54 protein-coding genes (1 of these 54 only partly in view) are annotated in these 55500 nt (G+C 72.9%); 20 read left to right on the top strand and 34 right to left on the bottom strand.

The genetic code is table 11. The features are described from left to right. Window positions 1-150: 150 nt before the first annotated feature. The 4 genes from ACIBJC_RS00005 to ACIBJC_RS00020 form a co-directional block, all read right to left on the bottom strand. Complete coding sequence (locus tag ACIBJC_RS00005) at window positions 151-1125, bottom strand: DUF2510 domain-containing protein (RefSeq protein WP_399285615.1); 975 nt, start codon at window positions 1123-1125, stop codon at window positions 151-153. 61 nt (window positions 1126-1186) lie between these two features. Continuing rightward, entirely contained in the window at window positions 1187-2596 is a 1410-nt protein-coding gene (locus tag ACIBJC_RS00010) for a carboxyl transferase domain-containing protein (RefSeq protein ID WP_399285617.1), read from the bottom strand. Next, on the bottom strand, window positions 2589-4043 hold the full coding sequence (locus tag ACIBJC_RS00015) for an acyl-CoA synthetase (protein ID WP_399285619.1): 1455 nt from the start codon (window positions 4041-4043) through the stop codon (window positions 2589-2591). Before ACIBJC_RS00015 ends, ACIBJC_RS00010 begins: the two co-directional genes overlap by 8 nt. A gap of 35 nt (window positions 4044-4078) precedes the next feature. Next, window positions 4079-5365, bottom strand: a complete 1287-nt coding sequence (locus ACIBJC_RS00020) for an SLC13 family permease (protein ID WP_399285621.1) — start codon at window positions 5363-5365, stop codon at window positions 4079-4081. A 228-nt stretch (window positions 5366-5593) separates the two neighbouring features. Between ACIBJC_RS00020 and ACIBJC_RS00025 the strand changes: the two genes are divergently transcribed. Next, on the top strand, window positions 5594-6310 hold the full coding sequence (locus tag ACIBJC_RS00025; RefSeq protein WP_399285623.1) for a FadR/GntR family transcriptional regulator: 717 nt from the start codon (window positions 5594-5596) through the stop codon (window positions 6308-6310). Between the two features lie 72 nt (window positions 6311-6382). Here ACIBJC_RS00025 and ACIBJC_RS00030 read toward each other — a convergent pair whose 3' ends face one another. Next, window positions 6383-7207, bottom strand: coding sequence for an aldo/keto reductase (locus tag ACIBJC_RS00030; protein ID WP_399285624.1), 825 nt, complete (start codon window positions 7205-7207; stop codon window positions 6383-6385). A 98-nt stretch (window positions 7208-7305) separates the two neighbouring features. Further along, window positions 7306-8499, bottom strand: coding sequence for an MFS transporter (locus ACIBJC_RS00035; protein WP_399285626.1), 1194 nt, complete (start codon window positions 8497-8499; stop codon window positions 7306-7308). A 149-nt stretch (window positions 8500-8648) separates the two neighbouring features. Between ACIBJC_RS00035 and ACIBJC_RS00040 the strand changes: the two genes are divergently transcribed. Beyond that, a complete protein-coding gene (locus ACIBJC_RS00040) occupies window positions 8649-9107 on the top strand; it encodes a MarR family winged helix-turn-helix transcriptional regulator (RefSeq protein ID WP_399285628.1) in 459 nt (152 codons plus the stop codon). A gap of 136 nt (window positions 9108-9243) precedes the next feature. On the opposite strand, the gene ACIBJC_RS00045 is transcribed toward ACIBJC_RS00040, so the two are convergent. Beyond that, a complete protein-coding gene (locus tag ACIBJC_RS00045) occupies window positions 9244-9507 on the bottom strand; it encodes a type B 50S ribosomal protein L31 (protein WP_399285631.1) in 264 nt (87 codons plus the stop codon). Window positions 9508-9749: 242 nt separating this feature from the next. On the opposite strand from ACIBJC_RS00045, the gene ACIBJC_RS00050 reads away from it, so the two are divergent. Beyond that, a complete protein-coding gene (locus ACIBJC_RS00050; protein ID WP_399285633.1) occupies window positions 9750-10394 on the top strand; it encodes a histidine phosphatase family protein in 645 nt (214 codons plus the stop codon). A 101-nt stretch (window positions 10395-10495) separates the two neighbouring features. Here the strand turns inward: ACIBJC_RS00050 and ACIBJC_RS00055 are convergent, their stop codons facing one another. Further along, window positions 10496-10699 carry a cold-shock protein gene (locus ACIBJC_RS00055; protein ID WP_041994569.1) on the bottom strand — a complete coding sequence of 68 codons (204 nt, stop codon included), beginning with the start codon at window positions 10697-10699 and terminating at the stop codon, window positions 10496-10498. A 252-nt stretch (window positions 10700-10951) separates the two neighbouring features. Then, entirely contained in the window at window positions 10952-11944 is a 993-nt protein-coding gene (locus ACIBJC_RS00060) for an aldo/keto reductase (RefSeq protein WP_399285635.1), read from the bottom strand. A gap of 55 nt (window positions 11945-11999) precedes the next feature. On the opposite strand from ACIBJC_RS00060, the gene ACIBJC_RS00065 reads away from it, so the two are divergent. Continuing rightward, window positions 12000-12716, top strand: coding sequence for a TetR/AcrR family transcriptional regulator (locus tag ACIBJC_RS00065; RefSeq protein WP_399287997.1), 717 nt, complete (start codon window positions 12000-12002; stop codon window positions 12714-12716). Window positions 12717-12803: 87 nt separating this feature from the next. Continuing rightward, on the top strand, window positions 12804-14378 hold the full coding sequence (locus ACIBJC_RS00070) for a DHA2 family efflux MFS transporter permease subunit (RefSeq protein ID WP_399288000.1): 1575 nt from the start codon (window positions 12804-12806) through the stop codon (window positions 14376-14378). Window positions 14379-14454: 76 nt separating this feature from the next. On the opposite strand, the gene metF is transcribed toward ACIBJC_RS00070, so the two are convergent. The 5 genes from metF to ACIBJC_RS00095 form a co-directional block, all read right to left on the bottom strand. Beyond that, on the bottom strand, window positions 14455-15399 hold the full coding sequence (gene metF / locus ACIBJC_RS00075) for a methylenetetrahydrofolate reductase [NAD(P)H] (protein WP_399285637.1): 945 nt from the start codon (window positions 15397-15399) through the stop codon (window positions 14455-14457). Between the two features lie 203 nt (window positions 15400-15602). After that, on the bottom strand, window positions 15603-16664 hold the full coding sequence (locus ACIBJC_RS00080) for a PrsW family intramembrane metalloprotease (protein WP_399285639.1): 1062 nt from the start codon (window positions 16662-16664) through the stop codon (window positions 15603-15605). Beyond that, window positions 16661-17281: a hypothetical protein gene (locus ACIBJC_RS00085; protein ID WP_399285641.1), complete on the bottom strand. Its 621-nt coding sequence runs from the start codon at window positions 17279-17281 to the stop codon at window positions 16661-16663. Before ACIBJC_RS00085 ends, ACIBJC_RS00080 begins: the two co-directional genes overlap by 4 nt. A gap of 4 nt (window positions 17282-17285) precedes the next feature. Beyond that, on the bottom strand, window positions 17286-17816 hold the full coding sequence (locus tag ACIBJC_RS00090) for a cupin domain-containing protein (protein WP_399288002.1): 531 nt from the start codon (window positions 17814-17816) through the stop codon (window positions 17286-17288). Between the two features lie 117 nt (window positions 17817-17933). After that, the gene (locus ACIBJC_RS00095; protein ID WP_399285643.1) at window positions 17934-19076 is read right to left on the bottom strand and encodes a type III polyketide synthase; all 1143 of its coding nucleotides are present in this window, start codon (window positions 19074-19076) and stop codon (window positions 17934-17936) included. Window positions 19077-19510: 434 nt separating this feature from the next. Here ACIBJC_RS00095 and ACIBJC_RS00100 point away from each other — a divergent pair, with 434 nt between their 5' ends. Next, a complete protein-coding gene (locus tag ACIBJC_RS00100) occupies window positions 19511-20362 on the top strand; it encodes an NAD(P)H-binding protein (RefSeq protein WP_399285645.1) in 852 nt (283 codons plus the stop codon). Window positions 20363-20396: 34 nt separating this feature from the next. Here ACIBJC_RS00100 and ACIBJC_RS00105 read toward each other — a convergent pair whose 3' ends face one another. After that, window positions 20397-21011: an alpha/beta hydrolase gene (locus tag ACIBJC_RS00105; protein ID WP_399285647.1), complete on the bottom strand. Its 615-nt coding sequence runs from the start codon at window positions 21009-21011 to the stop codon at window positions 20397-20399. A 131-nt stretch (window positions 21012-21142) separates the two neighbouring features. Between ACIBJC_RS00105 and ACIBJC_RS00110 the strand changes: the two genes are divergently transcribed. Together ACIBJC_RS00110 and ACIBJC_RS00115 are read left to right on the top strand one after the other, a co-directional pair. Next, window positions 21143-21433, top strand: a complete 291-nt coding sequence (locus ACIBJC_RS00110; RefSeq protein ID WP_399285649.1) for a hypothetical protein — start codon at window positions 21143-21145, stop codon at window positions 21431-21433. A 170-nt stretch (window positions 21434-21603) separates the two neighbouring features. Then, on the top strand, window positions 21604-22257 hold the full coding sequence (locus tag ACIBJC_RS00115) for a GNAT family N-acetyltransferase (protein ID WP_399285651.1): 654 nt from the start codon (window positions 21604-21606) through the stop codon (window positions 22255-22257). Here ACIBJC_RS00115 and ACIBJC_RS00120 read toward each other — a convergent pair. The 3 genes from ACIBJC_RS00120 to ACIBJC_RS00130 form a co-directional block, all read right to left on the bottom strand. Beyond that, window positions 22235-22453: a hypothetical protein gene (locus ACIBJC_RS00120; protein ID WP_399285653.1), complete on the bottom strand. Its 219-nt coding sequence runs from the start codon at window positions 22451-22453 to the stop codon at window positions 22235-22237. The two genes, ACIBJC_RS00115 and ACIBJC_RS00120, sit on opposite strands and share 23 nt — an antisense overlap. Window positions 22454-22541: 88 nt before the next feature. Continuing rightward, window positions 22542-26057 (bottom strand): phosphodiester glycosidase family protein, encoded by a 3516-nt coding sequence (locus ACIBJC_RS00125; RefSeq protein ID WP_399285655.1) that lies wholly within the window; start codon window positions 26055-26057, stop codon window positions 22542-22544. Between the two features lie 248 nt (window positions 26058-26305). Beyond that, window positions 26306-28018: a SpoIIE family protein phosphatase gene (locus ACIBJC_RS00130; RefSeq protein WP_399285657.1), complete on the bottom strand. Its 1713-nt coding sequence runs from the start codon at window positions 28016-28018 to the stop codon at window positions 26306-26308. A gap of 255 nt (window positions 28019-28273) precedes the next feature. Here ACIBJC_RS00130 and ACIBJC_RS00135 point away from each other — a divergent pair, with 255 nt between their 5' ends. Further along, window positions 28274-28546: a chaplin gene (locus ACIBJC_RS00135; protein WP_329822746.1), complete on the top strand. Its 273-nt coding sequence runs from the start codon at window positions 28274-28276 to the stop codon at window positions 28544-28546. Window positions 28547-28669: 123 nt separating this feature from the next. On the opposite strand, the gene ACIBJC_RS00140 is transcribed toward ACIBJC_RS00135, so the two are convergent. The 5 genes from ACIBJC_RS00140 to ACIBJC_RS00160 form a co-directional block, all read right to left on the bottom strand. Further along, the gene (locus tag ACIBJC_RS00140; protein WP_399285659.1) at window positions 28670-29533 is read right to left on the bottom strand and encodes a tyrosinase family protein; all 864 of its coding nucleotides are present in this window, start codon (window positions 29531-29533) and stop codon (window positions 28670-28672) included. A 19-nt stretch (window positions 29534-29552) separates the two neighbouring features. Beyond that, on the bottom strand, window positions 29553-30053 hold the full coding sequence (locus tag ACIBJC_RS00145; RefSeq protein ID WP_399285661.1) for a tyrosinase family oxidase copper chaperone: 501 nt from the start codon (window positions 30051-30053) through the stop codon (window positions 29553-29555). Window positions 30054-30117: 64 nt separating this feature from the next. Then, on the bottom strand, window positions 30118-30477 hold the full coding sequence (locus ACIBJC_RS00150; protein WP_399285663.1) for an Asp23/Gls24 family envelope stress response protein: 360 nt from the start codon (window positions 30475-30477) through the stop codon (window positions 30118-30120). After that, window positions 30474-31178 carry a hypothetical protein gene (locus tag ACIBJC_RS00155; RefSeq protein ID WP_399285665.1) on the bottom strand — a complete coding sequence of 235 codons (705 nt, stop codon included), beginning with the start codon at window positions 31176-31178 and terminating at the stop codon, window positions 30474-30476. The genes ACIBJC_RS00150 and ACIBJC_RS00155 overlap by 4 nt, the downstream gene beginning before the upstream one ends. After that, a complete protein-coding gene (locus tag ACIBJC_RS00160; protein ID WP_399285667.1) occupies window positions 31169-31768 on the bottom strand; it encodes an RNA polymerase sigma factor in 600 nt (199 codons plus the stop codon). The genes ACIBJC_RS00155 and ACIBJC_RS00160 overlap by 10 nt, the downstream gene beginning before the upstream one ends. Before the next feature lie 183 nt (window positions 31769-31951). Here ACIBJC_RS00160 and ACIBJC_RS00165 point away from each other — a divergent pair, with 183 nt between their 5' ends. From ACIBJC_RS00165 to ACIBJC_RS00185, 5 genes are all read left to right on the top strand, one after another. Then, window positions 31952-32458 carry an Asp23/Gls24 family envelope stress response protein gene (locus ACIBJC_RS00165; protein WP_399285669.1) on the top strand — a complete coding sequence of 169 codons (507 nt, stop codon included), beginning with the start codon at window positions 31952-31954 and terminating at the stop codon, window positions 32456-32458. Between the two features lie 74 nt (window positions 32459-32532). After that, window positions 32533-32715 (top strand): hypothetical protein, encoded by a 183-nt coding sequence (locus ACIBJC_RS00170; protein ID WP_399285671.1) that lies wholly within the window; start codon window positions 32533-32535, stop codon window positions 32713-32715. Continuing rightward, window positions 32712-33749 (top strand): DUF6286 domain-containing Asp23/Gls24 family envelope stress response protein, encoded by a 1038-nt coding sequence (locus ACIBJC_RS00175; RefSeq protein ID WP_399285673.1) that lies wholly within the window; start codon window positions 32712-32714, stop codon window positions 33747-33749. The genes ACIBJC_RS00170 and ACIBJC_RS00175 overlap by 4 nt, the downstream gene beginning before the upstream one ends. Then, on the top strand, window positions 33733-34365 hold the full coding sequence (locus tag ACIBJC_RS00180; protein WP_399285675.1) for a hypothetical protein: 633 nt from the start codon (window positions 33733-33735) through the stop codon (window positions 34363-34365). The genes ACIBJC_RS00175 and ACIBJC_RS00180 overlap by 17 nt, the downstream gene beginning before the upstream one ends. Window positions 34366-34432: 67 nt before the next feature. Further along, window positions 34433-35473, top strand: a complete 1041-nt coding sequence (locus ACIBJC_RS00185) for a YihY/virulence factor BrkB family protein (protein ID WP_399285677.1) — start codon at window positions 34433-34435, stop codon at window positions 35471-35473. A gap of 102 nt (window positions 35474-35575) precedes the next feature. Here ACIBJC_RS00185 and ACIBJC_RS00190 read toward each other — a convergent pair whose 3' ends face one another. The 9 genes from ACIBJC_RS00190 to ACIBJC_RS00230 form a co-directional block, all read right to left on the bottom strand. Further along, window positions 35576-36643, bottom strand: coding sequence for a glycoside hydrolase family 19 protein (locus ACIBJC_RS00190; RefSeq protein ID WP_399285679.1), 1068 nt, complete (start codon window positions 36641-36643; stop codon window positions 35576-35578). Window positions 36644-36776: 133 nt separating this feature from the next. Next, on the bottom strand, window positions 36777-37802 hold the full coding sequence (locus ACIBJC_RS00195) for a LacI family DNA-binding transcriptional regulator (protein WP_399285681.1): 1026 nt from the start codon (window positions 37800-37802) through the stop codon (window positions 36777-36779). After that, window positions 37802-39250, bottom strand: a complete 1449-nt coding sequence (locus ACIBJC_RS00200) for an arabinose isomerase (protein WP_399285682.1) — start codon at window positions 39248-39250, stop codon at window positions 37802-37804. The genes ACIBJC_RS00195 and ACIBJC_RS00200 overlap by 1 nt, the downstream gene beginning before the upstream one ends. A gap of 37 nt (window positions 39251-39287) precedes the next feature. Beyond that, window positions 39288-40706: a BNR repeat-containing protein gene (locus ACIBJC_RS00205; protein WP_399285684.1), complete on the bottom strand. Its 1419-nt coding sequence runs from the start codon at window positions 40704-40706 to the stop codon at window positions 39288-39290. A gap of 71 nt (window positions 40707-40777) precedes the next feature. Further along, window positions 40778-41098 (bottom strand): L-rhamnose mutarotase, encoded by a 321-nt coding sequence (locus ACIBJC_RS00210; protein ID WP_399285686.1) that lies wholly within the window; start codon window positions 41096-41098, stop codon window positions 40778-40780. Window positions 41099-41115: 17 nt separating this feature from the next. Beyond that, a complete protein-coding gene (gene rhaS / locus ACIBJC_RS00215) occupies window positions 41116-42201 on the bottom strand; it encodes a rhamnose ABC transporter substrate-binding protein (RefSeq protein WP_399285688.1) in 1086 nt (361 codons plus the stop codon). 84 nt (window positions 42202-42285) lie between these two features. After that, on the bottom strand, window positions 42286-43356 hold the full coding sequence (locus ACIBJC_RS00220) for an ABC transporter permease (RefSeq protein WP_399285690.1): 1071 nt from the start codon (window positions 43354-43356) through the stop codon (window positions 42286-42288). Next, window positions 43340-44389 (bottom strand): ABC transporter permease, encoded by a 1050-nt coding sequence (locus ACIBJC_RS00225; protein ID WP_399285692.1) that lies wholly within the window; start codon window positions 44387-44389, stop codon window positions 43340-43342. Before ACIBJC_RS00225 ends, ACIBJC_RS00220 begins: the two co-directional genes overlap by 17 nt. After that, the gene (locus tag ACIBJC_RS00230; RefSeq protein ID WP_399285694.1) at window positions 44386-45945 is read right to left on the bottom strand and encodes a sugar ABC transporter ATP-binding protein; all 1560 of its coding nucleotides are present in this window, start codon (window positions 45943-45945) and stop codon (window positions 44386-44388) included. The genes ACIBJC_RS00225 and ACIBJC_RS00230 overlap by 4 nt, the downstream gene beginning before the upstream one ends. Before the next feature lie 277 nt (window positions 45946-46222). Here ACIBJC_RS00230 and rhaI point away from each other — a divergent pair, with 277 nt between their 5' ends. The 4 genes from rhaI to ACIBJC_RS00250 all read left to right on the top strand — a co-directional run bounded on the left by rhaI (window position 46223) and on the right by ACIBJC_RS00250 (window position 52447). Then, a complete protein-coding gene (gene rhaI / locus ACIBJC_RS00235; protein WP_399285696.1) occupies window positions 46223-47392 on the top strand; it encodes an L-rhamnose isomerase in 1170 nt (389 codons plus the stop codon). A 134-nt stretch (window positions 47393-47526) separates the two neighbouring features. Continuing rightward, complete coding sequence (locus ACIBJC_RS00240) at window positions 47527-49578, top strand: bifunctional aldolase/short-chain dehydrogenase (protein ID WP_399285698.1); 2052 nt, start codon at window positions 47527-47529, stop codon at window positions 49576-49578. Window positions 49579-49758: 180 nt separating this feature from the next. Continuing rightward, on the top strand, window positions 49759-51270 hold the full coding sequence (locus ACIBJC_RS00245) for a rhamnulokinase family protein (RefSeq protein WP_399285700.1): 1512 nt from the start codon (window positions 49759-49761) through the stop codon (window positions 51268-51270). Window positions 51271-51418: 148 nt separating this feature from the next. After that, complete coding sequence (locus tag ACIBJC_RS00250; protein ID WP_399285702.1) at window positions 51419-52447, top strand: LacI family DNA-binding transcriptional regulator; 1029 nt, start codon at window positions 51419-51421, stop codon at window positions 52445-52447. 161 nt (window positions 52448-52608) lie between these two features. Here the strand turns inward: ACIBJC_RS00250 and ACIBJC_RS00255 are convergent, their stop codons facing one another. Beyond that, window positions 52609-53169, bottom strand: a complete 561-nt coding sequence (locus tag ACIBJC_RS00255) for a GNAT family N-acetyltransferase (RefSeq protein WP_399285704.1) — start codon at window positions 53167-53169, stop codon at window positions 52609-52611. Between the two features lie 195 nt (window positions 53170-53364). On the opposite strand from ACIBJC_RS00255, the gene ACIBJC_RS00260 reads away from it, so the two are divergent. Together ACIBJC_RS00260 and ACIBJC_RS00265 are read left to right on the top strand one after the other, a co-directional pair. After that, entirely contained in the window at window positions 53365-54111 is a 747-nt protein-coding gene (locus ACIBJC_RS00260) for a carbonic anhydrase (RefSeq protein WP_399288005.1), read from the top strand. 257 nt (window positions 54112-54368) lie between these two features. Continuing rightward, window positions 54369-55376: a fibronectin type III domain-containing protein gene (locus ACIBJC_RS00265; RefSeq protein WP_399285706.1), complete on the top strand. Its 1008-nt coding sequence runs from the start codon at window positions 54369-54371 to the stop codon at window positions 55374-55376. On the opposite strand, the gene ACIBJC_RS00270 is transcribed toward ACIBJC_RS00265, so the two are convergent. Beyond that, a protein-coding gene (locus tag ACIBJC_RS00270) for a DUF6397 family protein (RefSeq protein WP_399285708.1) crosses the window boundary here: on the bottom strand, window positions 55361-55500 show its end. It continues 922 nt past the right edge of the window; the window shows 140 of its 1062 coding nt (coding positions 923-1062); its start codon lies off the right edge, out of view — the gene reads right to left on this strand; its stop codon occupies window positions 55361-55363. The two genes, ACIBJC_RS00265 and ACIBJC_RS00270, sit on opposite strands and share 16 nt — an antisense overlap.

Genomic DNA, 55500 nt, shown 5'->3' on the forward strand with positions numbered 1-55500 from the left:
CGCCGGCCACCCCCCCCCCCCCGGACACAACCCCTTCGGGCGGGGGGCGGGCGGGGGGGCCGGGCGGGGCCCGGGCCCGGCGGCCGGGGGGGGGGGGGGGGCCGGGCGCGGCGCCCCCCCCCACCGCTCCGTACGAGGGGTGAAGTGCGGTCAGACCCCCCGGCCGGTTCCGCCGGCGCCGGTCCCCGCGGCCTTCTTGATCCCCTGGGTGATCTCGTCCATGACGGACAGCCCGGGCGCCTTGTCATGGACGTCGAAGCCGGAGCGGACCACGACCAGCAGGTCCGGCGAGGACGGGGAGGGGAAGGCCAGCGACTGCACGTAGCCGTCGTCGCCCTTGCTCGTGACCACCTTCCACCGCACCACATAGCCCTTCTGCCCGGCGACGGTGACCGCCTCCGACCTGAGCTGCTCGTGCGAGGAGATCTTGCCGTAGGTCGTACCGCCGTACGACTCCTTGGCGTTGGTGTCGATGTCCTGCTCGGCCGCCGCCTTGGCCGTGGTGGCGGTGATCTTCAGCGCGACCGCGGGAACGGAGAACACACCGCCCCGTACGCAGGACTGCGAGGTGTCCCCGGGGCAGTCGTACTTCCCGGTGGTCACCCCGGCGCCGACCGGTCCTGACTCGCCGGTCCAGCCGTCCGGTACGGGGATGCTGATGCCGCTGGCGCCGTCGGTGGCGTAGCCGTCCTCGGTCTGCGGCTGCCCGGGCGCGCCGCTCTCGCCGCCGCCCGATCCGCCCGATCCGCCCGACCCGCCAGGACCGTCGGGGGCCGGGGAGCCCTGCCCCGGCAGGGAGGGTGCGGTGGACGGCGCGGAGCCGGAGCCTGCCCTGCCCGCGGCGTCGTCGGTTCCGCCGTCGCGTCCGAGCACGTAGAAGCCGCCCGCGATGGCCAGTGCCACGACCGCGGCGGTCGCCCCGAGTGCGATCCGCCGCCCGTTGTTGCGCGGTACCGGTGGAGGTGCCAGGGGGTAGGGCGGTGCGGCCGGTGGGTCCCACTGGCCGGTGGGCGTGGCGCGGAGTTCGTCGGTCCACGCGGACCCGTCCCACCATCGTTCCTGGCGCGGACCGTCACCTGTGTGCCCCGGATCGGGATGCCAGCCGGGCGGCGTCGAATAAGTCACGACCCTCAGCTTAGGCATATTGTCTGAAAGGCTGGTGAGAGGCCCATGAGAATCGGCCCTCTCACCCGGCCCCCGGGGCCCGGCTGTCCGCCCGGTCCGGCCCGTTCCGTCCCGGAACGATGCCGCGAACCACTCCCAGGGACACCAGATCCTGGGGCCTCAGCCGGAGTTGGTCCGCCGTCGCGCGAGTGTGCCCGGGATCCCGTTTGAGGATGGCGGTGGCGAGTTCGGGTGCGATGACGGAGAAGTAACTGTCCGGTGTGGCCCAGGTGTTGTCCGGGGCCGACAGGGCGAGCGCGCCGCCCGAGCCGCCCTCGCCGATCAGCAGGGTGGTGACGGGGACCCGGGCGGTGGCCACGGCCGCGAAGAGGTCCGCGATGGCGGCGCCCGCCCCCGCGCGCTCCGCCCGCGCGTCGTTGGCCGCGCCCGGGGTGTCCACCAGGGTCAGGACGGGGACGCCCAGCCGTTCCGCGAGCCGGATCAGCCGGGCGGCCGTACGGTATCCGGCCGGGAGCGTGGCGGTGCCGCACTGCGCGGCGTAGGCGACCGTCCGCCCCTCCCGGCGGCCGAAACCGCAGAGCATTCCGGGGTCCGTACCGCCGCAGCGGTCGCCGCGGATCTCCTCCCTGTGGTCGAAGTAGGCGTCCAAGTAGGCGGCGGCGCGCGGCCGTTCGGGCGACCTGGCCGCCAGGACCGCGTCCCATCCGGTGGCGGCGGAAGGGGCGTCACCGAGCGCGGCGGGCGGCGGCGCCGCGCCGTCGGCCCACCCACCGGCCGTCTCCGTCGCGCCTCCGGTGAGCAGCGCCAGCCAGCGTCCGACCGCCGCGCCCAGTCCGTCCTCGTCCACCACCGCGTCGATCTGGCCGGCGGCGAGCTGGGCCTCGGCGGTGTACGCGTACGGATCGGCGTCCGCCGGGCGCACCCGTGACCCCGCGAAGCCGATCTGGGCGCCGGGCAGCGCGAGGACGACATCGGCGCCCGCGCCCAGGGTGGCCCAGCCGCCGCCGGTCGTCGGGTCGCGCACCACCGCGAGCTGGGCGAGCCCGGCGGCCCGGGTGAGCGCACAGTGGCGTGCCACGCGCTGGAGTTGGAGCAGCGCGCGCATGCCCTCCTGCATCCGGCTGCCGCCGGTCGCGATCAGTGAGACGACCGGCAGCCGCCGCTCGCGCGCGTGGCGGTACGCGGCCTCCAGCCGGTCGCCGGTGCGCTCGCCGAGGGATCCGCCGAGGAAGCCGAACTCGAAGGAGATGACGACCGCTTCGGTGGCGCCGATCCGGCCGGTGCCGCAGACGACGGACTCCCGCTCGCCGGTACGCTCCGCCGCGCGGGCCCGCGCGGCGTCGTACCCCTCCCAGCCGAGCGGCCCGTCCGGCGGGAACGCGCCCTCGGGCGGGGGAAGTTCGGTGAACGATCCGGCGTCCGCGCCGACGACCGCCGCGATCGCCGCCCGCGCGCCGCGCGGCTCAGCCATGGAGCGCCCGCTTCATGATCTTCCCCATGTCGTTGCGCGGCAGCGCCTCCAGGTAGCGCACGGTGCGCGGGCGCTTGTGCGCGGCGAGCTGCCCGGCGACATGGTCGGCCAACTCCTTCTCCGTCGGCGGGGTTTCGGGGCGCGCGGGCACGATCCAGGCGACGATCCGCTCGCCGAGGTCCGGGTCGGGCTCGCCGGTGACGGCGGCCTCCCGTACCCCGGGATGCTCCAGCAGGACGTTCTCGATCTCGCCCGCGCCGATCTTGTAACCGCCGCTCTTGATCAGGTCGGTGGCCTTGCGGCCGACGATGCGGACATAGCCGTCGGGGTCCCTGATCGCCATGTCGCCGGTGCGGAACCAGCCGTCGGTGAAGGCCGCTTCGGTCGCGCCGGGGCGGTTCAGGTACTCCGTGAAGAGGTTCGGGCCGCGGACCTGGATCTCGCCGACGCTCTCGCCGTCGTACGCCGCGATGGCGGCGCCCGCCTCGTCGACCAGCCGCAGTTCGACGCCGCGCAGCGGGACGCCGACCGTACCGGCGCGCGGTTCGCCGTCCGCGCGGACGCTGGTGTTCATCAGGGTCTCCGTCATGCCGTACCGCTCGACGACCCGGCGGCCGGTCGCCGCGGCGATCCGCCGGTGGTCGTGGACGGGCAGCGCCGCCGAGCCCGACACCAGCAGCCGCGCGCCGGCCAGCGCCTCGGCGAGCGCGGGGTCGTCGGCGAGCGCCTCGGCGATGCGGTGGTACATCGTGGGCACGCCGAACAGCATGGTGGCGCCCGAGGAGAGCTCCCGGGTGACGCCCGCGGTGTCGAACCGTCCGAGGTGGGTCACGGAGCCGCCCCGGCGCAGCGGGCCGAGGATGCCGAGGATCAGTCCGTGGACGTGGAACAGGGGCAGCGCGTGGACCAGTACGTCGTCGGCGGTCCACTGCCAGGCGTCCTCCAGCGCGTCGAGGGTGGCGGTGAGGGCGCGGCGGGGCAGGACGGCGCCCTTGGGCGGCCCGGTGGTGCCCGAGGTGTAGACGATCAGCGCGGGGGCCTCCGGCGAGGGTTCGGGGAGGGTCCCGGTCGCGTCCCCCCTCCCGTCCTGCGGCGCGTCCGCGGTGGCGTCGACGCGGGCCAGTGCGGCGAGCGCGGGCGGCAGCGCGACGCCGGGCTCAGCAAGGACGAGGGTGGGGGCGCTGTCCGCGACGATGTGGGCGAGTTCCTTCTCGCCGCTCCTGGGGTTGACGGGGACGACCGTAACCCCGGCCAGCAGCGCCGCCACCACCCCCACCGCCGTGCCGAGGGTGGGGGTGGCCCAGACCGCGACCCGCCGCTCGCCGGTGAGCCGGCGGGCCAGGGAGCCGGCCGCGTCGGCCAGTTCGGCATGGGTGAGGGTGCGGTCGCCGAACCGGAGCGCGGGGCGCTGCGAGCGGGCGGCCAGGGCCGGGAAGAGAGGGGACACGCGTCGTTCTCCTTGCTGTGGACGGGTCTGACCGGTCATCCGAAGCCTGGCACCACCAGCAGCAGCCAGACAGCGGCGGGTACCACCGCCACCACGATCCCTCCGTAGACCATGAGCTGCCGGAAGAAACGCTCACGGTCGACATCGGGCGCGGCGGCCAGCACCAGGGCGCCGTTGGTGGAGAAGGGGCTGACGTCGACGACGGTCGCCGAGATGGCGAGCGCCGTGATCATGCCGATCGCGCCGATCTCGCCCTGGGCGAGGAAGGGCACGGCGAGCGGGATGAGCGCGCCCATGATGCCGACGGAGGAGGCGAACGCGGAGACGATCGCGCCGATGTAGCAGAGCAGTACGGCGGCGAGGAGCGGTATGCCGATACCGCCGACGGCGTTGCCCGCGTAGTCGATCGTGCCCATCTCCTCCATGACACCGACGTACGTGAGGACGCCGCAGATCAGCAGCACGGTCGGCCAGGCGATCTCCCCGACGGCCTTGCGGCTGGTGTCGGGCCAGCAGGCGCTGAGGAGGACGGCGAGGGTGATGGCGCAGAGTCCGGCGTCGAGATCGAAGGCGAGGACGGCGACGACGAGCGCCACCAGGGCCGCGAGCGTGGCCGTACGGGCGGGGGTGAGCCGTGAACCCGCCTCTCCCGCACGCTCCTTGCCGTCCGTGCCTTCCTTGTCCTGCGCGCCGCCCGAGTCCGGCTCGGGCTGGGTACCGCGCAGCGCGAGCCCGCCGCAGCAGACGAAGACGATCCCGGCGATGACGAGATTGGCCGCGAGCGAGGCGAGGAAGAGGGTGAGCGGGCTGCCCGGGAGCTTCTCGCGCTCGACGATGCCGTTGACGATCGTTCCGTAGATGCTGATCGGCGAGAATCCGCCGCCCTGGGCCCCGTGCACGACCATGGCGCCCATGAGCAGGGGGCTGATGCCGTAGCGCGCGGCGAAGCTCAGCGCGATCGGCGCGACGATCGCGACGGCCGCCGGGGAGACGGCTCCGATCGCGGTCAGCAGGGCGGTGATCGCGAACATCACCCACGGGATCAGGGCGATCCTCCCGCGTACCAGCCGGATCGCGGCATGGACGAGCCAGTCCGTGGTGCCGTTGGCGCGGGCGATCGCGAAGAGGTACGTGACGCCGACGAGCACGACGAAGAGATCGCCGGGGAAGCCGGCGAAGATGCCCTTCGCGTCGAGACCGGCGACGAGTTCCCCGACGCCGAACGCGGCGGCGAAGGCGAGCGCTCCCATGTTGATGGACCGGGTGGTGGCGATCACGAAGACCACCACCAGCACAAGAATCGAGATCAGTTCGGCGGACATGGCGCGGGCTCCCGTCCCTGGGTCCCTCGATACGGAGGGGAAGGGGTCGACGACCGACTGGCGGGCAGGCCAAGGGGGTCGAGCGGCTGATTGGACCACTGGCCAAGTGGCTGGACCACATTGGCCGTCGACCGGGACGGGCGTCAAGGGATCGGACAGGAATTGGCTCAGCCACTTGACCGCCCAGTGTTAGGCTGGCGCGCCAGGGGACCGGGAGGGGCGTGGCGGATGTCCGACGAACGAGGGGCCCTGCGGCCGATGGCCCGGCCACGCCTGTACGAGCAGGTCCTCGACCGGCTGCGCAGCTATGTCACCGAGGGGCGGCTCGGCTCGGGCGACCGACTGCCGCCCGAACGCGAACTGGCGCAGCGGCTCGGCGTCAGCCGCGCCTCCGTCAAGCAGGCGATCGTGGTCCTGGAGGTCCAGGGGCTGGTCGAGGTGCGGCACGGCGGCGGCACGTATCTGCGCAAGGACAGTCTCGACCCGGAGCCGGTCGAGCGGCTGGTGGAGCGCAGGCGCCGGCTCCCCGACGTGCTGGAGGCCCGCGAGGCCCTGGAGACCAAGCTCGCCGAACTCGCCGCCGAGCGGCACACCTCGCCGGATCTGGCCGCGCTGCACGACGCGCTGGGGCACATGGAGGCGGAGATCGCGGCGGGCGGCCACGGCGCCGAGGGCGACCGTCTCTTCCACGCCGCGGTGACGGCCGCCGCGCACAGCACCCTGCTCGCGGAGTTCATGCGTTCCATCTCCGAGCAGATCACGGAGAGCCGCCATGAGTCCCTGCGCCAGCCCGGCCGCCCCGCGCGGTCGCTGGCGCAGCACCGCGCGATCCTTGAGGCGATCGAGGGCCGGCGGGGCAAGGCGGCCGCCGCCGCGATGCGCCGCCATGTGCGGACGGTGGCGAAGGTGCGCCTGCTGGACTGGAATCCGGAGGACGGCGCCTGACACCGCCGCCCGGCGCGCGGCGGGGCCGGTTCCTCGGGTGCGTACGCCCGCGGAACCGGCCCCGCGTCCGGGTCAGTTGAGGGTGTCGGGGTCCGGGCCCGTGCGCATGCCGCGGTCGAGCGCGGTCAGCGCGTCGAGGTCGTCGGCGGACAGTTCGAAGCCGAGGACGTCGAAGTTCTCCCGGATCCGCGCGGGGGTGGCGGACTTGGGGATCACGATGTTCCCGATCTGGAGGTGCCAGCGCAGCACCACCTGGGCGGGTGTCCTGCCCAGACGCCGGGCGATCTCCGTGATCGTCGCGTCCTTGAGCAGCGCGCCCTGCGCCAGCGGGCTCCAGGCCTCGGTCGCGATGTCGTGCTGGGCGTGGAAGTCGCGCAGTACGGCCTGCTGCAGGCCGGGGTGCAGTTCGATCTGGTTCACGGCGGGAACGATCCCCGTCTCGTCCAGCAGCCGCTGGAGGTGGGCGGGCTGGAAGTTGGACACGCCGATGGCGCGGGTCCTGCCGTCCACCAGCAGCTTCTCCAGCGCGCGCCAGGTGTCGACGTAGCGGTCGCGCTCGGGGGTGGGCCAGTGGATGAGGTACAGGTCCACCCGGTCGAGGCCGAGCTTGGCCAGACTCGTGTCGAAGGCGGTGAGGGCCGCGTCGTACCCCTGGTCGTCGTTCCAGAGCTTGGTGGTGACGAACAGCTCGTCGCGCGGCACCCCCGAGGAGGCGAGCGCGCGGCCGACACCGGGCTCGTTGCCGTAGACGGCGGCCGTGTCGACGGAGCGGTAGCCCGTTTCCAGTGCGGCGAGGACCGCGTCGGTGGTCTGTGCGTCGTCGACCTGGAAGACACCGAAGCCGAGCTGCGGGATCTTGACGCCGTTGTTGAGGACGACGTGGGGGACGGAGGTCATGGTGTTTCCTTTTCTTCCGGTCCGGTCCGCCGGACCGGCCTGTCGGGTGTGGTTCTCCGGAGAGGCGGAGAAAGGGGAGGGAACGGACACACCGGCTCTCAACGTACCGACGACGTCACCGTCTCGCGCTGCGAGCGGTCGGCAGCCGGCGTACGGCGCTCCAGCGCCGCCGAGACGACGGCGAGGACGAGCGCGGAGGCGGCCAGCGCGGCGCCCACCCAGTTCGGGGCGGTGTAGCCGTGTCCGGCGGCGATGACGAGTCCCCCGAGCCACGCGGCCAGCGCGTTGCCCAGGTTGAACGCGCCGATGTTGACGGCGGACGCCAGGGTCGGGGCGGCGGACGCCTGGTCGAGGACGCGCTTCTGGAGCGGGGGTACGGTCGCGAAGCCGAGGGCCCCGATCAGCACGAGCGTCACGGCGGCCGTGACCTTGTTGTGGGCCGTGAGGGTGAACAGCGCCAGGACGACGGAGAGCGCGCCGAGGGAGACCTGGAGCAGCGGCATCAGCCGGCGGTCGGCCAGCCGGCCGCCGATCAGGTTGCCGCCGACCATGCCGAGGCCGAAGAGCGCCAGCAGCCAGGTGACGGACGTGTCCGCGAATCCGGCGGCCCGGGTCATCATCGGGGTGATGTAGGTGATCGCGGCGAAGACCCCGCCGAAGCCCAGCACGGTCATCGCCATGGCGAGGAGCACCTGTACGTTACGGAAGGCGGCGAGTTCGTGGCGCAGCCGTACCCCCTCGGCCCTGGGCTGCTCCGGTACGAACCGGGCGATGCCCGCGAGTCCCAGCACCCCGAGCCCCGCGACGGCGAGGAAGGTGACCCGCCAGCCCGCGTGCTGGCCGATGAAGGTGCCGAGGGGTACGCCGACGACATTGGCGACGGTCAGCCCCGTGAACATCATCGCGATGGCGCCGGCCTTCCTGCTCGGAGCGACCATGTTCGCGGCGACGACGGAGCCGATCCCGAAGAACGCCCCGTGGGCGAGTGAGGCGACGACCCGGCCCGTGAGCATCACCCCGAAGGTGGGGGCGAGCGCGGAGAGCGTGTTGCCCGCGACGAAGAGCCCCATCAGCAGCATCAGCATCCGCTTGCGGGGGATCCGGGTGCCGAGGACGGTCATCAGCGGCGCGCCCACGACCACCCCGAGCGCGTAGCCGCTGACCAGGAACCCGGCGGTGGGGATCGGCACGCCGTAGGCGTCGGCCACCTCGGGGAGCAGCCCCATGATCACGAACTCGGTGGTCCCGATCCCGAATGCGCCGACGGCCAGCGCGAGGAGCGCGAGTGGCATGGATGTCACCTTTCCGGACGACGGCCCGAACGATTGCGTGAGCTTCTTACAAGCGTTGACAATACTTGCAGACGCCGACTACTTGCAAACGCGCTCTATTGCAGAGGTGTCCTATCCTGGAGTCCTCGACCCGTACGCAGGAGGAAGCCATGACCGCCACGGACACCGCGCTCACCGGGCTCGCCCAGGGCTGGTGCGCGCTCTCCCTGCTGCACGGCAGGATCGAGGCGCACATCGAGCGGGCGCTCCAGACGGGGCACGATCTCAGCGTCCGGGAGTACTCCCTGCTGGACGTCCTCAGCCGCCAGCACGACGGCGAGGGCGGTCATCTCCAGATGAAGCAGGTCGCCGAGGCCGTCGTCCTCAGCCAGAGCGCGACCACCCGGCTGGTCACCCGGCTGGAGGACCGGGGGCTGCTCACGCGCTACCTCTGCCCGACCGACCGGCGCGGCATCTACACCAATGTGAGCGAGGCGGGACTGCGGCTGCTCGCCGAGGCACGCCCCACCAACGACACCGCGCTGCGCGAGGCCCTGGACGAGGCGGCGAAGAACCCCGAACTGGCCCCTCTCGTGCGGGCCGTCACCTCGCGCGGCGCCGCCGTCTGACACACGAAGAGCCGGGCGGGAGACCCTGTTCGGGCCTCCCGCCCGGCTCTTGGCCGACGGTCCTGCGCGTCGGGCTCCTCCCGAGCGGATACGGGCGGATACCGGGTGGATATCGAGTGGATACGGGCGGATACGGTCAGCCGCGCCGGGCGGCGCCGTCCTTGCCATAGCGGCGCTCGAAGCGCTCCACCCGGCCCGCGGTGTCCACCACACGGCCGGTGCCGGTGTAGAAGGGATGGCTCGCGGAGGAGATCTCCACGTCGATGACGGGGTACGTGTTCCCGTCCTCCCACTCGACACGCCGCTCCGACTCCGCGGTGGAGCGCGTCAGGAAGGCCACTCCCCCGGCGCGATCCCGGAAGACGACCGGACGGGAGACGGGGTGGATACGAGGCTTCATGCGGGATTCCTTCCTCGGTGGTCCTGGACGCTCACGCCGGACACGGAACTGGATGTCATGTCCGTCAAGCGGCACACCGGTGTAACGCGACGACCACCGGCGGCATTCCCGCCGGGTCACCGGGGCGGGAACACGAGACACTGGGCCCGACGGAATGCGATCACGGCCCGCCGGGTTCTTCCCTTCGGATCCGCGCGGCCACCACGGCGCGAGCGCGGCGAACAGGAAGGTGGGCGTCAGCCATGGGCGAGTTGATCCTGGTACGGCACGGGGAGACCGCCTGGTCCCTGTCCGGTCAGCACACCAGCTACACCGATCTGCCGATGACCGGGCACGGCGAGGACGAGGCCCGTTCGCTGGCGCCGCTGCTGCGCGAGCGCCGGATCGGCGTCACGTTCGTCAGCCCCATGGCCCGCGCGCGGCGCACCGCCGAGCTGGCCGGTCTCGCCCCGTACCGGGTGGAACCGGATCTGCGGGAGTGGAACTACGGAGGGTACGAGGGCATCGCGACCGTCGAGATCCACCGCACGCGCCCCGACTGGGACCTGTGGACCGACGGTGTCGTCCCCGGCCCCGCCGATCAGCCCGGCGAGGGCCCCGGCGAGGTGGGGCACCGCGCCGACCGCGTCCTCACCGAGGCGCTGGCGGCGCTGGACTCGGCGGACGGGGCGGATGTCGCGCTCGTCGCGCACGGGCACTTCCTGCGTGTGCTGACCGCGCGCTACCTCGGGCTGGCGCCCGCGGCCGGCGCGCTGTTCCGGCTCGCGACCGGTACCGTCTCGCGGCTGGGCACCGAGCACGACCGCCCGGTGATCACCGCCTGGAACCTCGCCCTGCCCGGGGGCGGGGACACCACGGCGCCGCACACGCGGGAGGCCGCCGCCTGACCCGGTCCCGGTGGGGGCACAGCCGACTGCGGCCCCGTACAACGCGGCGGGCGCCGGCCCGGTGGAGGTGAGTCCACCGGGCCGGCGCCCTGTTCCCCGGTTCAGGAGGGAAGGATGTTCTCCGCCTGCGGGCCCTTCTGGCCCTGCGTGACGTCGAAGGTGACCTTCTGGCCCTCCTGCAGCTCACGGAAGCCGGAGGTCGCGATGTTCGAGTAGTGCGCGAACACGTCCGGACCGCCGCCGTCCTGGGCGATGAAGCCGAAACCCTTTTCCGAGTTGAACCACTTCACTGTTCCACTGGCCATGATGAGTCTCCAATTCAAGGGACGCATGGTTCCCGCACGGTACGGGAACCGGAGGTGATCGCCTTGGTCCTTAGAGACGCTGAACAGCACAAACGCCCGTGACGGCACGTCACGGGCGAGCGGTACTTCGGAACCACGACAGCTTGATCAAGACGCTACAGGGCGCGACGCGATACAGCCACAGAAACGACCAACTCTTGCGTCCGCGCCGCGCGATCGGACCGCGTTCGGCCCACAATCACCCTTTCGCCCCTACCAGCGTCCGTGGACCGAGGCGCGCAGACGGCGGTCGTACAGCTCCCGTACCGCGTCCAGGGTGGCGGGCGGCAGGGGCTCCTGCGCACCGGCCGCCGCGTTGGCGCGGACCTGCTCGACGGAGCGGGCGCCGGGGATCACGCTGGTGACCCCGGGCTGCTGGGCGATCCAGCGCAGCGCGGTCTGCGCGGGCGTCACGCCCTCGGGCGCCAGCCCGGCGAACTCGACCGCGGCGGCCAGCCCCGTCCCGTAGTCGACGCCCGAGAACGTCTCGCCCTGGTCGAACGCCTCGCCGTGCCGGTTGTACGCACGGTGGTCGTCGGCGGCGAAGACCGTGTCCTTCGTGTACCGGCCGGAGAGCAGCCCCGAGGCGAGCGGCACCCGCGCGATGATCGCGGCACCCGCCGCGCGGGCGGCCGGCACGACCTCCTCCAGCGGCTTGGTCCTGAACGGGTTGAGGATGATCTGCACACCCGCGACACCGGGACGCGCGAGGGCGGTGAGCGCCTCGGCGCAGGTCTCGACACTCACGCCGTACGCCGCGATCCGCCCCTCCCCGACCAGGGTGTCGAGCGCGTCGAAGACCTCGTCGGACGCGTACACGGGCGTGGGCGGGCAGTGGAGCTGTACGTAGTCCAGCGTGTCGACCCCGAGGTTCGCGCGCGAACGGTCGTTCCAGGCGCGGAAGTTCGCCAGGGTGTAGTTCTCGGGACGCTGCTCGGCGCGCCGCCCCATCTTGGTCGCGACGAACACCCCGGCGTCGGGGCGGTCCTTCAGGTAGCGGCCGATGAGCCGCTCACTGCGCCCGTCGCCGTACACGTCCGCCGTGTCGAAGAACGTGACACCCGACTCGACGGCCGCGTCCAGGACGGCGAAGGCGTCCGATTCGGCCACCTCGCCCCAGTCCGCGCCGAGTTGCCACGTACCGAGTCCGACGGCGGAGACGACCCGCCCTGCCCTGTCCCACGCGCGCTGCTCCATACGGATCATGCTACGGCGTCACGAAGCGGATAATAATTTTGCGGACCGTGCATTTTTGCATACCCTGCACGATGTGCAGAGTGAAGGTGCGGCGCCCGGTCTCCGTGAGCGCAAGAAGCAGGCCACCCGGACGGCGTTGTCGGAGGCCGCCGTGCGGCTCGCGGCCGTACACGGGGCGGAGAACGTCACCGTGGAGGCGATCAGCGAAGCCGCCGGGGTCTCCCCGCGTACGTTCTTCAACTACTTCGACAGTCATGACGACGCGTTCGTCATGATCGACCGCACCGTGGGAGAACGGGTACGGCGCGCGGTGCGCGACGCGCCCGCCGGGCTGACCGCCATAGAAGTGGTGCGCGAGGCGCTGGCCACCGAACTGACCCAGGTGGAGGAGAGCCAGGAGATCTGGGCCCTGCGGAGCACGGTGCTGCACCGCTCGCCCCATCTGCTGCTGCGCGGCATGGGCGCCCATGTCGCCGAGGAGTACCAACTGGCGCGGACGATCGCCGAACGGCTCGGCTCACCGCCCGCTCCGGAGCCGGACACCCCCGAGGCACCCGGCACCGGGAAGACACCGGCCCCGCCCGAATCCTGCGGCAAGGGCCCGGACACCTCGCACCTCGGCCTCTACCCCCGGCTGCTCGCCGCGGTCGCCACCACGGCCGTACGGGTCGCCATCGAATACTGGTGCGCCCAGGGCGACTCGGACTCCTTTCCCGACACCTTCCGGCGCGTCTTCGGCCATCTCGCCGACGGGCTGACCGAGCCGCCGGCCGCCGGCTGATCTCCAGACGCACATGCCTCGAACCGAATGAACACGAAGAAGGACACCGTGAGTGCTACAGAGGCGCCGGAGCAGGCGCCGACCTCCATGACCAACCGTCAGATACTCCAGGCCATGTCCGGTCTGATGGCCGGGATGTTCGTCGCGATCCTGGCCGGCACGGTGGTGGCGAACGCCCTGCCCCGGATCATCGCCGACCTGCACGGCAGCCAGTCCTCCTACACGTGGGTGGTCACCTCCGAGCTGCTCGCCATGACGGCGACCGTGCCCCTGTGGGGCAAGCTCTCCGACCTCTACAACAAGAAGCTGCTGCTCCAGCTCTCGCTCGCGCTGTTCGTCGTCGGCTCGCTGCTGGCCGGCTTCTCGCAGGGCGTCGGCCTGCTCATCTTCAGCCGGGTCGTCCAGGGCATCGGCGCGGGCGGTCTGACCGCCCTCGCCCAGATCGTGATGGCCGCGGTCATCCCGCCGCGCCGCCTCGGCAAGTACGCGGGCATCTTCGGCGCGGTCTTCGCCGTCGGTACGGTCGCCGGGCCGTTGGTCGGCGGTGTCATGGTGGACACCTCGTGGCTCGGCTGGCGCTGGTGTTTCTTCATCGGGGTGCCGTTCGCGCTGGCCGCGATCCTGATACTGCAGCGCACACTGAAGCTGCCCACCGTCCGCCGCGAGGTGAAGATCGACTACCTGGGCGCGTTCCTGATCGTCGCGGGCGTCAGCGCGCTGCTCATCTGGACCTCCCTGGCGGGCAACAACTTCGACTGGATGTCCTGGCAGACCTTCGCCCTCACCGGTACGGGTGTGCTGCTGCTGGTGGCCGCGGTCTTCGTGGAGGCCCGGGTCCCCGAGCCGGTCATCCCGCTGGACATCTTCCGCAACCGCACCGTCACCCTGACCACGGTCGCCAGCCTGCTGGTCGGCGTCGCCATGTTCGGCGGCACGGTCTTCCTCTCCCAGTACTTCCAGATATCCCTGGGCAAGACCCCGACCGTCGCCGGTCTGATGGGTCTGCCGATGATCCTCGGACTGCTGGTGTCGTCCACCGTCGCCGGACAGGTCATCAGCGCCACCGGCAAGTGGAAGGTCTATCTGATCGCGGGCGCCGCGATCATGACGGCCGGTCTGGGGATGCTGGCCACCATCGACGCCGACACGGGCTTCGGACTGCTCAGCCTCTACATGGCCGTCCTGGGCGTCGGCGTCGGCCTGCTGATGCAGAACCTGGTCCTGGTGGCGCAGAACGATGTGCCGGCCTCGGAGCTGGGCGCGGCCACGTCCGTCCTGTCGTTCTTCCGCAGCATGGGCGGCACGATCGGTACGAGCGTGCTGGGCGCCGTCCTGGCCAACCGGGTGGCGTCCGAGATGACCAAGAGCCTGGGCGGGAGCGGCCAGGCCGCGGCCGGCGGCTCGGGTGAGAGCGCCGTACCGGACATGACGAAGCTGCCCGCGCCCATGCGGGAGATCGTGGAGCACGCCTACGGCGTCGCGACGGCGGAACTCTTCCTCGTCGCCGCGCCGTTCGCCGCGCTCGCGCTGGTCGCGGTGGTCTTCATCAAGGAGAAGCCGCTCAAGACGACCAGCGGGATGGAGCGGCTCGCCGAGGAGGCCGAGGCCGGCAGGCAGGGCGGGGAGGGCGTCGAGAAGACCCCGGCCGCCCCGGTGAGCTGACCGGACTCCACCGCCCTCTGTACGGGGACGGGGGACGGGCGGGGAGAGATCCCCGCCCGTCCCCCGTCCTTTCGCGTCAGTGGGGCGCGGCGGCCAGGGCGCGGTCGCGCGGTACGCCCACCCCGAGGTTCTGGTGGATCTCGGCCGTGGCCGTCGAGCGGTTGAGGGTGATGTAGTGCAGGCCGGGGGCGCCCTCGGCGAGCAGCCGCTCGGCCATCACCGTGGCGTACTCGACGCCGATACGGTGGCCCTCCTCCGGCTGGTCCTTGGCCGCTTCGAGCCGTCCGGCCAGTTCGTCGGGGAAGCGCGCGTCGCTGAGCTCCGCGAAGCGGCGGATCTGCCGTACGTCCGTGGCGGGCATGATCTCCGGGATGATCGGCGTCGTGCAGCCGGCCGCCACGACCCGGTCGCGCAGCCGCAGATAGTCCTCGACGTGGAAGAACATCTGGGTGATGGCGTAGTCGGCGCCCGCCCGGCACTTGGCGACGAAGTGGCGGATGTCGCTCTCCCAGTCGGCGGAGCGCGGATGGCGCTCGGGGAAGGCGGCCACGCCCACCGTGAAGTCCCCCAGCTCCCTGATCAGGGTGACGAGTTCATCGGCGTGCGCGAAGCCCTCCGGGTGGGGCACCCAGGCGCCGCGCGGATCGCCGGGCGGGTCGCCGCGCAGGGCGAGTACGTCGCGGATCCCGGCGTCCGCGTACTGGCCGACGATGTGGCGCAGCTCGGCCACCGAGTGGCCGACGGCGGTGAGGTGGGCGACCGGGCGCAGTGTCGTCTCGGCGGCGATGCGCTTGGTGACCTCGACGGTCCGGTCGCGCGACGAGCCGCCGGCTCCGTAGGTCACGGACACGAAGGACGGCGCGAGCGCCTCGATCCGGCGGATCGCGTTCCACAGCGTGCGTTCGCCCGCCGCGGTCTTCGGCGGGAAGAACTCGAAGGAGTACGAGGGTCCGTCGCCGGCCGGCAGGCCGCGGGAGCTCTGCCGGGCGTGGTGGGGACGGTCCGCGGTCTCTGCCGCCATGGAGAGGGTCCTTCCTGAAATCGCTCGGTGCGTGGACGCGTACGGTCCGCACACACTAGCCGTGATACGCGTCTGCCCGCGGGCGTGACCACAGTCTGATCACCCGCGTCGCGGACCCGGGCAACCGGCCCCGTTCCGTGCGGAGTTCGGCTCCGTACGGGGCGGTGGCGACATGGTCACGAAGCTGACCTCGCTACGCGCTTCTAAGGGCGCCACAGCACCGCCTGTTCCTCGACGACCTCCAGATGGGCCGCGGCGCGCCGCTCGGCGGCGGGGCGTCGCGCGGGCGGGAGTCCGCGCAGGGCACGGCGCCGGGAGCCCCGGGTGAGCAGGTCGGCCGAGAGCGGGGTCCCCGGGGAGAGCAGGAAGGCGCGGGCCCGGCGCCGGGCCCGGTGGCGCAGGACGAGGAAGAGGGTGAGGGCGATGAAGAGGTTGACCGCCACCTTGGCGGCGAGCCCGGCCACGGAGTCCAGCAGCGGCGCGTCGAACAGCCAGTGCATGAACATCGCGGTGAGTACGCAGGCCGCCGCCGGGGCGATCCTGCGGCGTACGGGGCGATCGCCGTGGGCGAGCAGGATACCGACGCCGGTCCCGGCGACGGCGCTCATCGCCCAGTGCGAGCCGAGTCCCGTCACCACGACCCGGGTGACGAAGGACTGGCTGACGTCGGCGCTCCCCCGCACTCCCCCGCCGAGCAGGATGGCGTTCATGGCGTACGTCCAGTTCTCCATGACCTGGAAGCCGAGCCCGGTGAAGGCGCCGAGGAAGAACCCGTCCAGCGGGCCCCGTACCAGCGCAGGGGCCGCGAGGGCGATCAGGGCGACGCCGGAGAGTTTGAGGAGCTCCTCGTTGAGCGGCGCGGTGAGCGCGGCGCCCCACTGCGAGCCGAAGTCGATCCCGGCCGACTTGTACCAGACACCCTGGAGCCCGGTGTTGGCGACGACGGCGCAGCCGGCCGCCGCGGTGGCGCCCCAGAGGACGCCGCTCCAGGCCCAGCCGGCCGGCGGCGGCCGGAACGGGCGGATCCGCCCGAGGAGGGCCGTTCCGACGCTCACGGTGAGCGCCAGCAGGACGAGGGCCAGCAGCGCGGAGCCGGGGAAGACCCGGACGACCGGGGCGAATCCGTGGAGGAGCAGCAGGAGGCCGAGCAGGCACAGGAGGCCGAAGGCCCAGTTGGCCGGCCGGTGTCTCCAGGATCCGCGTACGGAGGTGATCAGGGACCGCAGCCGGGAGGCCGCCGGGGGCGAGGTGACGGGCGCGGTCATGGCGTCCCCTGGGGAAAGGTGAGACCGCGGGCCATGGCCGTGGCGTCGGCCACCGCGCCGGGCATGGCCCCAGGCCGCGCCAGCACGACGATCTCGACGGCGTAGCCCCGGCCGGGCGGCAGCCAGACGGTGGCCGATCCCGCCCGGCCCCCGCCCGTCAGACTCCCCGACCGCCCGATAGCTCCCCGTGCGCCGCTGATCCGGCTCCCGGCGCCCAGCCGGCTGCCACTGTCGGCGACGGACTGGACCTTGCGCAGTCCGCCCCACAGCGCGCCGGGGTCCCCCGTCCCGGTGAGGGGGACGTAGCGGGCCGCCAGGTCGACGCCGTCGCGGGAGAGCCCGTACGACATGTCCGGGTCGCTGGACGACTTGCTGAGCGCCCAGCCGTGCCCCGTCACCCGGAGCACGGCGACCTCGTCGTCGGGGCCCAGCACCAGGGCGGTCCCCGCCGGGACCCGCTCGCGGTCGCCCAGGACGCCGCCGATCAGCGGCCAGCCGACCGTCAGCGCGGCGATGACGAGCACCACCCCGAGGACCGCGCGCCGGGTCCTGCGCCGGCTCCGGCCGGCGCGGGGCGGGTCCTCGGCCGGGCGCCGGGTGGCCGGTGCGGGCTCCACCGGGTCAGGCGTCGTGGCGCAGCGGGGTGAGCTGCTCGATGTCGTACCGCTCGCGCAGATCGGCGATGGTCGCGGGATCGGGTGTGCCGCCCTCCTTGAGGAGGTCGAGGAGTTCCTCGAAGTACCGTTCGTGGTCGGAGGGCGGGGACGCCTGGAAGAACACCTTGGCGGGCGCGCCGCTCCGATTGGCGAAGGCGTGGGGGCAGCCGGGCGGGACGACGATGACGGTGCCCGGGGTGGCGCGTACCGACCTCAGCCCGGAGGCGGACTCCCAGTGGCGCCAGTCCTCGCTGAGCACCCGTGGTTCGAAGGCCAGGACGTCCAGTTCGCCGTCGAGGACGTAGAACAGTTCCTCGCTGTGGGTGTGCCGGTGGGCGCCGACGTCGAACCCGGGCGGGACGACGACCTCGAAGCTGGAGGACACCTGTGAGTGTGCTCCCGTGACCTTGAAGGTCACCTGCTGCGCCGCGGTGAGGATGGTGGTACCTCCGCCCGGCGGGACGATCAGCCCCTCGGACGGCATCACATGGGTCATGCGGTGCTCCAGGACGGTGCGGTGCTCCAGGACGGTGGGGGACGGTACGGGCGGGGCGGGCCCGCCGGGGTGCGACGGGCCCGCCTCCATGGTTCGACGAGCACCTGTCGGGCGTCGTCACCGCACGGATTCGGGCGCCGGCCAGGGCGCGGCGCCCCGGCCCGCCGTCTCCAGCAGGTCGTGCCGGGTCGCGTCCAGCCCGGCGGACGAGCCGGCCCGCGTCCACCTCCCCAGCGCCATCTCGGCGGTGATCCCGGGGCCGAACCCGGCGACGATGCCGCGTGCCCCGTCGGCGACGACGCCCTCGTCGAAGAGGCGGCGTACGGCGTCGAGGACGACGGCGCTGGCGATGTTGCCGTACTCGGTGAGGGTGCCCCGGCTGAACCGGAACGCCTCCGGTTCCACTTCGAGGAAGCGGCTGAGGTCGTCCAGGATGCGGGGCCCGCCCGCGTGGATGATGTAGAAGTCGAGTCCGGTGGCGTCCCAGCCGTGCTGCTCGGCCATCGTACGGAGCGCGGGGGCCAGCGGTTCCATGGTGGTGGGCACGCGCTTGTCCAGCAGGAAGTGGAATCCGGTGGCGCGGACGCTGTAGGCGATCCAGTCGGTGGTGTCGGGCACGAGGTGGGAGCCGTTGCGCTCCATCCTGATGCCGGTGCCGCCCTCGCCCCGTACGACGGCGGCGGCGACCGCGTCGCCGAACAGGCCGTTGGAGAGCAGCGAGCCGACCCCGAGGTCCGTCGGCTGGTAGCAGAGCGAGCAGAACTCGCACGCGACGATCAGCACATTGCTGCCGGGGTAGGCCCGGCAGAAGTCGTGCGCCCGGTTGATGGCGGCGCCGCCCGCCGCGCAGCCGAGCTGGGCGATCGGGAGCTGCCGGGTGTGGCCGGGGAAGTCCATGGTGTTGATCAGCCAGGCGGTCAGCGACGGCATCATGAAGCCGGTGCACGAGACGTAGACGATCATGTCGATGTCGGCGGGGCGCAGCTCGGCGTGGTCGAGGGCGCGGCGGACCACCTCGGGCACGCGCCGCTTGGCCTCGGCCTCGTACAGCATGTTGCGGTCCTCGAAACCGGGGTGGCGCAGTGTTTCCTCGATGGGCTGGACGATATGGCGCTTGGCGACCCCGGTGTTCTCGATCAGCCGCAGCGCGAGCGGCAGTTGCGGATGGTCCGCGTGGAGCGAGCGCGCGAGAGCGAGTGTGTCCTCCATGGTGATCACATGTTCGGGGACCGAGACCGCGGGTTTGCACAGAGTCGCCACGACGCTCTCTCTCCTTCATTCGTGTTCGCTGTGAACTGGGGCCCACATGGGCCCACATTCAGGGCTGGGCCACTGCCCCGCAACCTGGGGGAAACGGGTGGCGGCACCGGCGGGCCACCGGTCGGGGGACGGATCGGCGAGGGAACCGAGGAGCCGTCAGGATTCCACGCGCGACTACGGAACGTAGGGAAGGCGTCGGCGGGGTCGCCCGTTCAGGGGGTGGTGGATCCGCGTGGGCATCACCGGGGGCCGGACGCGGGAGGGATGGTCCCCATGGCGTTCTCGTGGTGTGCGTACCGGGTTCCGGCCGGTGGCGGCGGTCGTCCGCGGGGCGTCGCGGCCCCCGGCACGGCGCCCGGCGGACGGCGGCTCACGGTCCGCAGGGCGTATGGCGCCGGGCGTGTCGCCGACGCGGGGTGCGGGGTGGCCGGCCGGTGATCCTGCTGACCGGGGTCACCGGCACCGTCGGACGGCTCGTGGCGGAACGCCTCACCACCACCGAGCCGGTACGGCTGCTCTCCCGGGACCCCCGCCGTATCGCCGCGCTCGCCGGGCCGGGCACCGAGGTCGTGGGCGGCGACTTCGCGGATCCCGGCTCGCTGGCCGCCGCGCTGTCCGGTGTACGGGCGGCGTTCCTCGTCACGTCGGACCCGCTCGCGCCCGCCCACGACGAGCACTTCGTCACCGCGGCCCGGCGGGCCGGCGTCGCCCATGTGGTGAAGCTGTCGGCGCGGGCGGTGGCCGAGCCCGACGCCGATGACCTGATCACCCGCCGGCAGCGGAACGCCGAGGACCTGCTCCGTGCCTCGGGCGTCGCCTGGACCTTCCTGCGGCCCCGGGCGTTCATGTCCAACACCCTGGGCTGGGCGCGTTCGGTCCGCGACGAGGGGGTGGTGCGCGCCTTCCACGGTGCCTCGCCCAACGCCACCGTCGATCCGCGGGACATCGCCGAGGTCGCCGCGCTGGCCCTCACCGGCGCCGTGCTCCCGGGACGCGCCCACCCCCTCACCGGCCCGGCGGCGATCAGCGCGGCCGAGCAGGTCGCCGTACTCTCCGGGCTGCTGCGGCGTCCGCTGCGGCTGGTGGAGCTGACACGGGACCAGGCGTACGAGGGCCTGCTCGCCCGGTGGCCGCGCCCGGTGGCCGACGCGCTCCTGGAGGGCGCCGTCCGCCAGGCTTCGGGCGCCAAGGCGCGGGTGGAGCCGACGGTGCGGACCCTGCTCGGGCGCCCGGCCCTGCCCTACCGCGCCTGGGCCAGGGACCACCTCCCCGCCTTCGGCGGCTGAACCACCGGCCGGGGGCCCGCGCCCGGCCCGCCCGTCAGTCCCGCGGCAGCCCCAGGGACCGCAGCAGCATCGGCAGGGACCGGCGCAACTCGCGCTCCCAGTAGGCGGGATCGTGCGTGCCCCGGTAGAAGTGCGTGGTCAGCGGCGTGCCCTGATGGCGCAGGCGATCCGCCACCGCGCGGCTCTCCTCGTTCATCAGGGCCTCGGTCGGCGAGATGACGTCCTCGGGGAAGGGGCGCGCCGGATCCTCCAGGCCGGGGATCTCGGGGTCGGGTTCCACGTCCTCGGGGTCGAGCGCGCCGGCCCGGCCGTCCCCGCTGGAGAGGTGGACCGGGATCCGGCGCAGCCGCGGGGCGAGATGGTACGGGTCATGGGCTTCCCAGACGTCCCGCTGGGCCACCGGGTCGCCCCAGAGGGGACGCCAGTCCATCCCCAGACAGGTCATCGCGGCCCGGACCGCCTGGGGGTGCGCCGGCGGGTGCACGAAGCCGCTGTAGCTCGCGACGCCGCGGAACATCCCGGGGTTCCTGGCGGCGTAGGTGAGCGCCCCGAACCCGCCCTGGGACTCGCCGGCCGCCGCCCGGCGCGTCCCGGCGCCGTAGTGGCGCTCCAGCAGCGGGCGTACCTCGCGCAGGTGGAAGGTCTCCACGCGCGCGGCCCGTCCTCGGCGGGCTGCCACCAGTCGCTGTAGAAACCGAACAGGGGCATGGCGGGCATCACGACCAGGGTGTCGCGCAGTTCGGGCAGGTCCTGGATCCCGTACTGCTCGGTCCAGGTCAGATGGTCCCCGTCGCCGCCCGCCAGCAGGTACAGCACGGGCCACCGGTCACCGGGGCGGCGCTCCTCCCAGCCGTCCGGGGTGAGCAGTCGTACGGCGCCGTCCCCGGCCAGGGCCGGGGACCGGACGGTCAGATCGACGAGCCGCTCCCCCGCGGACCGTTCCTCGATCACCCGCGCGCCGTCGGCGCGTTCCGTCCGGACGGCGGCGCCCGCGGGCGTGGCGGCGGGGACGGTCACGGTGGCGGCACCGAGTGCGCCCGCGGCGACCAGGGCGGCAAGGGCGCGGCGTAAGCCTCGTGTTCGGGGCATGCTTTCTCCTTGTTCGGGTTGTGTGGGGCAGGACGGCCTCACCAGGCAGGAAGTTGCCCGATATGCACCCGGTCCGCCCCGGAGAGAACCCGGAATCGCCCAGCGGCGGTTTCCTCTTGTCGGAGCGCTCCTGCTGCGGGCAGCATGCCGCCATGTCTTCCCTCGCTCCCGCCGTGCGCCCCTACCGTCCCGAGGACCTGCCCGCGCTGTACGACATCTGCGTACGCACCGGTCACCAGGGCCGGGACTCCCGGCAGCGGTACCCGGACCACGACCTGCTGCCGAGCATCTTCGCCGCGCCCTACGCCGTACTGGAGCCGGAGCTGACCTTCGTGGTCGACGACGGGACGGGCCGGGCGGTCGGTTACGTGCTCGGCACCGCCGACACCGCCTCCTTCGTCACCGCGTTCCGTGAGGTGTGGCTGCCGCCGCTGACCGGCCGGTATCCGGTGCCGACGGGGCCCGCCCGTACCCCGAGCGAGGAGATGATCGCCCTGCTGCACCGGCCGGAGCGGATGGTCGTGCCCGAACTGGCCGGGTATCCCGCGCATCTGCACATCGATCTGCTGCCCGAGGCCCAGCGCCGGGGGCACGGCCGGGCTCTCATGCACGCCTTTCTCGGCGCCCTGCGCCACCAGGGCGTCGAAGCCGTCCATCTGTCGATGTCCACCGCCAACACCCCGGCCCGCGCCTTCTACGACCGGCTCGGCTTCCAGGTGCTCGCGGTGCCGGACCCCGGTCCCGTCACCTATCTCGGGCGTTCGACCGCCGTGGACGAGGGCCTCACCCACCGCCCTTCCTCGTGACCGCCGCGGACGCCGCGCCCAGGGCCCCGCCGGCGACCATCAGGACGACGCTCACATAGATCTCGTAGCCGTCGAAAAAGCTCATCCTGGAGACGACGGACCAGGGCTGGAACCACCCGTCGGTCAGTTCGTACAACAGACCGCCCACCCCTTGGGACAGCAGAACAAAGCAGAGGAATCCGAGAAACGTCTTCACCCGCCCAGGCTAGAAAGAGCACGTCGGGGCGGCTATTGGCCATCGGGCGCGGTCTCCGGTACGAAAGTTCCCGGCGCCGCGCCCGCGGTCATCCCAAAGTCGCCGCGCCCCCGTCGGCAGCCGCGATCCGGATCTCCGCCCGGGTGGTCACCCCGCCCACGGTCACCGCGAGCGTGACCGTCCCCGGCCGCAGCGCCGTGAGGGTACCGGTGGCCGGGTCGAGGACCGCCGCGTGGCGTGGCCGGGCGCCGTCGCGGTCGCCGATGCGGAGGTTGAGGGAGCCGGTCCAGTCGGCGCTGAGCGGAAAGCCGACGGGGACGGCCCGGGCGCCCTGGGTGACCGTCGCCGTCACCGTCGCGCCGCTGCCGGGCGTCAGGGTGGCCGGGGCGTCGAGGGTCAGCGCGTCGGTGTGCGCGCGGGTCGCCACGGAGACCCAGTCGGGGCCGCCCCTCCACGGCCGCTGGCGGGCGGCGGTCCACGCGCCCTTGGAGACCCGGTCCACCCCGACGAGCGACCAGCCGGTGAAGCCGCCCTCGCCGGGCGGGGCGGCGGGCGCCTTGCCGGAGTTGCCGTTGATCAGATACGGCACGCCGTCCACCCGCGAGGCGTCGAAGACCCCGACGTGGCCGCCGATGAACCCGGCGCCCTTGCCGGTCGTACGGCGGAACTCCGCGAGCCACTGTTCGAGGAGGGCCGCCTCCTTGCGGTCGCCGAGCCGGCTGGCCTGCTGGACGGTCGGATCGCGCGGCGGAACGTGCTCGATCACCATCACCGAGCCGATGCTGTCGTCCCTCGCCGCCGCGTCGAGTTGCTCCCGTACCGTCCTGATCTGGGCGAGGCCGCCGCCGCGCAGGGTCAGACCGGAGGTGTCGAGGGTGAGGAAGCGGGTGCCCCGGTGGTCGAAGACCCGCTGGGCGGGGCCGAACCGCGCCACGAACTCCTTGATGGAGCCGCCCATCACCTCGTGGTTGCCGGGCACGTAGTACCAGGGCAGGGCGTCGCCCAGTTCCTCGGTCAGGACCGTCCGGGCGAAGTCGAGATCGGCGGGTGAACCCTCGTCCACCAGATCGCCGTTGACGACGAGGAAGTCCGGCTCGGCCGCCTTGATCTCGCGCAGGGTACGACGGGCCTGGGCCACGATCGCGCTGTCGGGGTCGCGGGCGACGAACTGCGCGTCGGACATCACCGCGAACCGCCAGTCCCGCCCGGCCGTTTCGGCGACCGTGCCGATCAGCGGGTCGGCCACGCGGGGCTGTACGGGCAGTTCGACGGCGGGCGGCACCTGCGCCGTCAGCTCGTCGATGACGATCTCCCCGGTGTACTGCCGGGTGGCGGCGGTCTCCGCGAGGTAGAAGCGGTGCACGGCGAGCGGGGTCGCGGCCCCGGCCGGTACGTCGAAGGTCACCTGCCGCCAGCCGGTCCAGGTGACGTACGGGCCGCGCAGCAACTGGTCGGAGCCCGCCGCGTCCTTGAGGTGCAGGGTGGGCCAGGCGCCCTTGCCGTCGCCCTTGATCCAGAGCTTGAAGGACTGCGGCTGCCCGGGCACCACGATCCGCAGCGGCGGGGTGGCGTAGGCCGCGCGGGTCGCGGTGGAGCGGGTGAAGTCGTACGCGAGGGTGAGCCCGGTGCCGGTGCGGCCGTCCGGGGTGGCCGCGACCGAGCCGTCCGCCCGCGCCTGGCTGAAGGTCCAGGACGCGGCGTCGTCGAGGCCGGAGACATGCTGTTCCTCCAGTCCGACGCCGACGGCGAGCGCGGTGGTGACGCCGCCGACGGTGGCGGTGATCCGTCCGGCGACGCCGTCCTTCAGCGCGGCGACGGTGAAGGAGCCCCGGCCGTCGTCGGTGACGGAGAAGAGCGCGCGGTCGTACCGGAGGGTCACGTCGCGGGGTTCGACGGGGGCGCCGGCGCCGTGCGCGTCGAGTCCGACGATGCCGAAGGTGCCGGCGGCCGTGGCGTCCGCGAGGCCGACGCGCACGGTGGTCGGCAGGATCCGGGCGAGGGGGCCGAGCACCGTCAGCTCCGTGGAGCCGTGCGCGCGGCCGTGTTCGGCCCGTACGGACGTGGTGCCGCCGGACCGCGCGGTGAAGACGCCGTCGCGGTCGACCCGGCCCACGGCGGGCCGCAGGGCCCGCCAGTGCGGGGCACCGGCCGCGGGTCCGTAGGTCTCGTCGTACCCGGCGGCCGTCAGACGGCGGGTCAGCCCGGGGAAGACCCGCTCGGGGTGGCCGCCCTTGACGGGGTCGACGGTGGGGGCGACGCCGGGGGGCGTGCGGGTCTCGACCCAGAAGCCGGTCAGCTTCCCGCTGCCGTCGGGGGCGGTGAGGGCGAGGCCGTTGGGGACGGTGCGCTCGCTGCCGTCGGAGGGGCTGTTCTCCACCCGCAGCGCGTCGCTGCCGGGTGCGCGGGCGACCAGGGTGGAGGAGCCGCCGCCGTCGAGGTTGAGCGCGCTGTACGCACCGGCCCGCGCCATCATCAGGCCCAGTTCGGTGAGGGTGACGCCGCCGCTGTCGGCCTGCCGGCCGTCGACGGTGATCACGTGCATGGTGGCGCCGTCGCGGGAGAAGCCGACGGCGGTGCGGGGCGCCGCGGTGTTGTTGCCCTCGCCCTCGTGGCTCACCGCCCTGCCGTCGGTGACGAGGAGTTCACGGCCTCCGACGGCGGTGCGCGGCACGGGACCGCCGTCGTCGGTGCGCGGCCGGTACTCCAGGGTGACCGGGTCGCCCGGGCGCAGCGCGGCCAGCGCCTCGGCGCCCGCTTCCCGGCCGACCAGGACGGTCGTGCCGGTGGCGATGGGCCCGGTGCCGGGTCGGCCGGTGACGGAGACGACGCGCCCGTCCCGTACGGCGGCCTCGGCGACCGGGGTCGCGCGGTCGACGGTGAGCGCCCGGTCGGCCTCGCCCCAGCCCGCCGTGTAGGCGCCGATGCCGCCCGCGGGCACGTTGGCCGCGTTGTACGCCTCCAGCGCGCGGGGCCCGGAGGGGAGGGTGACGGTGCCGTCGAAGTAGAGCCGCAGGACGCGTCCCGCGCCGCCGGGTCCGATGCCGACCGCCTGGTGGGCGCCGGGCGCCGGGGAGTGGACGACCGCGCCGTCCGCGATGCCGGGCCCCTGGGGCGCGCCCGTCTCGTTGATGTCGAAGAAGTCCGCGTTGATCGCGGCGACGGTGCGGCGGCCGGGCCCTGGGTCGTGCCGGGCGGCGAGTTCGGAGACCGTACGGCGGTCGGAGACCTTCCCCGAGGTGAGGTAGTCGGCCCGCGCGCCGCCGCCGAGGTCGACGGAGAGGGTGTCGACCCGCAGCCACTTGTCGGATTCGAGCCGGTCGTACGAGGTCAGCCGGACCCCGGGGGCGACGGTCCTGGCGGCGTGGGCCGTCTCGATGCCGTCGCCGTCGGCCACGGAGCGCACCGCGGTCGCGGATCCGGCGGCTCCGGTGGCGGCGCTCGCGGGCGGCGGTGCGACGGGCCGCAGGATCTCCGCGGCGGTACGGGGGCGCGGGTCGGGGGTGGAGTCGGCGGCGGACGGGGCGCCCGCCCCGACGGTCAAGGCGGTCAGGGCGGTCACGGCCGCGAACAGCACGGCGGTCCGCCCGGCGATGCGTGGGCCCACAACTTCTCCTGGATGACGGTGAGTACACCTGGGTGAGCGCTGTCCGTCACGGGGGCGACAGACCTGGACACACCCAGGATTGCCGTGCACACGCCAATGAACCAGGGGCGCGCGGGAACGGTGCGGAGAACACGCGGTGACGAGGTCGAACGGTCAACGGCACGCGGGCCAGTCAGGTCACGCCACGCCCGGCACGTCGAGCCGTGAGGCGCCGCGAGGCCCTGCGGGGCCTACGGGGCCTGCGGGCGCTACGAGGCTTGCGGCGTCCCTGGGGCGCCGCCGGGTCCCGGGGCGTCCCGGCGCAGGAGCAGCAGCGCCATGTCGTCGCCGCCCCCGGGCTCCCCCACCGTGCCGAAGAGCAGGTCGGCCAGTGCGGGCAGCTCCGCGGGGCCGGTCCGTACGGCCTCCCGGAGCGCTTCGAGGCTGTCGCCCAGATCGACGCCGGGCCGTTCCACCAGGCCGTCGGTGCACAGGAGCAGGGTCTCGCCGGGGCCGAGCACCCCCGTGGTCACCGGATAGCCGACGCCGCCGTGTCCGGCGAACTCCGCGGAGAGGCCGAGCGGCAGCCCGCCGGCCGTCCCGATCCACTCGCAGCGTCCGTCGGCGTGCCGCAGCAGCGGGTCGAGATGCCCGGCGCGCACGATCCGCAGTCCCCCTCCGGCCAGGTCCACCTCCACGTACGTGCAGGTCGCGAAGCGTTCGGTGCCCAGTTCGCGCAGCAGCGCCGAGGCGCGGGCCAGCGCGGTCGCCGGCGGGTGCCCCTCGGCGGTGTACGCCCACAGCGCCATCCGCAACTGGCCCATCACCACGGCCGCGTCCGTGTCATGGCCCTGGACGTCACCGATGGTCAGCCCCACCCGGCCGCCGGGCAGCGGCAGTACGTCGTACCAGTCCCCGCCGACGCTCCGGCCCAGCCGCGCCGAGCGGTACCGTACGGCGGTCAGCGCTCCGGGGATGTCGGGGATGCGCCGGGGCAGCATCGCCTGCTGAAGCCCCTCGGCGAGGTCGTGCCTCTGCTCGTACAGCATGGCGCGCTGCAGGCTCTGCGCGATGGAGCTGCCCAGGGCGAGCAGCAGGGTGCGCTCCTCGTCGCTGAAGGCGCCGGGCAGCGGGGAGAGCAGTCCGAGCACCCCGATCGGGGCGGCCTGGGCGATCAGCGGGAGATAGGCGCCGGAGGCGACCGAGAGCGATTCGATGTACGGCCAGAGCAGCGGGTAGGAGGCCCTGAACTCCTCGCGTGAGGCGATGAAGCGGGGCCGCCGGGTCCGTACCACCTCGCTCATCGGGAAGGCGTCGTCGACCCTGGTGTAGCGCAGTTCCGGTACGTACGATCCCGCGCGCCCCTCGGCGACCAGCCGGATCCGGCCGCCCTCGACCACGCCGAGCATCACGCTCACCGCGGTGAGATGGCCCAGCGCCTCCGGGTCGCGCAGCACGTCGAGGACGTCCTCGACGCTGGACGCGCGGGCCAGCAGGGCGGTGGTCCGGGTCACCACCCCGGTCAGTCTGCGCCGCGCCTCGGTCAGATCGCTCCGGGCGGCGGCCTGGGCCAGCTCGCGTTCGGCGTTCCGTACGACGCCGATGAGCCTGCGGGGCCGTCCGCCGGCGTCGTGGCCGAGGTAGGCCTGGGCATGGGCCCAGCGTGGGGCTCCGTTGCGCGGCCTGACCCGGAAGTAGGCGCTGTGCCGGGCGGTGCCGGCCTTGAGGGCCCGGGCGGCGAGGGCCTTCAGCCGGGCGGCGTCCGCGTGCGGGATCCGGCTCATGAGGGCCGCGGGGTCGCCGCCGTACTCCCCGGGGAGCAGGTCGAGCACGGCGAGGGCGGCCGGGTCGAGGTGGAGCAGCCCGCTGTCGAGGTCCCAGTCGAAGCTGCCCATGCGGTTGAGGGCCAGGCTCCGGTCCGGGCGGGCCGGCCAGTCGTCCGGCAGCGGTACGGCAGCCGGAGGTGCGCCCCGATCGGCCATGGAGCAACCATCTCACCGATCGGCCCTGGCCACTCCCGGAGGAGCGGGGCCGGATCGTCGAGATGGCCGGCCACCGGGAACGGGTGGCGCGGGGCGGCGGCATTTTCCGTACGGACCACTGCGCTGACCAGGTGATGATCCGGAGGAGCGAAATCGAATGGCGGCTGGTCCGTTACCCAGCGTGAGTCCGGGCGTTGAAGTGCGTGAAGGCCGCGCATCGTGCGGCTGTGCTCGAAACGTTCAAGGAGAAACTTGATGTCGCGTATCGCGAAGGCAACCGCTGTTCTCGTCGGCACGGGTGCCGTCCTGGCCGGTGGCGCCGGTATGGCCGCTGCCGACGCCGGCGCCGAGGCGGCGGCCATCGGCTCGCCCGGTGTCCTGTCCGGCAACGTGGTCCAGGTGCCCGTGCACCTCCCGGTCAATCTGTGCGGCAACACCATCGACGTGGTCGGTCTGCTCAACCCGGCGTTCGGCAACCAGTGCGCCAACCTCTCGGGCGAGCACCACCGCGCCGGCTACGGCGGCTGAGGCCGGCCTGACGGCGCGTGGTCCCGGGCCACGCGCCCCTGAGTGAGGGACGGCCCCCCGCGTGCACACACGCGGGGGGCCGTCGCACGTAACCGGGCCGTACACCGCGCACGTGGCACGCGGTCAGGTGTCGTAGCGGTACACGCTCCGGTGGTCCAGGAGCGTGGACGGCGTGACGTTCCAGGGCGGCATGGGTTCCTCCAGGCTCAGCGCCCGGCCCCGCTGCGGATCCCCCGCGCCCAGCTTGGACCTGGGCAGATAGGTCGCCGTGGGGTGCTTGCGCTGCCAGCGGTCCCAGAGCAGGTCGACGAAGGCGTGGTGGAGCCAGAACACCGGGTCGTTCGGGGAGTCCGCGCCGAGCATGTGCCCGCCGATCCAGCGGTGGACACGGTTGTGGTTGCGCCAGCGCTCGGCGCCGCCGGACGTCCACCCCTCAAGACGGTTGCGGAAGCCGGCCGCGACGGTCGAGTCCCAGGGCGGCGCGTCGTACACCGTCTCGTTCATCGCCCAGGCCAGCTCGTCCTTGGTCGGCAGGGCGATCGGGTCCGAGGGGCGGCCCAGAGCGCGGGTGAGGTACTTCCCGTCCGTCACCTTGCCCGGAATCGTCCAGTTGCCGTTCCGGTACGCGAAGGGCCCGGTCGTGACCTGCTGGTCGCCCGAGCGGCCGGTGCCGCCGAGGAAGTCCTCGCCCCACAGCGCGGCGGCGGGGGTCCGGTCGGCCGTCCAGTCCCAGTACGGGACGCTCACGTTCGGGTCGACCCGCTGGAGGGCCCGCTCGAAGTCCAGCAGGAAGCGCCGGTGCCAGGGCAGGAACGAGGGCGCCATGTGCCCGGCGCGTACCCCGCCCTCCGCGTCGGAGACGTAGTACTGGGTGTGGACGCGGACGAACTCCTCGTACTCGCCGCGCCGTTTGAGTTCGAGTACGGCGCCGACGAAGCGCTTCTTCTCGGCGCCGGTGAGAGCGCGCTGGTTCTTTCTGGTGTACACCGGTGAGGGGCTCCCGCCGTCAGATGTGAGGATCCGGTCCGTGGACCGGCCCGGCGAGCGACAGTTGGGCTCCGCCGAGGTCGTCGACCGCCGCGCGGGCCGCTTCGAGCGGGGTCGCGAAGGACTCGTAGTGGTTGACCACGCTGAGATAGCTGCCGTCCGCCCTGCGCATCACCTGGAGCGGCCGTCCGTCGATCCGGATGTCGGGCACGGGTACGGCGCCAACGGCCGTTCCCGTGGCGATCGCGGTGGCCGTGCCGGCGGCCCCGGGACCGACCCGGATGTGCCGGCCCCGGTATCTCTCCTCCAGGGCCGCCCCGGCGGCCCCGGCCCCGGCGCCGTCCGGCGGTGCCGGTACGTGCGGCGCCGTACCCCGGCCCGCCCTGACGACGGGGGCGAGCGCCGCCGAGGTCCCCGCGACCATGCCGAGGGTGAACAGCGCGCGCAGGAAACGGCGCCGGGTGCGGTGCGGGCCGCCCGCCCGTGGCCCTCCGGCCGTCACCGGGATTCCGCCTGGCATGAGACCTCCCTCTCGTCGCCCCGAACAGGACAACGAGAGGGAGCCCATACGGTTCTCCCCGTCGTCAGACGATGCCGACGACGGTCACCGTGACCCGTACCGGACGGCCCGGGTCCGGCAGCACCTCCGAGGCCGCCGCGCACACGGCCGCCCGTACGGCGCGGGTGACGTCGACGGTGCGGTGCCCCGTGCGCGCGACGAGCTGAAGGTCGAGGTGCCACCCCTCGGCGCCCTCGCCCTCCTGGCGGACCCGTACCCCCGTGGAGTTCGGGGCCGGCCGGGTGACCGGGCGTCCGGCGCGGGAGGCGGCGGAGGCGCGCAGCAGCTCGACGAATCCCGGGCGCAGGAACGCCACTCCCGGGACCCGCCGCGCGACGTCGGCGGCCACGAGGGCCAGCTCTTCCTGGATCTTCCGCTCGGTCATCGGTCTCCCCCTTCCTGCTCGTCGTCGGTGTGGTGGTCCTCGCCGGTGTGATGGTCCTCGTCGAGGAGGTCGACGACCAGGACGTCGATGCGCGCCACCTCGATCCCGATGGCGTCCCTGGCCGCGTCGGCCACCCTTGTGCGGACCGCCTCCGCCAGCTCGTGCAACGGCCGTCCCAGGCCGGCCGCGACCTCCAGCCGGACCTGCACAGGACCACGGTCCGCGGGCCCGCCCGTGCCGCTCCCGGTGGCGCGCGGCTCCAGCGGGCTGATCCGGCAGCTTCCGGCCCGTACCCCCGGCAGGGTCTCGGCGGCGGCGCGGAAGGCGCGGGCCGCCGCGGCCTCCACGATCCAGTCGTCCTCCTCGGGGGCGCCCAGCGGCAGCGTCCGGCCGGGGCGCAGCTCCAGGCGGACGATGTCCATGATGCGGCCGGTCAGTTCGGCCGGTGGCGTCCCGTCGTCGGCCTCCTCCTGGCGGGCCCGGCGTACGGCGTCGTCCAGCGAGGTCAGATCGGCCAGGGCCGCCGTGCAGTGCGGGCAGTGCGCGAGGTGCGGGTCGGCCGCCGGCTCCCCGGCGTCCCACGCCTCCCAGACGTCGATCAGTTCCCGGCCGCACGGCAGGGGTTCCTCCTCGGGCGTCACCGCGTCGTCCGGTGTCCCTTCTGTCTCCCCGTGGCGGCCGGGATGCGCGTTCAGCGCCATGCGCTCATCGCCTCCGTCAGGTAGCGGCGTGCTCGGAAGACCCGGCCGCGGACCGCCTGAAGGCTGATTCCGACCGTCTCCGCGATGTCCTCGTAGCTCATGCCGTGCAGTTCCCGCAGCACCCAGCAGGCGCGCTGCTCGGGTGAGAGGCCCGCCATCGCCACGGCCAGGGCGCGGGTGGCCGCATGGGATTCGGCGACCCGCGCGGGCGAGGACCGGTGTTCGGGCGCGGCCGGTTCGGGTACCGAGTCGAGGTCGGTGGCCGGACGGCGCGCGCGCAGTTGGTTGAGGCACCGGTTGGTGACGATCCGGTACATCCAGGTTCTGAAGGCCGATGCGCCGCGGAACTCCGGCAGTTTGCGCCAGGCGCTCACGAACGCGTCCTGAACGGCGTCCTCGGCCTCGGTGCGGCTGCCGAGCAGACGTGTCGCGAGCTGGAGCATGACCGGGCTGTGCCGGCGCACCAGCGTCTCGAACGCCTCTTCGTCGCCTTCGCCCGCGCGGACGGCCAGCAGGCCGTCGTCGGACCGCCCCTGTTCCAGGACCTGGTCCGGCGCGCGCGCTGACAGCTCATTCCCGTTGCCGGGCACTCACCGACTCCTTTCGACGCCCCCGTACGCCCGGTTGGACACACGGCACGGCTCATCGTCACGCGCGAGGAACAAGACAGGGAAAGTCGCGGAATCCGCGTGACGATCTCCCCGGCACGGAGTCCAACGAGTCGAGAGTCCCCGGGAGCCGGGCGACCGGACGAGAAGTCAGGAGGCTGTCCCGTGACAGCGACCCAGGAAGCACCCGTCACCACCAAGAAGTCCGTGACCGGGCAGGGCGGCGACGCCGCGGGTTCGACCACCGTGGGCGCCGGGGCCGTGGGCGCGAACGAGCCGGCCGCCACGCGCGGCAGGACCTCCATCGCGGATGTCGTGGTCGTGAAGATCTCCGGCATGGCGGCGCGGGAGATCCCCGGTGTGTACGACATGGGCGGCGGCCTCTCCCGCACGATCGGTGCCGTGCGCGACCGGGTGCCCGGCGGTCGCCCCAACGTCGGGCGCGGGGTGAAGGTCGAGGTGGGCGAGCGGCAGACCGCGATCGATCTGGATCTGGTCGTGGAGTACGGCGTCGCCATCACCGATGTGGCCCGTGACGTACGGGAGAACGTGATCGCCGCGGTCGAGCGGATCACGGGTCTTGAGGTCGTCGAGGTCAATGTCACGATCAACGACGTGCATCTGCCCGAGGACGAGAACGACACGGGTGTCACCGAGGGGCGCGTCGAGTAGGTCGTGCGGGCGCGCGACGCCGTGTCCGTGGCCGAGTGCCTGTGACCTACTGCCTGTCGAGTACGAGGTGAATGATGAACACAGCCGTGGTGGGGCTGGCCGCGGGGATGGCGCTGGGCTTCGCGGGCTGGTTCGGCGGGTTCGGGGCCTTCCTGCTGGTGGCCGCGCTCGGCGCGGTCGGCTTTGTCGTGGGCCGGCTCGCCGACGAGGACCGGCTCCGGGAACTGTTCCGGCCGGGTGAACGGAAGCGCTGGTGACCGCGGCGGCGGAGCCCGCTGAGCGGGGCACGACCCGGGTCGCCGACCGGGTGGTCCGGCGGATCGCCGGCCGGGCCGCGGCCCAGGCGCTGGGGCCCGGCGGCGAGGTGCTGCGAGTCTCCGCCGAGGCGAAGGGCGGCGGGTCCTGGCGGCTGCGGCTCGATGTCGCGCTGGCCTATCCGGTCCGGCTGGAGACGGCCGGGGCGCGGCTCCAGGAGGAGGTCTCCGCGCGCACCGCGGAACTCACGGGTCTGAAGATCGGCCCTGCGGAGGTACGGATCAGCCGGCTCGACCCGTCGCGGGGAACGGGCGTGCCCGGCCCTCGTACGGAGGCGGACGCGGCGGCGGGCGAGGCGGGCGCGCCCCGGCGCCGGTCCCGTCGCCCCTGGTCGGAGCGGCGGGTGCCCGCGGCGGTGCTCGCCGCGGGCGGCGCGGCGCTCTGCGGGCTGCTGCTCGCCGACCTGGTCGCGGTGGCGCTCGGCGGCACGGCGGCCGGTGCGCGGACGCGGCTGCTGGAGTGGGTGTCCGAGCAGGCCGCCGGTGGTACGGCGGTGACCGTGGGCGGCGTGGTGGCGGTCGTCGCGGGGCTGTGGCTGCTGCTGGCCGGGCTCACCCCCGGGCTGCGCGGACGGCTCGCGATGACGGACGCGGCCGACGGGACCCGGGCGGCGCTCGACCGGTCGGCGGTCGGTGCGCTGGTGCACCACGGCGCGGCCGAGGTGCCGGGCGTCTCCCGGGTCCGGGTGCGGGTGGGACGCGGAGCCACGGCGGTGCGCGCGACGGTCGGTTTCGGCGATCTCGACGAGGCCCGGAAGGGCGTGGCGCGCGCGGTGGCGGAGGTGGTGGACCGGCTCGGTCCGGCGAGGCCGCCCCGGATCAGGGTGCGGGTCTCCCCCGACGCGCACTGGCGCGCGCCGGGCTCCGGGACGGCCCGGCTCCCGGTGACCGAAGCGGCGGCCGGCGAGCCGTCAGACACCGCGCCCACCGCACCGAGCGAGCGCGGGAAGGAGAACGCCGATGCCCCGGCCGCGTAACGTCACGAACCGCGCTCTGCTGACCGCCCTGGGCGCCGCGCTGGTCTGCGCCGGCGGCTGGGCGCTGGCCGGGAACACCGCCGTACGGGAGCTGCTGCCGCGCGGCCTGCCCGCCGCGGACCCCGGCGCCGTGTTCGCCGGCCGTGGCGCGCTGGGCAGGGCCCGTGAGCAGGGCTGGTGGACCCCGTCCGTGATCGCCGGGCTCTCCCTGGTCCTGCTGGCGCTGGTGTGGTGGCTGCTGGCCCAGGCGCGGACCCGGCAGCCGGGGGTGCTCGCGCTGCCGCGCCCGGGGCTCGGGCTGCGTGCCGGGGCGCTGGCCCGGGCGATGGCGGAGCGGACGGAGCGGCTGCCGGGGGTGGACCGCGCGCGGGTCCGGCTCTCGGGGCGGCCCCGCCGGCTGCTCGCGACCATCGACGTACGGCTGTCGCCCGGCGCCGACCCGTCCGGGGTGGTGGAGCGTGTCACCGCCGAGGTACTGGCCGACGCCCGCGCGAGCGGTGCTCCGGTACGGGTCGACGCGCGGGTACGGTTCCATGGCCCTGCCCGGCGGGGAACAGGGCACAGGATCAGTGGGCGGGTGCGCGGTGACGGTCCGGGTCGGGTCCCGCCGGCGTGATGAGGCAGGCTGTGACCTGCGGCCGGTCGCCGGCCGGGCGCCATGTTCGAGCACGCAGGAGGCAGAGTTGTCCGCCGAGGAACCCGGCCACGGGGAATCGTCGCCGTCCGGCGACGGCCCGGATCCCGCACGGCCGGATCCCGCACGGCCGGATCCCGCACGGCCGGGCGCCAATCGGGGCAGCCGGCTGGCCGGCGCGCTGAAGCGCACGCCTCTCGCGCTGTGGCGGGACGACGCCACGGACCGGGCCGCCGCGCTCACCTACTACGCCGTTCTGGCGATCTTTCCGGCGCTGCTGGTCACCGTCTGCTCCATCGGGCTGGCCGGGCCCGACGCCAGCGGGAAGCTGGCGAACCAGGTGGCTGCCATCGTGCCGGGGCAGTCCCGGGGCCTGGTGCACACTTCGCTGGAGGAGATGGCGCGGCAGCGCTCCGCGGCCTGGCTGCTGGCGGCGTTCGGCACGGTCGGCGCGCTCTGGTCGTCCTCCAGCTATCTCGGGGTGTTCCGCCGGGGGTTGCACGCCATGCACGGCGCCGTCGACCACCGGCCGCCGTGGCGTACCGCGCCGCGGATCGCGCTCACCGCCTGCGCGCTGCTGGCGCTTCTGGTGACCAGCGCCATCACGCTCGTGCTGACCGGCGAGGCCGCCGCGGCGGTGGGGCGGGCGCTGGGGATGGGCACGGCGGTGCTGTGGGTGTGGAACGCGCTGAAGTGGCCGCTGTTGCTGGCGATCGCCGCGGTGCTGGTGCTGATGGTGTTCCGTACCGGTCCGCCCGGGACGCGCAGGCTGCGGCGGGCGCTGCCCGGCGGGATCCTCGCGGTGGTGCTCTGGCTGCTGACGTCGGCCGGGTTCGCCGTCTACACGGCGCACGCGGGCACGTACAACCGGCTCTACGGTTCGCTCGCCGGGGTCATCGTCTTCCTGGTCTGGCTCTGGGTCACCAATCTCTCGTTGCTGGCGGGCGCGCAGTTCAACGCCGAGCTGGCGCGCGGGGAGGCGGTGCGCGGCGGTGCGGCGGCCGGCTCCCTGCCGGGGCCGGCCGTCAGCGCTCCCGCGAGCGCCGCCGTGGCGGACGTGCCCGCCGCGGCCGGCCGACGGGCCGACTGAGCGGCCCGTACGGACGACGTCCGGGGCGTCATCGCGTGCGAAGGGGCCGGTGCGGGCGGGAACTCCGCCGCACCGGCCCTTTCACGTGCCCCTGTTCCGCGCTCAGCAGCTCAGGTTGGATCCGGGGGTGGTGCCCAGGATCTGGGTGAACCTCTGGTAGTTGTTGATGCGGCTCTGCACCTGCCCGGGGTTGCCCCCGTTGCACTCGATGCTGCCGTTGATGGAGCGGATGGTCTCACCGAAGCCACGGCCGTTGACCATGGCGTTGTGCGGGGTCATCGTGCCCGGTCCCGTCTGGGTGTTCCAGTACCAGAGGGCCGTCTTCCACGCCACGGCCGCGTCGGTCTGCACCAGGTTGGGGTTGCGGAGCAGGTCGATGCCGAGGGCGTCGCCCGCCGCCTTGTAGTTGAAGTTCCAGCTCAACTGGATCGGTCCGCGCCCGTAGTAGGCGGCCTGTCCGGCGGGGCAGCCGTAGGGCTGGTTCGCGTCGCAGTAGTGCGGGTAGTTGGCGGTGTTCTGCTCCACGATGTGGACGAGACCGCCGGTCTCATGGCTGACGTTGGCGAGGAACGCCGCGGCTTCCTGTCGCTTGACCGTGTCGCTGCCGGTGTTCGCGAACCCGGGGTAGGCGCTGAGCGCCGCCTTCAGGCCGCTGTAGGTGTAGAAGGAGTTCCGGCTCGGGAACATCTGGTTGAACTGGCTCTCGCTGACCACGAAGGAGCCCGAGGGCGGCGGGTCGGTCGGCCCGCCGGTGCAGGTGTAGGGCTCCCAGTACCAGGTGGAGATGACCGGGTCGTAGCCCGGGTTGTCGTGCTCGGCCCGGTAGAGCTTGCCGTCGGTGTACCGGACGATGTCACCGGCGACGTACGACCGTCCCGCGGCCCACGCGGGGTAGTCGCAGCTCGTGCCGGAACCGCCACCGGGGCTCGATCCGTCACAGCCGCCCTGGTCGGCCCAGACATCGCTGGTGCCGGGGGCCTCGCCCTGCGTCCACCACTTGGCCGACCAGTTGCGGCCGTTGTACGAGGCGGTGGCGCCGCCGGTGTAGACGGCGGACGCCGACCAGCCCGAGGCGCAGGCCGCGGCGGACGCCGGGGTGGCCGGCAGGAAGATCACCAGGGCGAGGGCCGCTGCCATCGCCGTGAGGAATGCAAGTGCGCGCTGTCTCAAACGACTCACTCCTTCGCGCGAGCAACCGGCGTCCGGCGCTCGCCATGGGGGGTGAGACAGAACCAACCGGAATCGCGTGCACCTGTCAAGGTCTAGACCAAGTCGGGGGTGGCGCGGCGTCACTTCCCGGACGTCAGTGGCGTGAACGCGCCAGTGTGGAGGCGCGGACCACCAGTTCGGGCTGGAGCACGATGCGCCGGTGCGTGTGCGCGGCGGCGGCGTCCCCCGTCTCCTCGATGAGCAGATCGGCCGCGGCCCCGCCGAGCTGGACGGCGGGCTGGCGTACCGAGGTCAGGGGCACGGCGGCGGCCGAGGCGAACTCGATGTCGTCGTACCCGACGAGCGCGATGTCCTCGGGCACCCGGACGCCCGCGTGGTAGAGGGTCTGGAGCACGCCGAGCGCGAGCAGGTCGTTGGCGCAGAACACCGCGCCGGGGCGGGGGTCCATGCCCAGCAGCCGCGCCCCGGCGTCCCGGCCCTCCGCGACATCGAGGCGCGCGGCCTCCACATGCCGCAGCGCGCCGGGCGGCAGCCCCGCCTCCGCGAGGGCCAGCAGCGCCCCCTCGCGGCGGTTCCTGCACTGCGCGAGATGCATCGGGCCGCTGACGTACACGATGTCGCGGCAGCCGCCGCGCAGCAGATGGCGTACGGCCAGGGCGCCGCCGCTGACATCGTCCACGGAGACCGAACAGCCGTCCGCGCTGGGCACGATGCGGTCGACGAGGACGAACGGGATGCGGTGGCGGCGGAACGCGTCGAGGTTGCGGCCGCTCAGGTCGGCCGGGGTGACGAGGACGCCCCGTACCTGCTGCTCGGAGAAGAGCGTCAGATACGTGGCCTCCTCGGCCGGGGACTCCGCGCTGTTGCAGAGCATCACGCCGAGCCCGGCGGCGCGCGCGGAGCGCTCCGCTCCGGAGGCCACGTCCACGAAGAAGGGGTTGGCCATGTCGAGGACGAGCATGGCCAGAATGCGGCTGCGGCCCGCGCGCAGTTGGCGCGCGGACTCGCTGCGCACGTAGCCGAGACGTTCGATGGCGGACAGGACGCGCCGGCGGGTCTCCTCGGTGACGGACTCGGGGCGGTTGATCACATTCGAGACGGTGCCCACCGAGACACCGGCCGCGCCCGCCACGTCCTTGATCCCCACCGGACGTCGCATCAGACGGAGACTTCCACGAGCTCCAGGCCGGACAGGCCGGAGAGCGCGCGCAGTTCCGGCAGGAGCCGGCCGGTGGCCAGGGCCCAGTGGTGGCCGACACCGCTGGCGCTCCACGCGTCGGTCCACTCGCCCGGGTCGCAGCCGAAGTCGACGCGGGAGGTGGTGTTGCCGATCTCCAGGTGCGGTCCGTCGACCACCTCGCCCTCGGCGGCGATCAGCCGGTAGCGGCCGTCGCGGGTCTGGCCGATTCCGACCAGGGTGACGGGGCCGTGCCGTACGTCGAACTCGACGGAGACGCCCCAGCCGCGCTTGCCGTGGTAGACGCCGAGTCCGCGCAGCAGGGGCCGGCGCGCGCTGATGGCGAGGTGTCCGGGGCCGTCGTGGCCCATCTCCACCACGCCGGCGTCGAAGTCCAGGGCCTGGAGCTCGGTGAAGGAGCCGCCCGCGCCGAGCCGGTCCGTGACCAGCATGGCCAGCGACGTACGCAGCTCGTACTCGCCGCAGGCCGGGATCCCGCGCGCGGTCAGCAGCGAGGAGCCGAGGATCATGCCGGCGCCGAGCCGTTCGTGGATCTCGGCGTCCAGGCCGCGGTGGTAGTACGCGAGGGAGTCCAGATCGAAGTCGGCGACGAGCCGGTCGAGACCGACGGAGACCTTCGCCGCCCAGCGCAGGTCCTCCGCGACCACCGAGTCGGCGAGTTCGAAGACCTCCCGGGTCTCGTCCAGCTTCGCGGACAGTTCGTCGTCGCTCACCTGCTCGACCCGGACCCGCAGGTCGTCGAACTCGACGACCTCGACATGGCCGCCGAGCTGCCCCGGGACCATGGTGAGGTCCGTCGACACGTCGTACATCCCCGGGTAGAGGTGGCCCATCAGCCCGTGCCGGCCGCCGCGCAGGACGGAGCGGACCCCGGCGGCCCGGATCCAGCGGCCGATGCGCTGCCAGGCGCGCTCGTCCTCCAGATGGCCGGAGACCGAGCGGAAGGGGACCCCGACGCGCTCGAAGGCGTTGGCCATCTCGGGCAGCGGACAGGCACCGCAGTAGGCCAGCCACTTGCCGGTGTCGAAGGAGGCGTGGTCCATGGCCGGGGACGGCTGGAGGTTGATCAGCAGGACGGGCGCGCCGCTGCGCTGGGCGACGGGGACGAGCATCGTGGCCGTCATGTAGGTGGTGAGGAAGCCGACGATCAGATCGCAGTCGGCGGCGCGCAGCTTCTCGGCGGCCTCGGCGCCTTCCCGCGCGTCGGAGATGAACCCGACGTCGACGACCTCGGCGTCGAACTCCCTCATGCGTTCGGTGACGCGGGCCGCCGAACTCCGGAGCTGCGGGAGGAGGTCGGGGAACTGGGGCCAGTAGGCGCCCAGACCTCCGGCGACCAGTCCGATCCTCGGTTTGCGGGCTACGGCGGGCGTACGGACGGAAGGGCGGGCGGGGGTACCTGCGGTCATGGCGGCTCCTCTGTACCTCTCGGGACTGAATGGTGTGTCAGGACGGCAGCCGGAAGTCGACGACGCGGAGGGCGGAGGGCGTGGTGCCGCTCGACTTCTGCTGGTACATGAACGACAGGACACCGTCCTGGGCAATGCGGGTGTCGTCGACGACGACCTCACCGAAGGCGTTCAGCCCCGCGCCGTCGAACAGGGTCTTCCAGTCGGTGTACCCGGACGCCTTGGAGGCGGCGACGATCCGGCCGTACGGCAGGACGGCGTAGGCGTTGTCGTACCGGTCGAGGACGAGATGGGTGCGCTGGCTGGAGCCGAGCGCGACCGGTATCTCGGTCTTCTTCCAGGTGCCCGCCGCGTTCCTGAAGAGGTGGAAGGCCCGGCCGTTCGCGGTGCGGTCGGCCACGTAGTTCGTGGTGCACTGGCCGAAGCGGCCGGGGACGTAGCTGATGACCGCGTGCGGCAGACCGGCGGAGTCGGTGGCCTGGCTCTCCTGGTTCATCAGCGAGTGGTCGGGGTTGATCGGGTCCACGACCGTACCGGCGTCGCCGACGGTCACCTGGTCGGCGCCCCCGGTGGTGCCTGCCACGCCGCCGGCCGCGGTGCGCCAGGTACGGCCGCGATCGGAGCTGTAGACGTAGCCGGTGTCGTGGTTGGTGATGCCGCCCCCGGCGCACATGACGGCGCCGTTCTGCTCGCGCCAGGTGAAGAAGGCGTGCAGCCGGCCGTCGGCACCGTAGTCGATGCCGTGGAGATACATGTTGCGGGCGGTGCTGGAGCCGTGCTCGCTGGTGTACGTGCCCGTGGATCCGGCCCATTCGCCGAGGGCGGTCCACTTCGAGCCGTCGTACTCGGCGAGCGCGTTGCGTCCGTTGCCGGAGACGCCGACGCGGTAGCTGAGCTGGAGTCGGCCCTCGGGGGTGGCGACGAACTGCGGATAGGTGAACTGGGAGGTGAGCGCGACGCCGTCGAGGGTGGTCTGTACGGCCCCGAACCGACCGCTGTTCCAGGCGTGTCCGGCAGGGTCGTCCAGGAGCCCGGCGGCCGACTTGACGTAGAAGAAGCCGTTGCTGTGCGAGTCCATGTTCAGGTGCAGCCGGCCGTCGACCCGCGAGAGCCCCATCGAGATGACGTTGTGGGAGTCGTTGACGGTGAGCCGGTGCGGCAGCCGTACCGTCTGCCAGGAGGCGGCTCCCAGGGCGCGGCGGCCGACGACGGCGGTGCGGTCGGCAGTGTACCAGGCGGCGTACTGGTGACCCCGGTAGGTCAGCAGGCCGTTCTTCTGGAAGGAGTTGTTGTTGACCAGGCCGTCGTACGAGACGAAGTAGACGGCCTGGCCGTCGAGCTGGGTGTCGGCGACCCGGGTGACCGCCGGTGCGGGATCCGCCGCGGTGGGCGCCCCCGGGAGTGCGGCGGTGGCGAGGAGTGCGAGGGCGGGCAGCACGGCGGTCAGGGGCCTCATGCGCGGATCTCTCCTTCGTCCTGCGGAGCGTGGGCCGGGCAAGGTGGGTCGGGTGAGGTGCCGGGCGGGCGTCAGGCGAGGTGGAAGACCTCGGTGAGCGGTCGCATGGCCTCGTCCGGCTTGGCGCCGTCCAGCGCCTCGAAGAAGTCGGCCATCTCGTTCTGCCACCGGGTGTTGACGTCGGTGGCTGCCATGGCGGCCTGGGCCGCCGCGAAGTCCTCGGTCTCCAGATAGCCGACGAGCAGGCCGTCGTCGCGCAGGAAGAGCGAGTAGTTGTGCCAGCCGCACTCCGACAGGGCCTGGAGCATGTCCGGCCAGACGGCGGCGTGCCGCTCACGGTACTCGGCGATGCGGCCCTGGCGGACCTTCAGCAGGAAACAGACGCGTTGCACGGAAGTCACCGTCCCGCTCAGAAGTCGAACTTGTCGATGTTCTTCTTGTCGAAGACGGTCGGCTCGCCGAGGATGACCTCGCCGTCCTTGCCGATCGTGTACTCGCCGAGCTTGCCCGCCGTGAACTTCTCGCCCTCGGCGCCGGTGATCTGCCCGGAGGCGAGGGAGGCCGCCGCGTACGAGCCCAGGTAGCCCAGCTCCTCCGGGTTCCACAGGGAGAACTGCTCGACGGTGCCGTCCTTGACGTACTTGCGCATCTGGTTGGGTGTGCCGAGCCCGTTGAGGACGACCTTGCCCTTGTACGAGGAGTCGCTGAGGTAGCGGGCGGCGGCGGCTATGCCGACGGTGGTGGGCGAGATGATGCCCTTGAGGTCGGGGTAGGCCGCGAGGAGCCCCTGGGTCTGCTGGAAGGACTTCTGGTCGGCGTCGTCCCCGTACGCGACCTTCACGAGCTGCATGTTCTTGTACTGGGGCAGCTTCAGCTCGTCCTTCATGAACTCGATCCAGGTGTTCTGGTTCGTGGCGTTCTGAGTGGCCGAGAGAATCGCGATCTTGCCCTGGTGACCGAGCTGTTCGCCCAGGTGCTGGACGAGGCTGCGGCCGATCTCCTCGGAGCTGGCCTGGTTGATGAAGAGCTGGCGGCAGTCCTTGGCGGTGTCGGAGTCGTACGCGACGACCTTGATGTCCTTCTTCATGGCCTGCTTGAGCGGGCCGCACACGGCGTTCGGGTCGTTGGCCGCGATCAGGATGGCGTCCTGGCGCTGCTGGATGAGGGTGTTGATGTACGAGACCTGGGAGGAGGCGTTGGCGTCGGAGGGGCCGACCTCCTTGCCGGTGGCGCCGTACTCCCCGGCCGCCGCGATCCCGGCCTCGTCGACGATCTTCTCGTACGGGTTGTTGATCTGCTTGGGGAGGAACGCGAGCTTGAGCCCCTTCTTCAGGGGCGCGTCCGGGTCGGCCTTGGCACCGGCGGCGGCGGTCGCGGTGTCCTTCTCCGCGCTGTCCTTGGTGGTGCCGGAACAGGCCGTCAGCGCGACGGCGAGAGCACAGGCGGTGGCGGCGGTGGCTACCGCGCGGCGACGGGCAGGGTGACGGATCAGCATGGCGGGCGGGACCTTTCGGGAGGCTCGGCGGGCTCGGAGGGACAGGGCGGGGAGGGCTCGGGACGCGGGAGACAGGTCGGGAGCTCAGGGCCCGGGGGCGGTGTCGGCGGCGCGCCGGTGCCTTCGTTCCACGGCGGCGGCGATGACCCGGGGGGTGAGGACGGAGGCGACGAGCAGCAGCCCGGTCACGATGACCTGGACCTCGTTGGGTACGTCGTTCAGCGTGAGCAGGTTCTTCAGGACCCCGATGAGCAGCACACCGGCGACCGCGCCGAAGAGCGTGCCCTTGCCGCCGTCGAAGTCGACGCCGCCCAGCAGGACGGAGGCGATGACGAGCATCTCGAAGCCGAGACCGTTGTCGGCGCGGGCGCTGCCGTACCGCAGGGTGAAGACGACACCGGCGAAGGCGGAGACCGCCCCGGTGAGCACGAACAGGATCAGTTTGAAGCGTTTGACCCGGATGCCGGCGAAGTAGGCGGCCTCCTCCTGGGCGCCGATCGCGAACAGCGACCGGCCGAAGGCGGTGGCGTGCAGCACCACGGCGGTGACCACGGCCAGCACGAGGAAGAGGAGTACGGGGTAGGTGAGGAAGGTGCCGGGGACGGTGGTGGTGTCCACGGCCCAGTCCGCGTACGTGGCGGGGAAGTCGGTGACGGCGTCGCTGCCCAGCGCCACGGAGGCGAGGCCGCGGTAGAGCGCGAGCGTGCCGATGGTGACGGCGAGCGAGGGCAGCCCGACCCGGGTGACGAGCCAGCCGTTGAGGAGCCCTCCGGCGACGCCGACGACCAGTACGACGGGGACGATCGTCTCGAAGGCCCAGCCCGCGTTCCACAGGGCTCCGGTCAGCGCGCTGCCCAGGCCCAGCATGGAGGCGACGGAGAGATCGACCTGTCCGGCCACCACCAGCAGGGTCATGGGCAGGGCGATGAGGGCGACCTCGGCGATGTCGTTGAACGCGAAGGCCAGGTTCTCGCCGGAGGCGAACCCTTCCGTGGTGCCGAGGCCAACGACGAACACCGCGACCAGCAGGGCGCCGACCGCCGTGTCCCAGCGCAGGCCCACGGCCCGTACCCGCTCCCCCGCCGTCGTGGGGCGCTGCTCCGGCGTCTTCACCGGGGGCCGCGGCGCGGCCTGTGTGTCAGGCGCCATTCCCATGTCGGGCGCTCCTCTTCCTCAGTGCTGCGGTCATGCGCAGGGAGACGATCCGGTCGACGCTGATGGCCGTGAGGAGCAGCGCGCCGGTGATGGCGCCCTGCCAGAACGCGTCGACCTTCAGGACGATCAGCGCGCTGCCGATGGTGGTGAGGAGCAGCGCGCCGAGCGCCGCGCCCCAGACCGTTCCGGTGCCGCCGGTGATGGCGACGCCGCCGACGACGACGGCGCTGACGACGGTGAGTTCCCAGCCGTGGGCGTTGTCCGCGACGACGGTGCCGAAGCGGGCGAGCCACAGGGCGCCGGCGAACCCGGCGACGGCGCCGGAGAAGGCGTAAGCGCCGAGGATCCGGCGGCGGATCGGGACCCCGGCGAGCCGCGCGGCCTCGGGGTTGGAGCCGATCGCGTACAGCTCGCGTCCGGACCGGTAGCCGCGCAGGAAGTACGCGGTGGCGGCGAGCAGGGCGAGGGCGATGAGCGGGAGGTAGGGGATGCCGAGGACGCTGCCGCTGCCGAGCCCCAGAATCGGGTCGGGGACGTCGCTCGCGCTGATCTGGTCGCCCTGCGCCCACCAGTAGTCGAGTCCCTGGATGATGTAGAGCATGCCCAGGGTGACCACGAGCGCGGGGACCCGGCCGAAGCTGACGAGGGCTCCGCTGACCAGTCCGCAGGCCACGCCGAGGGCGATGCCCAGCAGCAGGACGGTGAGGACGCCGTGGTCGGTGCCGGCGACGAACTTGCCGCAGGCGAAGGCGGAGAGCCCGACGACCGAGCCGACCGACAGGTCGATGTTGCGGGTCAGGACGACCACGGACTGGCCGACGGCCAGCAGGACCAGGATGGAGGCGTTGAGGAGGAGGTCCTTGACGCCCTGGTCGTCGAGGAAGCGCGGATTGGAGATCCAGGTGCCGAGGATGAGCAGCGCCAGCGCTCCGGCGATGCTGATCTCCCTGGCCCGGAACACGGTGTCGACGAGGGAGCGCGCCGAGGTGTCGTCCTTGGTGTCCGTGGTGGGCCGGTCCGTCACGGTGGTCATGCCGCAGCCCTTTCGCCCAGACCGGTCGCCGCCGCCATCACCGTCTCCTCGTCCGCCTCGGCCCGCGGTATCTCCGCGGTGAGCCGCCCCTCGTGCATGACGAGCACCCGGTCGGCCATGCCCAGCACTTCGGGCAGGTCGGAGGAGATCATCAGGACGGCGAGTCCGTCCGCGGCGAGCGCGGAGAGCAGCCGGTGCACCTCCGCCTTCGTGCCGACGTCGATGCCCCGGGTGGGTTCGTCGACGATGAGCACGGCGGGTTCGGTCGCCAGCCATTTGGCGAGGACGACCTTCTGCTGGTTGCCGCCGGAGAGCACGCCGACGGGGTCGGCGAGGCGGTTGTACTTGAGCTGGAGGCGTACGGCCCAGTCGGCGGCCCGGCCGCGCTCCAGGACCCGGCGGACCATGCCGCCCCGGCCGAGCCGGCCGAGTCCGGTGAGGCCGATGTTCCGCTCGATGGACATGTCCATCACGAGGCCGCGCAGCCGGCGGTCCTCGGGGACCAGGGCGAGCCCCGCGGCCATGGCGGCGGTCGGTGATCCGGCCGGCAGCGTCCGCCCGCCGACCTGGACCTCGCCCGCGTCGGCCCGGTCGACGCCGAAGACGGCCTGCGCGACCTCGCTGCGGCCCGCGCCCACCAGGCCGGCCAGGGCGACGATCTCGCCCCGTCGTACGTCGAAGGAGACGTCGCGGAAGACGCCCTCCCTGGTCAGTCTCCGTACCGACAGCGCGATCTCGCCGACGGTCGCCTGCTGCTTGGGGTAGAGCTCGCCCAGGTCGCGGCCGACCATGGAGCGGACGAGGTCGTCCTCGGTGAGCCCGGCCAGCGGCTGCGAGGAGATCCAGCGGCCGTCCCGCAGGGTCGTGACGCGCTGGCAGAGGGCGAAGATCTCCTCCAGGCGGTGGGAGATGAACAGTACGGCGGCGCCCTCGGCGCGCAGCGTTCGTACGACGGAGAAGAGCCGGGCGGTCTCGCCGCCCGTGAGCGCCGCGGTCGGCTCGTCCATGATCAGGACGCGCGCGTCGAAGGAGAGCGCCTTGGCGATCTCCACTATCTGCTGGTCGGCGATGGAGAGTCCGCGGGCGGGCCGGTCGGGGTCGAGTTCCACGCCGAGCCGCTTCATCAGGGCGGCGGTGGTCTCCCGTACGGCCCGGTGGTCGATCCTGCCGAGGGTCCGGCGCGGCTGACGGCCCATGAAGATGTTCTCGGCGATCGACAGGTCGGGGAAGAGCGTGGGCTCCTGGTAGATGACGGCGATGCCCGCGTCCCTGGCGTCCGCGGGACCGTGGAAGACGACGGGCTCGCCGTCGAGGAGTACGTCCCCGGCGTCCGGCCTGTGCACCCCGGCGAGCGTCTTGATCAGCGTGGACTTGCCCGCGCCGTTCTCCCCGGCGAGGGCGTGCGCCTCACCGGGCAGGAGTTGGAGGGAGACGTCCCGCAAGGCGCGCACGGCGCCGAAGGACTTGCTCACGTCCCTCAGGGCCAGCACAGGGGCGGGGGCCGGTGCCGGGTCCGTAGCGGGGTCCGTAGCGGGGTCCTTGGCGGGCTCGTTCATGAGGGGCTCCTCAGCGAGGGGGACGCGTTGTGCCACCCGCCCTGAAAGGTTTCAATGAGGTTGCACGGAAGCTAAACGGCGATGGTCTGCGACGTCAATGGGGTGCGCTTGACATTTTCCGGCGAGGCTCACGGGGGCATGACGCACAGCGTTCAAAGGTGCCGCGCGGAGGGTTGACACGGGTGGGGGACTCCCATAGCTTCACGCGATGAAACGATTCATAAAGGATCGTGACACCGACTCGCCCCGCGAGTCCGCACCACGGGAGCGCTGAGAGATGACGGGTCGATCCGCCGTGTCCGCTGTGAAGGCGGCGCTGAAGTCGCAGGCAGTCGAGACGCCGTCGTGGGCGTTCGGGAACTCCGGTACACGGTTCAAGGTCTTCGCACAGCAGGGCGTGCCGCGCACACCGCAGGAGAAACTGGCGGACGCCGCGCGGGTGCACGCCCACACGGGGGTCGCGCCGTCGGTGGCGCTGCACATCCCCTGGGACCGCGTGGATGACTACGGCGCCCTCGCCGCCCACGCGCGCGAGTTGGGGCTGCGTATCGGGACGATCAACTCGAACGTGTTCCAGGACGACGACTACAAGCTCGGCTCGGTCACCCATCCGGACGCCGCCGTGCGCCGCAAGGCGCTGGGGCATCTGCTGGAGTGCGTGGACATCATGGACGCCACCGGGTCGCGCGATCTGAAGCTGTGGTTCTCCGACGGCACCAACTACCCCGGCCAGGACGACCTCTCCGCCCGTCAGGGACGGCTCGCCGAGGCGCTGTCCGCGGTGTACGAGCGGCTCGGCGAGGGCCAGCGGATGCTGCTGGAGTACAAGCTGTTCGAGCCCGCCTTCTACGCCACGGACGTACCCGACTGGGGCACGGCGTACGCGCACTGCCTCAAGCTGGGCGAGAAGGCGCAGGTCGTCGTGGACACCGGGCACCACGCGCCGGGCACCAACATCGAGTTCATCGTGGCGCTCCTGCTGCGCGAGAAGAAGCTCGGCGGGTTCGACTTCAACTCCCGCTTCTACGCGGACGACGACCTGATGGCCGGGGCGGCGGACCCCTTCCAGCTCTTCCGGATCATGTACGAGGTGATCAGGGGCGGCGGGTACACGGCGGACACCGCGTTCATGCTCGACCAGTGCCACAACATCGAGGAGAAGATCCCCGCGATCATCCGCTCGGTGATGAACGTCCAGGAGGCCACGGCCAAGGCGCTGCTGGTGGACGCGGAGGCGCTGGACGCGGCCCAGCGCTCGGGCGACGTACTCGGGGCCAACGCGGTGATCATGGACGCCTTCAACACGGACGTACGACCGCTGGTGGCCGAGGCGCGCGCCGAACTGGGCGCGGACGCCGACCCCGTCGCCGCGTACCGCGCCTCCGGGTACGGCGAGAAGATCGTCGCCGAACGGATCGGCGGGACCCAGGCGGGCTGGGGCGCCTGAGACGGCTGGCACAGCAGCGCCGTACCCCTGCCCGGCCGACCCGTACCCCCGTACCAACCGCCCGTCCCGTACCCCCGTACCACCGCCCGTCCGCGCCTTCCGCCCCCGAAGACCGCACCTCACAGAGGGACATGATGACCGACCAGCCTTCCATCCATCCGGCGGCGGCCGAACTGCTGGAGCGTTCGCACCGGCTCGGCGCCGATCCGCGCAACACCAACTACGCCGGTGGCAACACCTCCGCCAAGGGATCCACCACCGACCCCGTGACCGGCGACGACGTCGAGCTGATGTGGGTCAAGGGGTCGGGCGGCGATCTGGGCACCCTCACCGCCGGTGGTCTCGCCGCACTGCGGGTGGACCGGCTGCGCGCGCTGACCGGGGTGTATCCGGGGGTGGAGCGCGAGGACGAGATGGTCGCCGCGTTCGACTACTGCCTGCACGGCAAGGGCGGTGCGGCGCCGTCCATCGACACGGCGATGCACGGACTGGTCGACGCCGCTCATGTGGACCATCTCCACCCCGATTCGGGGATCGCGCTGGCCTGCGCGGCCGACGGCGAGAAACTGACAGCGGAGTGTTTCGGCGACACCGTGGTCTGGGTGCCCTGGCGGCGCCCCGGCTTCCAGCTCGGCCTGGACATCGCCGCGGTCAAGGAGGCCAACCCCGCCGCGATCGGCTGTGTGCTCGGCGGGCACGGCATCACCGCGTGGGGCGCCACCTCCGAGGAGTGCGAGCGCAACTCGCTGCACATCATCCGTACGGCCGAGGCGTTCCTGACGGAGCGGGGCACGCCCGAGCCCTTCGGTCCCGTACGGGAGGGGTACGCGCCGCTGCCCGAGGCCGAGCGGCGGGCGAAGGCCGCCGCGCTCGCCCCGCTGATCCGGGGGCTCGCCTCCACGGACCGGCCCCAGGTCGGCCACTACACGGACGCGGATCCGGTCCTCGACTTCCTGGCGCGTGAGGAGCATCCGCGGCTGGCGGCGCTGGGCACCTCCTGCCCGGACCACTTCCTGCGCACCAAGGTCCGCCCGCTGGTCCTGGACCTGCCCGCCGGGGCGCCGCTGGAGGAGACGCGGGAGCGGCTGGCCGCGCTGCACACCGCGTACCGGGCGGAGTACCGGGCGTACTACGAGCGGCACGCCACCCCGGACTCACCGGCGATGCGCGGGGCCGACCCGGCGATCGTGCTGGTGCCGGGCGTGGGGATGTTCTCGTTCGGCAAGGACAAGCAGACCGCTCGGGTCGCCGGTGAGTTCTATGTGAACGCCGTCAATGTGATGCGCGGCGCCGAGGCCGTCTCCTCGTACGCGCCCATCGAGGAGTCCGAGAAGTTCCGTATCGAGTACTGGGAGCTGGAGGAGGCCAAGCTGCGCCGGATGCCGGCCCCGAAGGCGCTGGCCACCCGGGTGGCGCTGGTGACGGGCGCGGGGTCGGGGATCGGCCGGGCCGTCGCGCACCGGCTGGCCGCCGAGGGCGCGTGCGTCGTGGTCGCGGATCTCAACGCCGAGGGCGCGGCCACCGTCGCCGAGGAGCTGGGCGGCACGGACCGGGCCGTCGCGGTGACGGTCGACGTGACGGACGAGGAGCAGATCCGGGCGGCGTTCGACGCGGCGGCCCTCGCCTTCGGCGGGGTGGACCTGGTCGTCAACAACGCCGGCATCTCGATCTCCAAGCCGCTGCTGGAGACGACGGCCAGGGACTGGGACCTCCAGCACGACATCATGGCCCGCGGCTCGTTCCTCGTCTCGCGGGAGGCGGCCCGGGTCATGACCGATCAGGGGTTCGGCGGGGACATCGTCTACATCGCGTCGAAGAACGCGGTGTTCGCGGGCCCGAACAACATCGCGTACTCCGCGACCAAGGCCGACCAGGCCCATCAGGTACGGCTGCTCGCGGCCGAGCTGGGCGGGGCCGGGATCCGGGTCAACGGCGTCAACCCCGACGGGGTGGTCCGGGGCTCCGGGATCTTCGCGGGCGGCTGGGGCGCGGAGCGCGCGGCGGTGTACGGCGTGGAGGAGGAGAAGCTGGGCGAGTTCTACGCGCAGCGGACCATCCTCAAGCGCGAGGTGCTGCCGGAGCATGTGGCGGCGGCGGTCTTCGTCCTGACGGGCGGCGAGCTGAGCCACACCACCGGTCTGCACGTCCCGGTGGACGCGGGCGTCGCGGCGGCGTTCCTGCGCTAGCCAGGGCGTGTGCCGAAAGTCCCGCCTGGCCCAGTACCGGACCGCGCGGTCCGGGGCCTGTCCCTGACAACAGGTCCCGGACCGCGCTCCCCCGCTCGTCACCGCCGTCCGCCCGTTCCTTCTTCCGCCCGCTGTTCCCCGGCGTCCGCCGGGGCCGGCCGCGTCATCCCGGGGTCCGCCGTGTCATCCACCGAACCGCTTCCCTTCGCCGCCGTCGACCTCGGCGCGTCCAGTGGCCGCGTCATGGTCGGCCATGTCTCCGGCCGGGGCGCCGGGACGCTGCGCCTAGAGGAGGTCCACCGGTTCCCCAACCGTCCGGTGCGGACCTCCGGCACCCTGCACTGGGACATCCTGTCCCTGTACGGCGGGGTGCTGGACGGTCTGAAGGCCGCGGGCGCGGCGGCCGGGCGGGCCCCCGCGAGCGTCGGCATCGACACCTGGGCCGTCGACTACGGGCTGCTCGACGCGTCGGGCGCTCTGCTCGGCAACCCCGTGCACTACCGCGACACGCGTACCGGGGGCGAGGCCGAGAAGGTCGCCGCGGTGCTGCCGCCCGCCGCGCTGTACGGGGCGACCGGCCTGCAGTACCTGCCGTTCAACACCCTGTACCAGCTCACCGCCGCGCGGGGCAGCGCGGCGCTCTCCGCGGCGGACCGGCTGCTGCTGATCCCCGATCTCATCGCCTACTGGCTCACCGGCGAGGCCGGTACGGAACTGACCAACGCCTCCACGACGCAGCTCATCGACCCCCGGACGCGGGACTGGGCCCGGTCCGTCGCCGAGCCGCTCGGCATCGACCTCTCCCTCTTCCCCGCCCTGCGTGCACCCGGCGCGCCGGCCGGGACGCTGCTCCCCGACGTGCTGGCCGAGACGGGGCTGAGCGGTCCGGTGCCGGTGACGGCCGTCGGCTCGCACGACACGGCGTCGGCCGTCGCCGCGGTGCCCGCGTCCGGCGACCGGTTCGCCTACGTCGCCACCGGCACCTGGTCGCTGGCCGGCCTGGAGCTGGACGCCCCGGTTCTGACGGAGGAGAGCAGGCGGGCCAACTTCACCAACGAGCTGGGCGTGGACGGCACCGTCCGCTATCTGCGCAACATCATGGGGCTCTGGCTGCTCCAGGAGTGCCTGCGCACCTGGGAGGCCGAGGCCGCCCCCCAGCCGCTGGACCGGCTGCTCGCCGAGGCCGCCGAGGTGCCGGGGCTGCGGTCGTTCGTCGACGCGGACGACCCGGCGTTCCTGGCGCCCGGGCAGATGCCGCGCCGTATCGCGGACGCCTGCCGGAGCCTCGGCGTACGGGTGCCGCAGGGGCCCGCCGAGACGGCCCGGTGCGTCCTGGACTCGCTGGCGCTGGCACACCGGCGCGCGATCGAGGACGCGCAGCGGCTCTCCGGCCGCTCGGTGGACACGGTGCACATCGTGGGCGGCGGCGCGCACAACACGCTGCTGTGCCAACTCACCGCGGACGCCTGCGGCCTGCCCGTCGTCGCGGGCCCGGCGGAGGCCGCGGCCCTCGGCAACGTACTGGTCCAGGCGCGCGCGGCGGGCGCCGTCGACGGCACTCTCACCGATCTGCGCGCGCTGCTGCGCGCCACGCTGGAGCCACGCCGGTACGAACCGGCCGCCGACCGGGCCGGGCGGGCGGCGTGGGACCGGGCCGCCGCGCTGATCGCGGACGCGGGGGTACGGCGCTGACGTACGGACCGGACCCGGGCCGACCGCGCGCGCCGCGGCGCGTCGGGCGATTCGGGTGTACACGGCACGTGTCCGGGCCCGTGTCCCCCGATATGATGGTTCACCCGGTCAGGGGTACCAGCGAGATGTGACAGAACGGGCAGGACGCGTGGCGCAGACGGTCGGCATCAAGGACGTGGCCCGGCTGGCCGGTGTCTCGGTCGGCACCGTCTCGAACGTGCTCAACCGTCCCGAGAAGGTGTCCGAACCCACCCGGGTGCGGGTGCGCGCGGTCATAGACCAGCTCGGATTCGTCCGCAGCGAGACGGCCAGGCAGCTCCGGGTGGGGACCAGCCGCATTCTGGCGATCCTCGTGCTCGACATGGCGAACCCGTTCTTCGTGGCCGTCGCCAAGGGGGCGGAGCGCGCGGCGCGCGAGACCGGGCTCGGGGTGATGCTCTGCAACAGCGCGGGCAGCCCGGCCGAGGAGGCGGAGTACCTGTCGCTCTTCACCGAGCAGCGGGTGCGCGGGGTGCTGCTCACTCCGGCGGACACGACGGGCCACAACGTACGGGAGTTCGCGCGCCGGGACATTCCGTTCGTCCATGTCGACCGTGCCGTGCCCGCCTCCGAGGGCTGTTCCGTCTCGGTGGACGACGTGGCGGGCGGCGCCCTCGCCGTGGGGCATCTGCTGGCCGCCGGGCACCGCTCCGTGACGTACATCAGCGGCCCGATGTCGCTCCCCCAGTGCCGGGACCGCCGTACGGGCGCGCTGGCGGCCCTGAGCGAGGCCGGACTGCCGGAAGAGGCGCTGCGCCATGTGGAGTCGGCGCGGCTGGACGTCTCCTCGGGCATCGACGCGGGGGCGCGGCTGCTGGGTCTCGCCGAGCGCCCGACGGCCGTGTTCTGCGCCAACGACCTGCTGGCGCTGGGGGTTCTCCAAGCGATGTACGGGGCCGGGGTGGACGTCCCCGGAGACGTGTCGATCGTCGGCTACGACGACATCGAGTTCGCCGCGGCGGCGGTCGTCCCGCTGACGTCCGTACGGCAGCCCGCGGACGCGATGGGGCGGACGGCCGCGGAGATGCTGATGGACGAGACGGGGCCGGACGCGCAGCACCACACGCACCGTTCGGTCGTGCTCCAGCCCGAGTTGGTGGTCCGCAGCTCCACGCGCCGTCTGGAGAGCGGGAAGTAGCCCGGCCGCGGCGGGCGAGGCCGACCGCCCGTACGGGACGCGCCCCTCCCTCCCCCGGAGCGCGGACGCGGTGTCGCTCCGAGGGTGCTGGAGGCGTCGGCGCGTGGGGCACCGGCCGATGGGGCTCCACCGGCTGGACGGCCCGCGTCCGCACGTGCGGATCAGGGGTGACGCGACGCCTGGTCCGTGGACCTGACGGGGGCCGCGTAGCAGTGGACGGTGACCGTCTGCTCCTGGCTCCAGCGCTGCTCGGCGATGTCCAGCAGGGTCCAGCCCAGGTGTTCGTAGAACGCCACGGAGCCCGTGTCGGCCGCCAGGACGTCCAGGACGGGGTGCAGCCCGCGGGTTCCGGCCTCTCGTAAGGCCTGGGACATCAGGAGGGCTCCGATGCCGTGGCCGCGGGCGTCCGGGGAGACGAACAGACGGGTCACCACGGCGACTTCGCCGGGGGCCGCGCCCGTGCGTTCGTCCCAGAGCGCGGGTGCCGCGTCGCCCTCGACGGGCGGGGAGAGTGCGAGGTGGCCGACGATCCGGCCGTCGAGTTCGGCCACCCAGGCGGCGAGCTGCTCGGGCGGCGCCAGCCAATCGGCGGGCGCGGCGGGCCAGTTCACCGGATAGCCGTCGACCTTGTGCACCTCGGCGAGCACACTCACGCAATCGTCGAGATCACCCACGTCGCGTCGCCGGACATCGCACATCGGGATGTCATCGGCCGCTGGCATAGTCTGTCGATTCACCCGGACCATGCAACCACAGCCCGCCGCCGAAGCGCTCCGCGACCACCCGGCCGGGTGGTGAACGCAGCGGGTCCGAAGGCCCAACCTCCTGCGTACGCCGCATGCTTGGTTCAAGAATGCGTCAACAATCCCTCCGCGAAAAGCAATGGCCAAGGTTGTCACGGTTAGTCTCCGGCGGTGATATTGACCAAGCGCACACAGAGACCATCGCCCACCACCGGCACCCCCCGCCGCACCCTGCTCCGCGCGGCTCTCGCGGGGACGGCCGCCACCGCCGGTGTGGCACTGACCGCTCCTGTCGCCGGCGCCGCCGCACCGGCCGCCCGGCCCGCCCGCCCGCGGCCCACCACCGCCGAAGAGGCACTGGCCGAACTCACCGAGGGGAACCGACGCTGGCGGACGTTCCGGCAGCGTCACCCGGACGAGACGGAGGCCGTCCGTACGGCCCTCGTCTCGGGCCAGCACCCCTTCGCGCTCATCCTCGGGTGCATCGACTCGCGGGTCCCGCCCGAGCTCGTCTTCGACCAGGGGCTCGGCGACCTGATGACCGTACGCTCGGCCGGCGAGGTGCTGGACGAGGCCGTCCTCGGCAGCATCAGCTACGGCGTGCTCGAACTGGGCATACCCCTGATACTGGTCCTCGGCCACCAGTCCTGCGGCGCCGTCGCGGCAGCGGTCGAGGCCGACGAGTCGGGTGAGGAACTCCCGGCCCACATCCAGTACCTGGCCGACCAGATCCGGCCCGCGATCGACCACACGCAGCACGGCACCGCGCGCGTCGACTCCACGGTGACCGCCAACGTGGAGATGGTCCGCGCCCGCCTCGCCGCGGAGCCCGACCTCGCGGCCAAGGTGGCCGAGGGCAAGCTCGCCGTCGTCGGCGCGCGGTACGAACTGGGCACCCAGCTCGTCCACCGCACCGGCTGACCGTACCGCCGCAGTACCGGCACCCGCCGCCCACCCCGCCCCCGCCGGGGACGGGCGGCGCCCGGAACTCCTTTCTCCCGCGCGCCTTTCACGCGCCGCCGCCTCCTGGCACACCTCGCCGCGTTCGGCTCTCCCGCCGCCACGTCCGGCTCTTTTGATGCGCACCATCCTCCTGATGCGAACCTCCCTCTTGATGTGAACCCGACACCTGTGTCATATATGTCCAGACCATTGCCCCTCGGGTGAAGGACACGGCCATGACCAGGTTCCGTAACGGCGCCATGCTCGGCCTCGTATGCACGGCTCTCCTCGCGACGACCGCGTGCGGCGCGAACGACCGGCGGGCGACGGCACCTTCGGCCCCCGCCGGGGTCACCGTCCAGGCAGGCAGCGCCACGTCCGCCCATGTCATGTGGCACCCGGCCCCGGCCGAGGACGGCGTCCGCGGGTACGACGTCTACCGGAGCGGGACGAAGGTCAAGGACGTCCCCGGCGACACCGCCATGACCGACATCGCCGGGCTCACCCCGTCGAGCCGCTACACCTTCACGGTCCGCGCCCGGGGCGCCGACGGCACCGTCTCGCCGCACAGCGCGACCGTGTCCGTCGCCACCCCCGCGACCGTCGCCGAGGACAAGGACCCGCCCGCCGGCCCCACCGGAGTGCGGGGCGGGAGCGACGGCGCCCGCGCGGCCCGCCTCACCTGGGCCCCGGCCCCGGACGGGCAGGGCATCGTCTCGTACGACATCCACCAGGGCGGCTCCAGGATCCACAGTGTCGGCGCGGACGCGACCTCGGCCCGGGTCACCCTGCTGCGGCCGGGAACCCACTACCGCTTCACGGTGGTCGCCCGGGACGCGGCGGACAACACCTCGCCCGCGAGCCGCACCGTCGAGATCACCACCCCGCACGGCCCGGGGGACGCTCCCGACACCGCGCCGACCGGCCTGCGGGCCACGGCGCGTGCCGCCGACGGCGCCTACTACGCCGACCTGTCCTGGCTCCCACCGCGGACCGGCGGTGAGGTGCCCGCCTATCAGATCCATCTGGACGGGAAGTTCGCGACGACCCTGGTCTGGGGCGACGGGGCTCCCCGGGGCCGGGCGACCTACAGCGTCTACGTGAGCAGGACCGCGGGCGAGGCCTTCCGGGTGAAGCTCCGCGCGAAGCTGCCCGACGGCACCTGGGGCGCCTTCTCCGCGGAACCTACCGTCGTCACCGCCCCGGACGGTCGACCCACCGCGGACCGTCACCCCCGATCGTGAGACGGCGCGGCGCCCACGGGACCCGGCCCCGGCCCCCGTTCCCGCCTGGTCCGCAGCCGCGTCAGCAGACCACCGAGCGGGCCGCCGAGCGGCGGACCGGCCCCCTCCGCACGCGTGGTGGGCC

The sequence above is a fragment of the Streptomyces sp. NPDC050509 genome (assembly GCF_044457965.1).
Classification (GTDB): Bacteria; Actinomycetota; Actinomycetes; order Streptomycetales; family Streptomycetaceae; genus Streptomyces.

Bases quoted from the DNA above. Each gene is read 5' to 3' on its own strand.
- ACIBJC_RS00010 (WP_399285617.1), bottom strand. From the start codon at position 2,596: ATGGCTGAGCCGCGCGGCGCGCGGGCGGCGATCGCGGCGGTCGTCGGC.
- ACIBJC_RS00020 (WP_399285621.1), bottom strand. From the start codon at position 5,365: ATGTCCGCCGAACTGATCTCGATTCTTGTGCTGGTGGTGGTCTTCGTG.
- ACIBJC_RS00025 (WP_399285623.1), top strand. From the start codon at position 5,594: ATGTCCGACGAACGAGGGGCCCTGCGGCCGATGGCCCGGCCACGCCTG.
- ACIBJC_RS00030 (WP_399285624.1), bottom strand. From the start codon at position 7,207: ATGACCTCCGTCCCCCACGTCGTCCTCAACAACGGCGTCAAGATCCCG.
- ACIBJC_RS00035 (WP_399285626.1), bottom strand. From the start codon at position 8,499: ATGCCACTCGCGCTCCTCGCGCTGGCCGTCGGCGCATTCGGGATCGGG.
- ACIBJC_RS00040 (WP_399285628.1), top strand. From the start codon at position 8,649: ATGACCGCCACGGACACCGCGCTCACCGGGCTCGCCCAGGGCTGGTGC.
- ACIBJC_RS00045 (WP_399285631.1), bottom strand. From the start codon at position 9,507: ATGAAGCCTCGTATCCACCCCGTCTCCCGTCCGGTCGTCTTCCGGGAT.
- ACIBJC_RS00050 (WP_399285633.1), top strand. From the start codon at position 9,750: ATGGGCGAGTTGATCCTGGTACGGCACGGGGAGACCGCCTGGTCCCTG.
- ACIBJC_RS00055 (WP_041994569.1), bottom strand. From the start codon at position 10,699: ATGGCCAGTGGAACAGTGAAGTGGTTCAACTCGGAAAAGGGTTTCGGC.
- ACIBJC_RS00060 (WP_399285635.1), bottom strand. From the start codon at position 11,944: ATGATCCGTATGGAGCAGCGCGCGTGGGACAGGGCAGGGCGGGTCGTC.
- ACIBJC_RS00070 (WP_399288000.1), top strand. From the start codon at position 12,804: ATGACCAACCGTCAGATACTCCAGGCCATGTCCGGTCTGATGGCCGGG.
- metF (WP_399285637.1), bottom strand. From the start codon at position 15,399: ATGGCGGCAGAGACCGCGGACCGTCCCCACCACGCCCGGCAGAGCTCC.
- ACIBJC_RS00080 (WP_399285639.1), bottom strand. From the start codon at position 16,664: ATGACCGCGCCCGTCACCTCGCCCCCGGCGGCCTCCCGGCTGCGGTCC.
- ACIBJC_RS00090 (WP_399288002.1), bottom strand. From the start codon at position 17,816: ATGACCCATGTGATGCCGTCCGAGGGGCTGATCGTCCCGCCGGGCGGA.
- ACIBJC_RS00110 (WP_399285649.1), top strand. From the start codon at position 21,143: ATGGTCCCCGTCGCCGCCCGCCAGCAGGTACAGCACGGGCCACCGGTC.
- ACIBJC_RS00115 (WP_399285651.1), top strand. From the start codon at position 21,604: ATGTCTTCCCTCGCTCCCGCCGTGCGCCCCTACCGTCCCGAGGACCTG.
- ACIBJC_RS00130 (WP_399285657.1), bottom strand. From the start codon at position 28,018: ATGGCCGATCGGGGCGCACCTCCGGCTGCCGTACCGCTGCCGGACGAC.
- ACIBJC_RS00135 (WP_329822746.1), top strand. From the start codon at position 28,274: ATGTCGCGTATCGCGAAGGCAACCGCTGTTCTCGTCGGCACGGGTGCC.
- ACIBJC_RS00145 (WP_399285661.1), bottom strand. From the start codon at position 30,053: ATGCCAGGCGGAATCCCGGTGACGGCCGGAGGGCCACGGGCGGGCGGC.
- ACIBJC_RS00150 (WP_399285663.1), bottom strand. From the start codon at position 30,477: ATGACCGAGCGGAAGATCCAGGAAGAGCTGGCCCTCGTGGCCGCCGAC.
- ACIBJC_RS00155 (WP_399285665.1), bottom strand. From the start codon at position 31,178: ATGGCGCTGAACGCGCATCCCGGCCGCCACGGGGAGACAGAAGGGACA.
- ACIBJC_RS00170 (WP_399285671.1), top strand. From the start codon at position 32,533: ATGAACACAGCCGTGGTGGGGCTGGCCGCGGGGATGGCGCTGGGCTTC.
- ACIBJC_RS00180 (WP_399285675.1), top strand. From the start codon at position 33,733: ATGCCCCGGCCGCGTAACGTCACGAACCGCGCTCTGCTGACCGCCCTG.
- ACIBJC_RS00195 (WP_399285681.1), bottom strand. From the start codon at position 37,802: ATGCGACGTCCGGTGGGGATCAAGGACGTGGCGGGCGCGGCCGGTGTC.
- ACIBJC_RS00200 (WP_399285682.1), bottom strand. From the start codon at position 39,250: ATGACCGCAGGTACCCCCGCCCGCCCTTCCGTCCGTACGCCCGCCGTA.
- ACIBJC_RS00205 (WP_399285684.1), bottom strand. From the start codon at position 40,706: ATGAGGCCCCTGACCGCCGTGCTGCCCGCCCTCGCACTCCTCGCCACC.
- rhaS (WP_399285688.1), bottom strand. From the start codon at position 42,201: ATGCTGATCCGTCACCCTGCCCGTCGCCGCGCGGTAGCCACCGCCGCC.
- ACIBJC_RS00220 (WP_399285690.1), bottom strand. From the start codon at position 43,356: ATGGGAATGGCGCCTGACACACAGGCCGCGCCGCGGCCCCCGGTGAAG.
- ACIBJC_RS00225 (WP_399285692.1), bottom strand. From the start codon at position 44,389: ATGACCACCGTGACGGACCGGCCCACCACGGACACCAAGGACGACACC.
- ACIBJC_RS00230 (WP_399285694.1), bottom strand. From the start codon at position 45,945: ATGAACGAGCCCGCCAAGGACCCCGCTACGGACCCCGCTACGGACCCG.
- rhaI (WP_399285696.1), top strand. From the start codon at position 46,223: ATGACGGGTCGATCCGCCGTGTCCGCTGTGAAGGCGGCGCTGAAGTCG.
- ACIBJC_RS00240 (WP_399285698.1), top strand. From the start codon at position 47,527: ATGACCGACCAGCCTTCCATCCATCCGGCGGCGGCCGAACTGCTGGAG.
- ACIBJC_RS00255 (WP_399285704.1), bottom strand. From the start codon at position 53,169: ATGCCAGCGGCCGATGACATCCCGATGTGCGATGTCCGGCGACGCGAC.
- ACIBJC_RS00265 (WP_399285706.1), top strand. From the start codon at position 54,369: ATGACCAGGTTCCGTAACGGCGCCATGCTCGGCCTCGTATGCACGGCT.